Below are 55,522 nucleotides of genomic sequence, written 5' to 3'. Positions count from 1 at the left end.
CCAACAGCTGCCCCTCCGGTGGACGACAGCACCCGAGTACTCCCGCTCCTCCCTGCGGGAGGAACGGGAGTGGAACCGGGGAGCCCCGCCGGTGCGCTGGGTGGCGGCGCAGCCGCGGGGGCCGGGTACGGCGATGCTGCGGCCGGTGCAGCCGCTGGCGCGGGCTATGGCGTGGCTGGGCTGGCGTCTGGCGGCGCGGCCGCTGGCGATGCAGCGGTCGCCGGTGGTTCGGTGGGCGGGCAGTTGCCGGCTGCTGCGGGGTTGTTGCCTGCGGGGGCGTTCGATGAGCATCCGGAGCGGGAGGAGCCTAGTAAGCGGCGGGTGACCTTTACTCGGGTGCTGGTTGGGGCTGCGGTGCTGGTGGTTGGGGTGATGATTGCTGCGTTGCTGCGGGAGGGGGTGTCGTCCGATACGCCGGCCGAGGCCGGGGGAGTGCCGTCGACCGCGCCGTCGTCCACCGTGAAGGCGGTTGCCAAGCCGAAGGCAACTCCGACTCCGACGCCTACTCCGACCAAGAGGCCCAGCAAGAAGCCGACGCCGAAGCCCACCAAGAAGCCCTCCCAGCCGCAGAACAACAACACCTCGGCGGCACTGCGGACGTTGGCTCAGATGGTCCGGGACCACAAGCAAGAGCACGCCAAGCGCACCGTGCAAGAGGCTGCCAGGGACTTGGAGCAGGCTGCCAAGGCGCTCGACCAGGGCGACACCGACGAGGCCGTGGAGCAGTACCAGCAAGCCAGGCAGCGGCTGATCGGAGCTCAGCAGCAGGGCCGCTGGCAGTCGACACCGCAGATCTCCGCGATGTTCGCCGCCGTCGGTGCGGCCTTGCGGGCCGACAACAACGACGGAGACGACGGCAACGGCTGGAACCGCAACTGATCCGAGCCTCGTACGTGAGGCAGACGACGGTTGCAGCGTGGTCGGTGTCACAGCGGGTGTCGGTGGTGGCGAGCATGCTGGGGGACCCGCGATACTCACGAGTAGTGTCGACGTGGGCCGACCGAAGGAGCGCCGCTGATGAGCAGGTTGCAGCAGACCGAGGGACTCACCGACATCCAGGAGGAGATCCTGAAGACGGTGCGTGCCTTCGTCGAGTCCGAGATCCTGCCGGTCGCGACCGAGCTGGAGCACAAGGACGAGTACCCGACCCAGATCGTCGAGGGCCTCAAGGAACTCGGCCTGTTCGGGCTGATGATCCCCGAGGAGTACGGCGGTCTGGGTGAGTCGCTGCTCACCTACGCGCTCTGCGTCGAGGAGATCGCCCGCGGCTGGATGAGCGTGTCCGGCATCATCAACACGCACTTCATCGTCGCGTACATGCTGCTCCAGCACGGTACCGACGAGCAGAAGCAGAAGTACCTGCCGCGGATGGCGACCGGCGAGGTGCGCGGCGCGTTCTCGATGTCGGAGCCCGGCTGCGGCTCCGACGTCGCCGCGATCAAGACCAAGGCCGTCAAAGACGGTGACACCTACACGATCAACGGCCAGAAGATGTGGCTGACCAACGGCGGCAGCGCCAACCTGGTCGCCGTTCTCACCAAGACCGACGAGGGCAGCGACTCGGTCTACAAGAACATGACCACCTTCCTGGTCGAGAAGGAGCCGGGCTTCGGCGAGGTGGACAAGGGCCTGACCGTGCCGGGCAAGATCGAGAAGATGGGCTACAAGGGCGTCGACACGACCGAGCTCATCTTCGACGGGTACGAGATCGCGGCGGACCAGGTGCTCGGCGGTGTACCGGGCAAGGGTTTCTACCAGATGATGGACGGCGTCGAGGTCGGCCGGGTCAACGTCGCCGCCCGCGGCTGCGGGGTGGCCCGGCGGGCGTTCGAGCTCGGCATCTCGTACGCCCAGCAGCGCGAGACGTTCGGCAAGAAGATCGCCGAGCACCAGGCCGTCCTGTTCCGGCTGGCCGACATGGCGGTCAAGGTCGAGGCCGCGCACGAGTTGATGGTCAAGGCGGCCCGCAAGAAGGACTCCGGGTCGCGCAACGACTTCGAGGCCGGCGTCGCGAAGTACCTGGCCAGCGAGTACTGCTCACAGGTGGTGGAGGACTCGTTCCGGATCCACGGCGGCTACGGGTTCTCGAAGGAGTACGAGATCGAGCGCCTGTACCGCGAGGCGCCGATGCTGCTGATCGGAGAGGGGACGGCCGACATCCAGCGGATGATCATCGGCCGCCGCCTCCTCGAGGACTACAAGTTGTGAATCGGCAGGTCTGAGCCGTCGAGCAACGCCTTGCCGAGCGGAGTCAGGTCGTGCAGAACAGCCTGACCCGCCCTGCGGGTGGTGATCAGCCCTGCTTCGCGCAGGATGCCCGCCTGGCGGCTCGCCCCGGCCAGGGAGATGTCACAGCGCCTGGCCAGCTCGGTCGTCGTACAGACATCTGAGATAGCCGCTAGTGCGGATGCGCGAGTACTGCCGAGCAGTGCGGCCAGTGGCTCGGTACGGGATTCCACACTGGTGAGGTGGAGCATCCCGGGGGCTTCCCGGACCGGATAGACGAGCACTGGCGAGAGCTGCGGGTCGCGCAGCTTGGTAGGCGTCCGCCAGCAGAACACGGACGGCTGCAGCCGTAGCCCGCGGCCTTCGAGGTGCAGGTCTCGCTCGGGGAAGCCCATGATCTTGAGGACCGGCCGCTCCCACCGCACTGCGGGGTGCAGGTTGCTCAGCAGGTCGTCTACGCCGGACGTGGTCATCCTGCTCACCTGCTGCTGCAGATCGCTCCGGACCGAGGCGCGGATGGAGTCCCAGTACGGAGCTATCGCGTGCCGGTGATAGATCCGGAGCGACTGCCCAAGGCTGTTGACCGCCTCACGGCGCCCCACTGCCAGGTCCCGCGTCCAGCTCGATCCGGGCCGCCGGACCATCTCCAGCTCCTGGTTGATCCGGCTGGGCGCAGTGGACAGCACCTGCTCGACGGCGTCGTCGAAGGAGCCGCCGGCGAACGGGGGAGTCAGGAAGTCGGGCGAATAGCCGCGGGGTGGGGTGAGGTGCAGCAGCCGCTCCGCATGCCGCGGGAACTGCCGTCGCGTCCGCTCACGCCAGTAGCCGTACTGGGCCGCGCCGTCGCGGCCCTGGAGCTGGTGCAAGCTCAGCAGCACCTCCCACAGCGGGTCGGGCTCCTCGGCCAGCGTCGTACGGGTCAGGTCCTGACTGGTGAAGTGGATCCGCAGCAATCGAAACGCCCCCTCCTAGGTGCTCCAATCTTGCCGGGAACAGCCTGTCAGCAGCCTGTCACGCTAAAGGTTCAGTCGCGGTACTCTGCCAGCCTGCGGCTGGGGAGCGGAGGCAGATGACACAGCGATCGGGCCCTGAACCGGGGGTCTCCATCCGGTTGCTGGGCACTGTCGGCATCCACGTGGACGGGCGCCCGGTGGAGATCGGCGGCGAGCGGGTCCGGGCGCTGCTGGTCGTGCTGGCGCTGGCGGTCGGGGAGCCGCTGCCCACCGGCGTACTGGCCGACAGGATCTGGGGCGACGAGCCACCGGCCAATATCGGGCCGAGCCTGCACACGCTGATGACCAGGCTGCGCCGCAGTGTCGGCGCCGGCTTCGTGGTCACCGGCCCCACCGGATACAGCCTGCGACTCGAGCCGGACCAGGTCGACGCCCTGCGCTTCAGCCGCCTGCTCCGTACTGCGGCCAAGCAGACCGACCCACAACGCGAGTACGCCGGACTGCTCGAAGCCCTGGCGCTGTGGGGTGGCCGACCCTTCGAGGGAGTCCGCTCAGACTGGCTGGAAGCCATCGAGACGCCCCGGCTCATCGAGCAGCGACTGGGCGCCATCGAACGCCTGGTCGACCTCCGACCCACCGACGCCCCGTACGCCGAACTACTGCTCCAGTTGAGAGAGCTGGCCGCCGAACACCCCCTCCGCGAATCCCTCTGGGCCCGCCTCCTGCGTCTACTCGCCGAGACCGGCCGTACTGCGGAAGCCCTGGAGCTGTACGAGTCGATTCGCCAGCGCATCGCCGATGAGCTGGGAGTGGACCCCGGAGCCGAGCTGCGCACGATCTACACCGAGCTGCTCGCCGGGGAGTCGGCCGAGAAGCCAGTGGCTCCCAACCAGTTGCCCGCTGATGTGCCTGGCTTCACCGGCCGCAAGCAGGCACTGGCCGCTCTTGACCGGGCGTACTGCGACCAGGGCAATGAGTCCACCCTGACGATCGTGCTGCATGGACCAGGTGGCGCCGGCAAGACCAGCCTGGCCGTCCACTGGGGCTACCGGGTCGCAGCGGACTTCCCCGACGGCGTGCTGTTCGCAGACCTCGGTGGCTACGGGCCAGGCGAACCGGTAGATCCTTCGGTCGCCCTGGGATACCTGCTGCACGGTCTCGGCGTACCGACCGAGAACATCCAGCCCGATGTGGACAGTCGCAGTGCTCTGCTGCGGTCGACGCTGGCGACCAGACGGGTGTTGCTGGTGCTCGACAACGCGCGTGATGCCGAGCAGGTGCGGCCGCTGCTGCCCGGGTCGGGCGGGACCGTGCTCATCACGTCACGCAGCCGCTTGCGTGGGCTGGTGGTCCGGGAGGGCGCCCAGCAGATCGCGGTCGACCAGCTCTCGGGAGTCGACGCACGGGCCTTGCTGAGCGAGCGGATCGGCGTACTGGACGCCGATGCCGAGCTTCTCGACCAGCTGGCCGACCGCTGCAACCACCTGCCGCTGGCGCTGGTGATCGCGGCCGAGCAGGTCGCAAGTCGCTCCACTGCTGGCCTCGAGGAGTTGGTCCAAGAACTGGAGCATCGCTGGCTCGATGTGCTCGACACCGGTGATGACCCGGCGACCGACCTGCGAGCGGTGTTCTCCTGGTCGTACCGGGCTCTCGATCCCGACGCTGCCAGGTTCTTCCGGCTGCTCGGCCTGCACCCGGCTCGCCGGTTCTCCGCAGCGGGCGCGGCCGCTCTCGCTGGTGTCAGCGACCGGGTCGCGGTCCGGCTGCTGCGTCGGCTGGTCGACCTGCACCTCCTGGACGAGACCGGTGCCGACCGGTACCAGCTCCACGACCTACTGCGCGCGTATGCCGGCGAACAGGTCCGCGAGGTCGACAGTGAAGAGGACGCCGACGCTGCCTGGCGCCGGCTGCTGGACTGGGCCATTCACTCGGCAGAGGCGGCCCGCGGAGCCAAGGGCGAGCCGAACAGGCTGAAATACCTCGACGCCCCACTGCCCGGGACCCAGCCGATGCAGTTCGCCGATCGGCCTGCCGCCCAGGCCTGGCTGGAACTCGAACTGCGCTCGTTGATGGCGATCGTCCGCGCGGCCGCGGCCCGTGGATTCCACGAGCAGGCAGCCAAGCTGGGCCTCCAACTGTGGGCACCGCTCGCGGCACTGGTGAGCGCGACCGAGGCGATCGAGCTGCAGCAGATCACCGCGGCCTCTGCCGAGCTGGCCGGAGACCAGCTGGTCGAGGCGATGGCCCTCAACCAGCTCGCCACCAGCCATGGTGTGGTCGGCGACCTGGATCAGACCGAGGCGCTGCTGCAGCGGTCGCTGGAGATGTTCCTGGCGATCGACAGCCCTGCTGGTGAAGCACTTGTGCGCGGCAACCTCGGTTTTCTGTACCAGCTCCGCGGCGCCACCGATCTGGCCGTCCAGCACCTCGAACGGGGCCTGGAGCTCAATCGCAGCCAGGGCGAGCCCCATGCGATCGCCACCCTGCTGATCAACCTAGCGATGACCTACGTCGTGACCGGCCGGTTCGCCGAAGCAGTGGAGTTCGCCACCGAGGCAGCCGAGGTCGGTAGGCCTCTGGTCAACCAGCGTTACCTCGCCCATGCGATGGACACCCTCGGGCAGGCCCTGACCGGGTTGGGGCGGCATGCCGAGGCCGCCGACCGGTTCGAGACCTCACTGGCACTGCACCGCCGCGACAACTACCTGGTGGGTGTGGCCAACAGGCTGCCCCGGCTGGCGCTCGCCCGGTACGCAGCCGGTGACATCGAGCGAGGCCGGGCAGCAGCCGCCCAGACCCGTGCACTGATCGCCGAGCACGGCACCGAGCGGCTACGCGAGGCAGGCAGCGACCTTGATGCCCTACTCGCCGAACTAGACCGAGTAGAAGAGCCCTAACGCACCAGAGCATCCGGTACTGCGATACGCGGCCGCACACTGCCCGAGCCGTGGCCGGACAAAAGCCAGATCCCCAGTTGGGTGACCTCATGCCGCACGGATGCCCCCACCCGACGCGTGGTGATCAACCCCGCCTCGCGCAGCACAGTCGCCTGGTGGCTGGCCGCGGCCGGGGAGATCTTGCAACGGCGGGCCAGCTCGGTCGTCGTACAGCCGGTCACGGTGGCTTCCAGAGCGGCCGCCCTTGTCGAGCCGAGCAATGAGCCGAGGACGTCCGAGGACGCACCCGAATCGACTGACGACTGGCGCAGGATGCCCGGCGCGTGCTGGATCGGGTAGACCAGGATCGGCTTGAGCTCGGGATCGCGCAGCTTGGTCGGCACCTGCCAGCAGAACGCGGACGGCTGCAGCTCGATGCCACGGCCATCCAGGTAGAGGTCGCGGTCGTTCATGTCCAGCACCTGCAGCACCGGCGCGACCCAGCGGACCCGCGGGTGCAGCGTGGACAGCAGCCGGTCGACACCGTGCCGGGCCAGCGCCTCACCGCGGTGCGAGTGGTCCGCGGACACGTGCGTGCCGATCGACTTCCAGTACGGCGCGATCGCGGCGTCGTGGTACGACCGGATGGCCCGGCCCAGCTTGTGCAGCGAACTGCTGTCGCCCTGGGCGAGCTCGCGGGTCCACGGCGAGACCGGCCGGTACTTGCTCAGCAGCTCCAACTGGCTGCGCAGTTGCACCTTCGGCGTCGACAGCATCAGGTCCAGCCCGGTCTCGAAGTCCGGTGCGGACTCGGCCGGGGTGAGGAAGTCAGGTGAGTAGCCCTTGGCCGGGGTCAGCTCGAGCAGCAGCCGCATCTGGTCCGGGGTCACCCGGGTCCGGATCGAACGGCGCCAGTCCTCGAAGATCAGCCGGCCCTCGGAGTGCTGCAGCATGTGCAGGCTGAGCAGGATCTCCCACGACGGCGCGGGCCTGGTCGACACCGTCGTCCGGGCAAGATCGCGCGGCGTGAAATGTATGCGGAGCATGGGGCCCTCCCTGATCCAGATCACGACATCCCCCAGATGCCGTCGGTCGCAGAATGTGGCGGATCGCTGACCGAAAGCGACCTGTCGATTGAATCAGGCGCCGGGGGGCACCAACAACCGGATCTGACATAGTCCGGCGGGGCACTGGCGGCCATGGCACGAGGTTGCCAACCGGCTGCCGAACCTGTAGAAGCGGTGAAACCTCAGAGCCATCTGTTCCGTTTGAACAGCATGTAGAGCACGGTGCAGGCGACCGCCATCAGGCCGAGCGCGCCGTAGTACCCGTAGTGCCAGGTCAGCTCGGGCATGTTCTCGAAGTTCATCCCGTAGACGCCGGCCACCAGCGTCGGTACCGCGATGATCGCGACCCAGGCCGAGATCCGGCGCATGTCGTCGTTCTCCGACACCTGTACCTGGGCCAGCCCGGCCTGCAGGATCGAGCTGAGCAGTTCGTCGAAGGAGATGACCTGTTCCTTCACCCGCAACAGGTGGTCGTCGACGTCGCGGAAGTAGTTCCGGATGTCGTCGCCGATCATCGGGTGCGGCAGCGTCGACAGCAGCCGCATCGGGCCGGTCAGCGGCGCCACCGCGCGCTTCAGCTCCAGTACCTCGCGCTTGAGCTGGTAGACCCGGTCGATGTTGCGCCAGCCGCGCGGGCTGAACATCTCGATCTCGATCAGGTCGATGTCGGCCTGTACCGCGTCCGCGACGGCCAGGTAGCTGTCCACCACATGGTCGGCGATCGCGTGCAGGACAGCACCCGGTCCGGCAGCCAGTCGCTCGGGCGACTTCTCCAGCTCCTGCCGCAACCCGGTCAGCTCGCCGTGGTCCCCGTGCCGCACGGTGATCACGAAGCCGGGCCCGCAGAACACCATCACCTCACCGGACTCCACCACCTCGCTGGTGGCGGTCAGGTCGTCGTGCGGGACGTACCGGACAGTCTTCAGTACTGCGAACAGTGTGTCGCCGTACCGCTCCAGCTTGGGCCGCTGGTGCGCCTCGGTGGCGTCCTCCAGAGCCAGCTTGTGCAGCCCGAACTCGCTGCCGATCACGGCCAGCTGGTGCTCGTTCGGCTCGAACAGCCCGATCCAGACGAAACCGTCGCCACGCCTGGCCCGGGTGAGCGCGTCGACGTACGATCCGGACCTGGTGTCGCGACGGCCGTCGCGGTAGTAGGCCCAGTCGACCAGGGCGCCGTCCAGCTTGCCGCTGCCGACCAGATCCAGGGGTGCGTCGGTACCCGGGGGACGGCGCGCGAAGACGCGTCCTACCCGGCGTGTCGCGCCCATGTCCCACTTCCGCCCGGCCATCGAGGCGAGGCTATCAATGTGCCGTCACCACTCGTCGGCAATGATGGAGTTGGACGCAAGCGAGAGGAACGACGATGACCACGCAAGGCATGGGTTCGACAGACCCCCGGCCGACCGGCCTGACGATCGGGACCTACGACACGTACCGGGAGGCACAGCGAGCGGTCGACTACCTCTCGGACGAGAAGTTCCCGGTCGAGCACACCACCATCGTCGGCAACAACCTGCGCCAGGTGGAGAAGATCACCGGGCGGCTGACCTGGGGCCGGGCGCTCACCGCCGGCCTGGCCAGCGGTGCCTGGTTCGGCCTGTTCGTCGGTGTGCTGCTCGGGCTGTTCACCAACGGCAACGGCGGCTGGCTGGCCGCGCTCCTCACCGGCGTGGTGCTCGGCGCGGTCTTCGGGACGGTGTTCGGCGCGATCGGGTATGCCCAGACCGCCGGACGCCGTGACTTCACCTCGCGGACCGCGGTGGTGGCGACGACGTACGACGTACTGTGCGACTTCAAGTTCGCTGAAGAGGCCCGCAATCACCTGGCCAAGCTGGCGCTCAAGGGCGAGGTTGCTCCCCGGCTGCCGGAGCAGACCAACTAAGGAGTCGTGCCGTCCAGTAGTGCGACGCCGAGGGTGGTTGCCTGGTGGATGACTGACTTCCCCTGGCGCCGGGACACGATCAGGCCGGCGTCGCGTAGTACGGCGGTCTGGTGGCTGGCCGTCGCGAGGGTGATGTCGCAGGAGCGGGCCAACTGGGTAGTGGTCGCACCCTCGATGGTCAGCGCCAGCACCGTCGCCCGGGTCTTGCCCACCAGGGCGGACAGCCGCTCCTGGCTGTCGGCGTCCGTCTTGGTCTGCTGCATCAGCCCAGTGGCGTGCCGGATGGGGAACACGAGCACCGGCGGCAGGTCGGCGTCCAGCAGCTTCGTGGGATCCCGCCAGCAGAAGTACGACGGCTGCAGGCGCAGGCCCCGGCCGTTGAGTTGCAGCTCCTCGTCGGCGAAGGCTGAGATCTCCAGCGTCTCGCCGCGCCAGCGTGCGGCCGGGTGGATCGCCTCGATCATCGAGGCGACACCATCGGCCGTCAGTTGCTGCATGCGTCGCCGGTTGTCCAGTTGCACGGCTGACCGCAGCGACGACCAGTACGGGGCCAGCGCCTCGCGGTGGTAGACGCGTACTGAGTGGCCCAGCCGATGCAGGGTCTCCGGACGGGCCTCGGCGAGCTGGCGGACCCACGTGGCCGCGGTACGGCGGGTGGACAGCCGGGACAGATCGCTGCGCAGTTGGCGGCGGGGTACGGACAGCATGAGGTCAAGGGCGTGGTCGAGCCCGCTCGACTGGGACGAAGGCGTCAGGAAGTCGGGGGAGTAGCCGACCGGCGGAGCAAGGGCGGCCAGCGGGCCCACTGTCTCCCGCGGGAGCGTCCGGCGCATCCGCTGCCGCCAGGTGCCGTAGGCCACGGGGTCGTCGTCGACCTGCAGCATGTGCAGGCTCAGCAGCACCTCCCAGAGCGGGTCCGGCTCGGCGGCGAGCGTAGTACGGGCGAGGTCGTCGGCCGTGAAGTGAATCCGCAGCATGTGGCCCAGAGAAACAGCTGCCCCTTACCGATGGCTCACCGCGTGACGCATCTCTCGCCCGGCCGCAACCCTACTGAGAGGTAGGCCACGCGGCGCGGTACTGCCGCCGGCGCCCGGGTTTGGGCAGCATGGGCCTCGGGACGGGGACATCGGAAGGAGCAGGGATGCAGTTCGGTCGCAGTTACGAGGAGTTCGAGGTCGGCGCGGTCTACAAGCACTGGCCCGGCAAGACGGTCACCGAGTCCGACGACCACCTGTTCTGCCTGCTCACCATGAACCACCATCCGCTGCACCTGGACGCCAACTACGCCGAGCAGACCACCCAGTTCGGCAAGAACGTTGTAGTTGGCAACTACATCTACTCGATCCTGCTCGGCATGTCGGTCCCCGACGTCAGCGGCAAGGCGATCGCCAACCTGGAGATCGAATCCCTGCGCCACGTCGCCCCCACCTTCCACGGCGACACCATCTACGGCGAAACGGTCGTCCTGGACAAGTGGGAGTCCACCTCCAAGGACGACCGAGGCATAGTCCAGGTCCAAACCAAAGGCTACAAACAAGACGGCACCGTCGTCTGCCTCTTCACCCGCAAGGTAATGGTCCCCAAAAACTCCTACCTGGAAGCCCGCGGCGGCGAACAACCAGGTCGACCGACCCCGCTCAGTTAGACGGCCGCAGCTCGATCAGGACGGCTGATGGCATCTGCAGAGTGATGGTGAGGTCTTCGCCGGTACGTTCGACCGGCGACGTGTGGAGCTGACTGCGCTCGGCCAGCTCGCCCCATTGCTCGTCAGTCGGCCAGTCACCGACCCCGAGCGCAGCTGCCTCCGCCACCAGGTCTCCTGAGCCTTCGCCTGCGGTGAGCCAGGTGGCGGTGGCCAGCCAGGTCGGATCGACTCCCGGGAACGACAGCGTGATCTCGCGGGTCAGCTCCGCAGCGCCGTCCGCTTTCGACTGGTCCAGGGTCAGGTTCCACAGCAGTACGGCGATGCGGTCGCGATCCCGGGACGCCCAGGCCTCCACCAGGCTTCCGCCGCCGTCGCCTTCGAAGGTCACCGGGAGTTCGACGGGGCCGAGCCGGCTCAGCAGCGTCAGCGCGTGGAAGCGCGGTTTCGGCAGCCCGCCGACCGTCTGCAACCCGAAGCCGCCGTGCAGGAACCGCGGCGGTCGCCCCAGCTCCTCGAAGTGGTCTGATGCGACCCAGTAGGACAGCGCCTCCACCCGCCCGGCCGCCGACCGCATCCCGCGCAGCAGGAACACCCCGGAGAAGACCGAGTCGTTGATCGGGTTGAAGTGCCGCGGCGTCACCCCCCACTCGGTCCACAGGATCCGCGCCGCGCTGAACCCATGCCGATCCAGCGATGCCTGTACGTCGAGCGGCGGGCTCCCGTAGGTGTGCGTCGTGACGAAATCCACCGGCGTGCCATGAGCGGCCGCATGTGCGAGCAGGTCGTCCACCCACCCGGCCGCCGCCGAGGATGGACCGCCGACGGCCAGCCGCTCGTCGACGGACTTCACCGCGGCCGCGCTCACGTCGTACAGATGCATCCATTCGGCCTTGGTGCCGGACCAGAAGACCTCGAGGTTCGCCTCGTTCCACACCTCGAAGTCCCAGCCCAGCACCTCGTCGAGCCCGTACCGCTCCACGAGATGCCCGACCAGCCCGCGCACCAGGTCGTACCAGCGCTCGTACGACGCCGGCGGCGAGATGATCGCGCCGTACTCGAAGACGGTCCTCGACGGATCCGACGCGAGCTCCCGCGGCATGAACCCGAGCTCCACCACCGGCCGCAGCCCGATCCCCAGCAGCTTGTCGTAGATCGCGTCCACCACGCTGAAGTCATAGTCCTCAGCACCGATCACGTGGGTGTCGTCATGGAAGATCGCGTGCGCCCGAACCGTCCGCACCCCGATCTCATCATGCATGCGGCGCAACGCGTCCTCGAGCTCGCCGCCGATCTCCCGTCCGCCGGTGAGGTCCTTGCACAGCAGCTGGCTGAGCCGCTCGCTGCCGATCATCGGCACCCACGGCCGCTGCAATTCAGTGCCCTCGGCAACGGCATCGACGATCAACCGGACGCCAGGTACGTTGCCATCAGCAACCAATGGAGTACCCTCCACCGAAGGGCTCGGGCGGCCGTGCACAGTCACCTCCGGCACACTCGCCACCGCGTACCTGTACGCCGTACCGGGTGTGCAGGTCGTGTCGACGTACGGCGGCGAAGGCACCGACAAGATGTCACCGCTGTGGTGGTCGACCGGTTCGAGGTCCTGCGAGCCGGTACCGCGCAGGATCACGTACCCGACCGCGCCCGGCACCGGCGTCCAGTCCACCGTCACCTGCCCGACTCCACCCACCGCCGTCACCGACGCCGGCGGATCCAGCTCCGGCAGCTCCACTTCGCGACTCTCGTCGCTGCGGATCGCGATCCGCTCGTCCCAGTCAGCCTTCGCGTCGCTCGGCATGCCGCTCCCCGTCACTCGATCCCAGATCCGAACTGCTCCATCGCGATCAGTGGCCGGATCCCTCGCTCGGCCCGCCGGTCGGCGAAGTTGCGCCGGATCAGGTCGTTGCCGAAGACGTTGCCGATGGCACCCATCACCATCGCCTGGTCGAGCGCCAGGTACCGCTTGGCGATCAGCCCCGACTTCACCGCGACCGCGTCGTAGAAGCCGCCCGTGCCGTACGCGTGCAGGTCCCGCTCGATCTTGCTCAGGTTCTCGATCGCCTGCCGCGGCGCGTACGACATCGCCAGGAACGCCGCATGCGGGGTGACCACGCCATCGCCGTACGTCGGGTTCGGGTTGACGCCCGCGCGGCAGTCGCCGAATCCGCTGTCGAAGTTGGTGCCCTCCAGGTCCGACGGGTATCCGCCTGGATCCATCCCGATCGGCTCGACACCGTAGACCGAGTAGCCGCCCTTCGGGTTCGACGCGGGGGAGAAGCCCCAGTACCCGTACTTCGCTTCGTCGAGCCCGTGCTCGATCTGCGCCCGGACGGTCAGCGGGTGGTTGATCCCCCAACTGCGCGGCGCCCAGGTCGCCTCCGGAACGAACAGGTCAGGCATCAACGACTCGAACATGTCGCCGCCCCAGGACGGCACGAGCCGAAATCCGCGATAGGAGTAGGTGCCCTCGTAGACATCGAGCCCGAGATACGTACGGTGGACGCCGACGGGCTGCTGCTCCACCCACGACCAGTCGCAGGTCTCCGGGAAGGTCCGGTACGTCGCGAAGTACTGCGTGTGCGGCACCTGGCCGAGGACGAATCCGACGTACCCGGCGATCCGGGCCTCGGTGTTGAGGGTGTCGTAGTGGAACTTGCGGTAGTACACGTCCGGACCGGTACCGGCGTGGTTGCCCTTGTCGGTCTCCTCGTCCGGTGGCGGCGTCTCGAAGAAGCCGCCGCGCATCAGGCCGCCCGGCCGGGCCGCCGGGTTGTAGTAGTAGGCGAAGTTCATCTTGTTGAGCAACGAGTCCGCGAGTGCCCGGGCGCGCGGCTCGGCGTTGCGGACCACCATCAGCGCGCAGGCGAACCAGCCGTTGTCGACGCTCGACACGAACGGCGTGATCGGCTTGGTGCCGTCCGGGTCGACGTAGCGGACCTCGCCGGTCGATTCGTCGTACCAGTTGAAGAACATCCCGCTGGGCTCGTGGTGGTCGACGTTCTTCATCGTGGTCAGCGTCTGGGTGATCCGGCGCAGCGACTCCTGCGGCGAGATGATGCCGAGGTGGCGGGCGACGACGACGCTCCACAGATAGCCGCCGATGTTGGTCGGTGACGTGTACTTGCTGCGGACCGGGCTCGTCACCGAGTCGCCGATGTTGTCCGCGGGCAGGCCGGTGTGTTCGTCGGTCATCGCGACCAGGCTGCGCCAGGTGTCCCTGGCCCAACGGCCTACCAGGGCACGGTCCTGGCGACTTGGGTGCCAGTTGCCGCGGAGTAGTTTTCCGGGATCCAGGGCTGCCGCCCGACCTTGATACTGGCCGGCGTACGAGCTGGTCGTGAGGCCGGTGGAGCCGGCGATGGCGGCGGTGGTCGTGGCTGCTAGCAACGTGCGTCGGGTGATGTTGGCGGTCATCCGAGCCTCCAGAGAGATTATTTGAAACCGGTGATGGCGATGCCCTTGGTGACGTGGCGCTGGAAGGCCAGGAAGATCACCAGTACCGGGACCACGACGACGACCGCGCCGGCCATCAGCAGGCCGAAGTTCTGCGCGTTCTGTCCGGTCGAGTACAACGCCAGTGCGACGGGCAGGGTGTACTTCTCCTCGGTCTGGGCCACCACGAGCGGCCAGAGGAAGTTGTTCCAGGAACCGAGAAAGGTGAGGATCCCGAGGGTGGCCAGCGCGGGCCTGGTCAACGGGAGCATGATCCGGGCGAAGATGCCGAGCTCGCTGGTGCCGTCCACCCGGGCGGCGTCCATCAGGTCGTCGGGCAGGCCCTGGAAGAACTGCCGCATCAGGAACACGCCGAACGGCGAGACCAGGAACGGCAGGATCAGGCCGGGGTAGCTGTTGGCCAGCCCGGCGTTGGTGACGAGCACGAACAGCGGTACGAAGGTGACCACGCCCGGGATCATCAAGGTGCCCAGGACGAGGACGAACAGGGCGTTGCGGCCGTGGAAGTTCAGCTTCGCCAGGGCGTAGCCGACCATCGAGCAGAACAGCAGGTTGCCGGCCGTCACGGCGAGCGCGACGATCGTGGAGTTGAGGAAGTACCGGGGGAAGTTGGCCTTGCTGAACAGGTCGTCGTAGTTCTGCGTGGTCGGTGCCTCGGGCAACCAGGTCGGCGGGACCCGGAGCAGCTCGCCCTGGGTCTTGAAGCTGCCGAGCAGCATCCACAGGAACGGCGCGGCCACCGCGACCAGGCCGAGGACCGCGATCAGGTAGATCCACCAGGTGCGTCTCATCACTTCTCCCTCAGCAGCCGGAACTGGATGAAGGTGACCACGGCGATGACGACGAACAGGATGTAGCTCATCGCGGTGGCGAAGCCGTAGTTGCCGAAGCTGAACTGCTCGTAGGTGTACATCCCCACCGAGATCGTGCTGTTCAGTGGCCCGCCGTCGGTCATCACGAACGGCTCCTCGAAGAACTGCAGATAGCCGATCCCCGTCGTCACGCTGGTGAAGAGGATCGTCGGCCGGAGCAACGGCACGATCAGGTACCTGAACCGTTGCCAGGCGCCCGCGCCGTCGAGCTGGCCGGCCTCCTCGACGGCGGCCGGGATGCCCTGCAGGCCGGCCAGGAAGATGATCATCGCCGAGCCGAAGTTGCGCCAGACGGCCATCATGATCAGCGACGGCATCGCCCAGGTCTTGGACGCGAGCCAGTTCGGCCCGTCGATCCCGACCCAGGACAGGACGGTGTTGAGCAGTCCGGAGTCCGGTGCCAGCACGAACCGCCAGATCACGGCGATCGCGACGATCGAGGTGATCACCGGCAGGTAGTAGGCGACCTTGAACAGGCTCTGGAACCGCTTGACACCGCGATCCAGCAACACCGCCGCCGCGAGGGCGAGCACAAGCGTCAACGGCACACCCACCAGCACGAAGTACGCCGTATTCAGCGCGGCCTTCCGAAACGTCTCGTCCTGGAAAGCCTTGAGGTAGTTGCTGAACCCAACCCCGTTCACCGCGAACGGCGTCCGAAGATCCCGCTGCTTCAGGTCGGTGAAACTCATCCCGAGCGACCCCAGGACAGGCCCGGCGGTGAACGCCAGGAAGAGCACGACGAAGGGGAGCGTCAAGATCCACGCAGCCGCGGTCTGGCGGCCGGCGGCCGCCGAGCGGCCGCCGCGCCCGCCCGCACCGCGGGCTGCTCCGCGCCCGACCCCCACCCCGCCGCCGCGCGCGGAGCGCGCGGCGGCGTTCTTGTCCGAGCTTTGTACTGATGTCGAGTTCACCGCGATCAGCTACCGGTGCCGATCGACGCGGCCTTGGTCTGGATTGCTTTGGCGGTGTCGGCGGGGGACTGGCCGGACTTGGCCATCTTCTCCACCTCGGCGTCGAACGCGGTGGCGACCTGCTCCCAGTTGACGATCGCCGGCGGTGCCTTGGCGTCCTCGAGCTGCTTGCCGAACACCGGCAGCAACGGGTCACTCGCGATGCTCGGGTCCTCCCACGCGCTCTTCACCGCCGGCAGATCGGTCGACAACTTGAACCACTGCGCCTGCGTCTTCGCCTCCGACAACCACTTGACCAGCTTCCAGGCGCTGTCCTTGTTCTTGCTGTTCTTGAAGACGACGAAGTTGCTGCCACCGACGAACGACGTCGCGGTCTTGTTCTTCGGCAGCTGGAAGACGCCGATGTTCGGCTTGATCTTCTCGCCACCGAGCTTGGCCACCGACCCCGCCATCCACGGCCCGGAGATGAACATCGGCACCTGGCCGCTGACGAACTGCGCCTCGGTCTGGTTCGGTGGCAGGTCGGTCCCGGCCAGCTTGTCGGTGAAGAAGCTCTGGTAGTACTTCAGCCCCTCCTGCATCTGCGGGGTGTCGAAGGTGAACTCCTTCTGATCATCACCAGTGATCGACGCACCCGCGGACCACGCAAACGGCATCACGGTCTGCCATGACCCGGTACCACCAGGCTGCAGGTTGATCCCGTACTTCGCGCCCGCCTTCTCCTTCATCGCCTTGGCCATCGCCTTGAGCCCGTCCCAGTCGGTCGGGGGAGTGGTGATGCCGGCCTTGGCGGCGAGATCCTTGCGGTAGTAGACCAGCCGCGTCTCGACGTACCAGGGCACGCCGTAGCTGGTGTCCTTGACCTTGGTGGTCTCGTTGGCGCCCTCGAAGAAGCCACTCGTGTCGATGTTGGCCGGCGTCGGGTCGAGCGCGTCGAGGTCGGCGAACTCACCCATCCAGGTGGTGCCGACCATCGCGGCGTCCGGCACCGTCTGCGCGGTGATCGCGGTGGTGAACTTGGCGTGGGCAGCATCCCACGGGATCGGCGTCACCTTCACCTTGACGCCCGGGTTGGCCTGTTCGAAGGCGGCGGTCAGCTTGGGCAGGTTCTCGCCCTCGGTGCCCATCGCCCACACGGTCAGGTCTCCGGTGGCCGGCCCGTCGCCGACACTGGTAGTTGCCTTGGGCGCCGATTCGCCGCTGTCCGCGGAGCGGCCACAGCCGGTCAGTGCCAGCGCGGTCGCGGTCAGTGCCGCACCGCCGATCACCAGTCGGCGGCGGGTGGTGTGGATGAACATCAGTTGTTTCTCCTCAACCGGTTGATCGTGTTGCCTGCGTTTCCCCCGGTCCTGTGCCGCAGCTGCCCCGCAGCACAAGTTCAGTCCCCAGTACGTCGTTCCGCGCGCGCGTCCGCTCGCCGGTGATCCGCTCGTGCAACCGCTGAGCAGCCAACCGGCCCAGTTCAGCCATCGGCTGCCGAACAGTCGTCAACCCCGGCATCACATACCGAGCCGCCATCACGTCGTCCCACCCCGTCACCACGACGTCGTCAGGTACGCCAACGCCGCCATCCCCCAACGTCTTCAGAATCGCCAACGCCAACTCGTCATTGGCACAGACCAGCCCGTCCGGCTGGGCCGCCCCCCAGCGTCCGCTGCCTCCCCGGCTCGTCCCACTCGTTGCGGTCAGCAACATTGTCGCGAAAGCCGCTCCGGCCTCTTCCGTCAGCGGGACCTGTTCCGGTTTCGGCACCTCCAGCCCGTGAGCGCGCAGCGCCGCCGAGAATCCGGCGTACCGCTCGGACACGTCGTACGAGCTGGCCGGATCACCGACGAACAGCAACTTCTGCCGCCCGTGGTCGAGCAGGCGGCTGGTCAATTGCTCTGCGCTGGAGGCGCTCTCGCTGCGGACCGAGTCGCAGCCGGTCACCGGCGGGTGCGCGACCAGCACGATCGGAACATTGGCCCGCCGCAGATCCTGTACTACTCCGAGCTCGAGAGCATTGCCATGGACAACGATTCCGTCGACCCGGCTCGCCAGCTCGCGAACGCCGCGGGACGGATCGGGGTTGCCGTGGGTGACGGTCAGGATGACGCTCTGGCCATGTCCGCCGGCCCAGCGCTCGTACCCCATCAGCAGGTCCCCGTAGAACGGACCGGCCAGGTCGGGCAGTACCAGCCCGTGTGCCTCGTGACGTTGCACCGCGAGACTGCGGGCGGCTCGCAGGGGCACGTAGTTCAGCTCCTGCGCTGCCTGATCGACCCTGGCTCGGGCTTTCGCCGATACCGGCCCGGTCCCTTGCAGGACACGCGAAACCGTCGCGATCGACAGCTTCGCCAGCGCCGCGACGTCATAGATCGTCGTCGGCTTGCCGGTCGGTCCGGACGCCATCCGCGGTCCTCCTCGGGTCGGTACGGAGTGAAAGTGGAAGCGCTTACAGTTTTCGACCTTGCCCTGAGTGGATGCTGCTGGTCAAGGGCTCGTCGCGGATGGATCGCCTTTTCTGCGACGATGTTGCGGTGAGCACACACGCAGAGTCAGCAGAGCGGAAGGACCGGCTCTGGCTGGTCCGCCACGGCGAGACCGAGTGGAGCAAGTCGGGCCGGCACACGTCGACGACCGACCTGCCGCTGACCGCGGAGGGCGAGCGGATCGCAGCCTCGCTGACCGAGCGGCTGACCGGCCACGATTTCGACCTCGTCCTCACCAGCCCGCGCCAGCGGGCCCGGCGTACGGCGGAACTGGCCGGCTTCTCCAAAGCTGAGGTCGACGACGACCTGGTCGAGTGGGACTACGGCGACTACGAAGGCATCACCACCGCGGACATCCGCAAGACCGTCCCTGGCTGGACAGTCTGGGCAGATCCGGTACCCAACGGCGAAACCCCGGCCGAGGTCTCGACCCGCCTGGACCGGGTCAACGCCCGCATCGCCGCGGTGGACGGTGACGTCCTGGTCTTCGGCCACTCCCACGCCCTCCGAGCCCTGACCGCCCGCTGGCTCGAACTGGACGTCACCGAAGGCCGCCACTTCGTCCTCAACACAGCCACCATCTCAATCCTCGGCTGGGAACGAGGCTCCCCAGCCATCCACCAATGGAACGCCTGACCGTCTAGCCCTCGGGCCCGATGTCAGTAGCTGCAACAAGGCCACCCAAGCCTTGTTGCAGCCGTCCCAACGCGCCTACTGTCCCCGCACGCCGAGCGTCGTGGGGGAACGATGAACCTGTCCCGCTGCACCACCATCCTGGCCGCCTTGCTGGCTGCCACAGTCATCAACCTGCCAACCCCCGACCCCGCCACCGCGGCGGCCACAACCAGCCCAGTCGCAGCCACTCCCGCTCCCACTGCCACCGCGCCTGCGGCAGGTCCGCAGGCCGGGCCGACGGTCACGGCGGCGGCGACGCCTTCGGCGGTTGAGGCCGGGATGTCCGATGGCGAGGCTGACGTTGCGGTCGGCATTGCGCTTGACGCCGATCAGCGGACGTACCGGCTGCGGATCACTCCTCGTCGATCGATCCCCGCCGCGGACGTCACGCTGCGGATCTTCCGTGGCGACGACATCGTCTTCACCCGCAAGGCCGGCCTCGGAGCCCTCACCGCCGGTCGCCCGATCACCAAGCTGATCCGCTCCAGCACGCCACCCGCGTCGACCTTCACCGTCACCGCCGAGGTCACCAACGCGCGTCGCGCAGTGGCCGGAGGCGCATCCATCGTGGCGGGCAAGGTCCGCACCACGCTACTGACCGCAGCGACCTCCGAGCTGCTGGAACAGACGAAGATCGAGTACGCCGTACGCCGCGGCTGGCTGACCAAGTCGGCAGGCGACGAGCAACTGGCCGCCATCCGCAGAACGCGCACCACATCGACCCCCGGCAAGGTCTCGAGTGCCGTGGCAGCCGGCATCACCGTCTCCGGAACTGCGAAGTACGTCGACGGTCGCGGGGTCGAGCTACCCCTGCGTAACGTCTTGGTTCAGCTGTGGCGGGACAACGCCGCCCGCGGAACCGCCAGGTCGTCCTCGACCGGCGCGTATTCGATCTCGCTCGCCACCGGGACCTCCGGCCTCTACTCGGTCCGGATGGTCGCCGACATGGGCAATGGCGGCGTCTTCTACCCCAACGACCAGCCCTACCTGGTGGTCGGCCCGTCGAAGACCTTGTCCGATGGCATGTCGTGGACGGGGGCGAACCTGGTCACCGACCGCCATTCCGACTCCGGGCACGCCTTCGCCGCACTGGACGCGCTGAAGTCCATGTCCGACTACTACTTGAGCAAGAAGCCGGCGAGCTGGTCGTCGACGCTCAAGGTTCGCTACCCGAGCGGAACCGATGGGAGCTTTGCGCGGAGCTCCGACCAGGTCATCTACATCGGCGGCGGGAACGTTCGCTGCGGTGACAAGTGGTGCGGAGAAGACGCACTCGACTGGGACGTGATCGCGCACGAAGTCGGCCACATCGTCGCCTTCCGGGCGGACATGGACGACTCGCCGACCGGCGACCACTACATCTGCGACGACGCCTGGGCTTCCGGCCGTTCCAAGTCGGACGCGGCGCGACTGGCCTGGAGCGAGGGGTGGGCGAGCTTCTGGGGTCAGGTCGCCTTGCATGATGTCGCGAAGCCGGCCGGCATTGCGCCCGACATCGGCGACGGCCGGTACGACGACAAGTCCTGGCCGCCGAACAGCGGGGGCGGTTCGTTCAGCTATTCGATGGAAGACGGCGGAGCTGCGTACTGCGCAAGCATCGGCGTGCCGAAGCCGCTGGGTGAGACCAGTGAGCTGGCCGTTCAGGCGGTCTTGTGGGATCTGTGGGACAGCCCGGTCGACGGCGAGTCCGCGACCTGGGCCGCGACCCGGATCTACTCAACCCTCTGGTCGGCGAAACCCAAGACGCTCACGCCTGCACTGCAAGCGTTGCTGGCCGGTGCTTCACTGACCGAGCGTGAACTGGCCGGCTCGGCCCTGCGGCTCAGTGGGCTGACCCCGCTGATCACCTCCCACACCTCAGGCCCGGCCAGCGCGTCGACAGCGCCCGAGTTCCGATGGGCGCCCGGTGGCGCCGCCGGCCATCTGTACGACGAGTTCTCCCTGGTGATCCGCCACGTCGGCCAAACGGCCGCGCTGGCGAACATCTATCTGGGCAACAAGACCAAGTTCCATCCGGCCGACGAGGACTGGCAGCTGTGGGCGGCCGGTGGTCCGCTCGCCATCGAGGTCGAGGGTGGCGACTCGGACGCTCCCGCCACCGGTCCCTTCACCTCGCCACCGGTCAAACTGACCTTCTCGACCACTGTCACCAAGGTGATGGTGGTCGGTGACTCGATCAGCCAGGGACATGAGGGCGACTACACCTGGCGCTACCGGCTGGCGAACCATCTCCGGCAGGAGGTGGACTTCGTCGGGCCATGGAGCGGTACGACCAACCTGCCGGCGACCCTCCCGGACGGCTGGCCGGACGAGCCGGTCCCGCCGGCCTACGAGGGTGTTTACCGGCCGGGCATCAGTTTCGACAGCGAGCACTATGCCCGCTGGGGTCGTCAGCTGGCCGAGGCGAAGGACAACATCCGCGCGACGGTCGCCGCGCAGAATCCGAAGTACATCCTGCTTGAGCTCGGCTTCAACGACCTGGGCTGGGGGATCTCCGATCCGAACGGGCTGTGGACCGACCTGCAGACCTTCATCCGGGAGGCACGGGCCGCGCGGCCGGATCTCAACTTCCTGGTGGCGAACGTCACCCAGCGCACGCCGCTCGGCAGCAATCCAGGACTGCCGGCTGCCATCTCGTCGTACAACTCGATCCTGGCCAACTCGCTGAGCACCTTGAGCACGGCCGGATCGACGGTCGCGCTGGTGGACATCGACGGGCCGATGGGAGTCGCCGACACCTATGACGGACTGCATCCCAACGGGGTCGGCGAGTACAAGATCGCCAAGGCCTTCGCCACGGTGCTGTCGTCCCGATTCGGTCTGGGCGGGGCGTTCCCGGCGATCCCGGCGACGGTGACGGATCTGAGGCCTGCTGCTCCGACCGGCGTCCAGGCAGTGGCTACCGATGCCGGCATCACGATCTCGTGGAACCACAGTTTCGGCGTCAGCGGCTACTGGCTCTACCAGCGCAATGTGACGGTGAACGGCGCCTGGGAGCGCTCGGCGATCCAGATCCCCGCGGACACCTGGAAGATCACCTGGGTCTTCCGCAGCCATACCTATGAGTTCAAGGTGGCGGCGGCGCATGGCGACTACGAGTCGGAGCCGTCGCAGACCGCTTCCGCTGTCGCGAATCCGAAGACGGCGAACGGTCCGATCGTCACCAAGGTGCTGCCCGGCTCGAACTTCATCGACCTGGCCTGGTCGAGGCCGACCGGCGACTACAGCGACACCGTCTCGTCCTTCATCGTCTACGCGGTGGACGAGAACATACCGGGCGCCTGGCTGACCGCCTACAAGACGCCCGCCACGAACTACCGGATCACAAACCTGATCCCGGGGCATCGGTACAACCTCGCGGTCGCCTCGGTCAACTACTACGGCGACGGCCTGCCGAACGGGGCCATGCCCGCCATCCCAGGCGCCGGCACCCCGGGCGTTCCGAGCAACTTCAAGGCGACGATCGCAGCGGGCAACACCTATGCAGCGGAACTGTCCTGGTCGCCGGTGAGCGGCGCGGCGGGATACCTCGTGCAGTACCGCAACTGGCTTCGGGGGGAGCTGTACCACAATCTGTTCTTCCCGACCGTGGGTCGAACGTCGGAGCTGGTGAACATGCTCTATCCGGACGGGGCGGCGTCGCATCAGTTCTGTGTGAACGCCTTCAACGGAACCTTGGTGTCGGAGTGGACGAGTTGCCTGAAGCCGACGGCAGCAGTGCCCCTCTCCCGCCTGCAGTCGTCGGCGCAGGCCCGGCCGATGCCTTCTCCGCGCTGGGACAGCCTGCGACTCGCAACCGCCCGGACGAACTCATCCGGTGACGCGGATGGGGTCAGCCGGTGACCACCCGGATGGGCTCAGCCGGTGATCAGGGCTATCAAGCGGTTGACTCGGTGGTGTTGGTGGTCGGGGCGGAGGCGGGAGCCGGCCTGCAGGGTGGCCAGGCCGTGGAGTGAGCTCCAGAAGAGTTCAGTGAGAGTTTCGGTGTCGTCGTGCGCGAACGGTGCCACGCCGGCGCGCAGTGCCTCGAAGGCCGCGCGGAGGGCGGGCGGGACGTTGCCGGTGGCGAAGGTCAGGTCCGTGGGGCGTACGAACATGGCTTCGTACATGGCGGGGTGCTCGGCGGCGAAGGACAGGTAGGCGTTCGCCAGACCGCGCAGGCCGGTCGCCTTCGACAGCAGGGTGCCGAGTTCTTCGATGCCTTCGAGGGCGACCGCCGCGGCGATCGCGTCCATGTTCTTGAAGTGGCTGTAGAGGACCGGCTGGCTGTACTCGACCTTGTCGGCGAGTTTGCGGGTGGTCACCGCCTCCCAGCCCTCGGCCTCGGCTAGCTCGCGGGCGGCCGCGACGATCAGGCGGCCGCGCTCCTGGCGCGCCTTCGCTTTCCTCTGGTCAGCTGGCATCTGCTGATCCTAGCACTGCTAGACATTCTAGCGACGGCAGTGCTAGCGTTGCTATGAAAGTTAGCAGCGCTAGAAATGGAGCTTCCCATGAACCGCCGCCGGATCACCACCATCCTCACCGTCGTGCTCGCCCTCGCGCCGATCAGCTTCGGGCTGAACTTCCTGCTCAACGGGCAGGGCGCCGCGAGCGGCTTCGGCATCGACCCCTGGCCGACCGGCAACGCGGCCGGCTACTACATCGTCAAGGCCGTCCGCGACCTCGTGCTCGGCCTCAATCTGCTGATCCTGCTCGCGGCGGGACAGCGCCGAGCGGTCGGCATCGTGATGGCCGTCGTCACGATCGTCCCGGTCGGCGACATGATCGCGGTCCTCACGCACGGCGGCTCGGTTGCCACGGCTCTCGGCATCCACGGTCTGACCGCCGTCATCGTCGCGGCGGTCGCCGTCCTACTCCTCCGGGAGGGCCCAGTCGTACAGGTGGACGGCGCAGAGCTCCCGGAATCCGAGGCCCGCATAAACTGACCGACCGGCGGGCGATGAGCCCAGCACGGCGTACTCCAGGCCTGAGTCCCGCGCTTCCCGCAGTACGGCGGCGGTGATCGCAGCGCCGATCCCGCGCCGCCGGGCCTCGGGCACGGTCATCACGAAGTACAGCCCGGCCACTCCGGCAGCCAATAACACGGTCGCTGTGGCAACCGGCTCGTCCTCGAGATAGCCGACGTAATGCCGCCACGGATCCGCCAGCCCGAGTCGTTGATAGACCGAAGCCACCCACTCTGCTTCTTTCACGCCTTCACCGAAGCCGCGACCCAAGGTCTGAGCCCAGACCGTCAGCTGATCGACCTCCAGCAGCCGCTCGACCCGCAGCCCGGCCACCTCCGCTTCGCGCAACTCAGCGAGCCGGAGGGCCATACCGGGCTCTGGCCCGCCATACGAGAAGCCGGCGGCGACCAGCCGCTCCCCAAGATCCAACGGCCGCATCGACGGCCCCACGTGCCAACCCCCTGGTACGCCGAACTTCCTCAACTCCTGCAGGGATTCCGCGATCACAAGATCGGCGTCTGTGGCGGTACAGGAGACCACGGCGTTGTGATAGTCGAGCGGCGACCCGCCAATGGTCCACCGGACCTCGTCGTCGACCCGCTGCCGGCCGCCACCCGCGGCGCCCATCGCCAGCAGCAGCTCGGCCGCGTTGTCCTCGATCGCACGGATCAGCTCCGCGTCATCCATCACATGAGTCTCTGCCCACCAAGCGGCGGTGTGCGAGCCATTTATCCCGGCAGGGCGTTCCACTGGGCCAGCGTCGAGGCGAGCAGTGTCGCGGTCGGGAGGTTCTCGAACTCCTCGCGGTTCACGAATCGCGCGTCCAGGGCGTCGTCGCCGGCTGTCAGCGTGCCACCGACCGACTCCGCCTGGTAGTCGCGGATCACGTACAGCTTGCCGTTCGGGGCGTCCCGCTCGACCTCGCCGACGAACTCGCCGACCTCGACCCGCAGCCCGGTCTCCTCGGCGACCTCCCGCGCCACCGCGGTCGGATCGTCCTCGCCCGGCTCGACCCGCCCACCGGGCAACGACCAAAGCCCGCGCCCGGGCTCATTGGCCCGCTGGATGACGAGCAGCCGATGCTGTTCGTCGTACACAAGCGCCCCGACGCACTCGACGCGTTCGGGGCCGGGGCGGTTTTCCATGTGGAAAACGATAGGACCAAGAGCAAGCACCGATAGCATCACCGTTGACAGTTGTCCAGAGAAGGGATCCCGATCACTCGTGCGCATCGACCTGCACACCCATTCGAACCGCTCGGACGGCACCGACCCGGTCGACGTCCTGATCGCACACGCGAAGCGGGACGGCCTGGACGTGATCGCGCTGACCGATCACGACACGGCCGACGGCTGGGGCGAGGGCCGCCGTGCCGCCGAGGATCTCGGGATCGGTTTCGTGCCGGGCATCGAGATCTCCTGCAAGCTGAACGGCATCAGCGTGCACCTGCTCGGGTACCTGCCGGACCCGTCGTACGGACCGCTGGCCCGCGAGCTGGCCACGGTCCGCGAGGGGCGTACCGACCGGCTGCCCTCGATCGTGGCCCGGCTCAACAGCCTGGGCGTCGCACTGACAGTCGACGAGGTGCTCGCTCAGGCGACCGGGACACCGTCGGTCGGCCGGCCGCATGTCGCCGACGCGCTGGTCGCCAACGGCACGGTCGCCAACCGGAGTGAGGCGTTCGACCGGTTCCTGGCTGACGGGCGTCCGGGCCACGTCTCGCACTACGCGATCGAGCCCGGCCGCGCGATCGACCTGGTCCGCGGCGCCGGCGGTGTACCGGTGATCGCCCACCCGTGGGGCCGTTCGAGCTACAAAGTGATGAACGCCGAGACGATCGCGAGCCTGGTCGAGCAGCACGGCCTGGCCGGTATCGAGGTCGACCACCAGGACCATTCGCCGGAGTCTCGTACCGCGTTGCGCGCGATCGCCAACGACCTCGGCATCATCTACACCGGGTCGAGCGACCACCACGGCGTCGGCAAGATCGACCACGAGCTGGGTGTGAACACGACCGAGCCGGAGCAGTTCCAGCGACTCCTCGACGTCGCCAAGTCGAACGCGGCAGCCGCCCCCGGCGCGACCGTGCCCGAGGCCTACCTGCCGTGAACAGCATCATCAACCTGTCGTTGCTCAGCTCGGTCTTCGTCACGCTGTTCGTGATCATGGACCCGCCGGGCACCGTGCCGGTGTTCATCTCGCTGACGGCCGGGCAGTCGCGCGCGGTCCGGAAGAAGGCCGCGTGGCAGGCGGTGCTGGTCGCCTTCGGCGTGATCGTCGCGTTCGCCGCCTTCGGCCAGCAGATCCTCAGCCACCTGGGCATCTCGCTGCCGGCCCTGCAATGCGCGGGCGGTCTGCTGCTCCTGCTGATCGCCCTGCAACTGCTGACCGACACCGCCGAGGACCCGGTCCAGACGAAGAACGTGAACATCGCCTTCGTCCCACTCGGTACGCCGCTGCTCGCCGGCCCCGGCGCGATCGTCGCCACCATGGTGTTCGTCCAGCAGGCCGACGGCAGACTGCGCGACGTGGTCGCGATCTCGGTCGGGATCGTGCTGATCCATCTGGTCATGTGGCTGACGCTGCGGTTCTCCGGGCTGATCATGCGGGTGCTGGGGGAGAACGGCGTCCTGCTCGTCACCCGGATCGCCGGTCTGCTGCTGAGCGCGATCGCCGTCCAGCTCGTTGCGGATGCGGTGACGGACTTCATCAAGGCGGGTTGAGTCGAGTGAGCGACACGCTGCCGGGGATGCCGACGAAGCTGTTCGTGGCGACTCCGACGAAGCTGCTCAACTTCGCCGACTGCAAGCGGAAGTACCGGTTCACCTACCTCGAGACGCCGCGCCCGCCGAAGGGGCCGCCGTGGGCGCACAACACGGTCGGCGGGATCGTGCACGAGGTGCTGGCCGAGTTCTTCGGACGGTGGCCGGCGTCCCGGCGTACGCCGGACGAGGTCGTCGCCAAGATCCGCTCGAGCTGGCGGCAGGAGGGGTTCCGCGACGAGCAGCAGGCACTCACCTGGCGCGAACGCTCCACCGAGATGATCCTCGGCTACCTCCGCGACAGCGACCCGTACTACGAACCGCTCGGGGTCGAGCGCACTGTCGCCTTCACCACGGACCGCGCCAGCCTGCGCGGCCGCGTGGACCGTATCGACGAGCGCCCGGCCCGCGACGGCAGCGGCGGGACCGAACTGGTCATCGTCGATTACAAGACCGGTCGCCATCCGCTGACCAGCACGGACGCGCGCTCGTCGCTCGCCCTGGCGCTGTACGTCCTGGGGGCTCGACGCGTCCTGCGCCGGCCGTCGACGAGGGTCGAGCTGCACCACCTGCCGACCAATACCGTCGCCGCGGCCGACCACGATGACGCCTCGCTGGCTCGTCACCAGCGTCGCGCCGAGTCGATCGCGGACGACGCCGCGGCCGCCGAGGCGCGCTGGCACAGCGGGCTCACGCCGGCGGAGGCGGACGAGTACTTCCCGCCGCAGCCGTCCGCGTTGTGCGGCTGGTGCGACTTCGCCCGGATCTGCCCGCAGGGGCGCCGGGTCGCCGCCCCGCGAGACCCCTGGGCAGCACTCGAAACCGCCGGCTACGGCGATACCGAAGTACCGGTCGCGGAGGCCTGCTGACCCCGCTGGCACGGTTGGTGTGGTCATGCCAGCCGGATGTGCGCGGCGTACCAGCGGCGTTCACCAGTCTGTAGTCACCGAACTTCTCGAGGGGTGACCAGATGACCGTGAAGACCGTCGGCCGGGTGACTGTGCCCGGCGCCGCGCTGTACTACGAAACGACCGGCACCGGCCCGGTCCTGCTGCTGATCGCCGGGGGCGGTACCGACGCGGCGGTGTTCGACGGCATCGTGCCGCAGCTCGCCGCGCGGTACACGGTCGTCGCCTACGACCCGCGCGGCAACTCGCGCAGCCCCTACCTCGGTGAGCCGGTCGACGAGCGCGTCGACGTCGCCGCCGAGGACGCGCTAGCCGTCCTGGACGCGGTCGCGGGGTCGGAGTCGGCGTACGTGTTCGGCAGCAGCTCCGGAGCGATCACCGCGATGGAACTGCTGGTCCGCCACCCGGACCGGATCCGGCTGCTGGTCGCGCACGAGCCGCCCGCCATCGAACTGTTGCCGGACGCAACTTCGGCGCGGGCGTTCTTCCGGTCGGTCTACGACACGTACCGGCTGGAGGGGCGACTGGCCGCGGACAAGCTGTTCCTCGGCGGCATCGGCGTGGACGAGGACGACCAGCTGCCGCCGACCGAGGAGCTGCCTTGGGAGTTCCGTGAGGTGGCCGAGCGGATGGACGCCAACAGCGAAGTCTTCTACGCCCACAAGCTCTTGCCCTTCACGAGCTACGTCCCCGATGTCGCGGCGCTGGTAGAGCTGGAAGACAAGTTCGTACCGGCCGTAGGCAGCGAATCGTCGAAAGTGCTCCCCGCCGAACCCATCCTCGCCCTGGCCGACCGCGTCGGCTGGGACGTCGTCGCGTTCCCTGGCGGGCATGGCGGCTATGCCAGCGACCCCTTCGAATTCGCGACGCTGCTGCACCGCGTACTGACGGGATCCCTGCGATGACCGCCCGCACCCTGAACCGGCTCCCCGTCCCCGGCGCCACCCTCCACTACGAGGTGACCGGCTCCGGCCCAGTACTCCTCCTGATAGCCGACGGCGACAGCGACGCCGGCGCCTTCGACAGCATCATCGACCTACTCGCCGCCACCCACACAGTCGTCGCCTACGACCCCCGAGGCAACTCCCGCAGCCAGTACACCGCCGAGCCAACCGGGTGACGTAGTAGGAGTCTCAACAGCAGACGCACTAGCCCTCATCAACCTAATATCCCCAGATGCCCCGGCATTCGTCTTCGGCACCGGCACCGGCGCGATCACCGGCCTCGACCTGATCACCCACCACCCCGACCGCGTCCGCATGCTCGTAGCCCACGAACCCCCCTGCATCGAACTGTTGCCCGACGCAACCGACGCCCGCGCCTTCTTCGAAGACGTCCACGAAACGTACCTCCGAGAAGGCACCCCCATGGCCCAACTCCTCTACGCCGGCGGCACCGGCCTGGACGAGGACGACCTCCCCGCCCCAGAAGACCTACGCCCCGAATACCGCGCTCTCCTGGACCGCACCCAAACAAACACCGAAACCTACTTCGCCCAAAAACTCCTCCCCTTCACCACCTACCGCCCCAACCTCCCCGCCCTCCTCCACCACACCAACAAAATCGTCCGCGCCGCCGGCCACCAAGCAGCCGCCCACCTCCCCGCCCGCCCCATAGCCGTCCTCTCCACCCACCTAGGCTGGCCGGTCGTATCCTTCCCCGGCCCCCACACCGGCTACGCCAGCCACCCCACCCCCTTCGCCACCCTCCTAACCCAAGTCCTGGAAGCCGAACTCACGTAAAGCAAAGAGCAAAGAGCAAAGAGCAAAGAGCAAAGAGCAAGAGCAAAGAGCAAGAGCAAGAGCAAAGAGCAAGAGCAAAGAGCAAGAGCAAAGAGCAAAGAGCAAAGAGCAAGAGCAAAGAGCAAAGAGCAAAGAGCAAGAGCAAAGAGCAAGAGCAAAGAGCAAGAGCAAAGAGCAAGAGCAAAGAACAGTGCGCCTCTTCGGCCGGTGGTTGACGAGGTGCCGCGCGCTCAGGTTGCGCGGTGGAAATCGGTGGGCAGGAGGCCTGCGAAGTACAAGAGCGCTTGAGAGCAGTCATGTGGGTTGAGAGCGGCGGGTAGCTCACCGCGCCTTGGAACCCGGCACGAGTTATCCACAGATCCGAGAACGCACCCCACAGCCCCCTCCCCACTGACTACGGTCGAAGCATCGACCGAAGCAGGGGGAAGAGATGCCGCCCACCTCACCGAACCTCGAAGACCTTCCAGAACCGAGGGAGCTGCATGCGCGGTTCTCGGCTGAGTATCCGTTGGATTGGGGTGAGCCGCTCTGGAGTACCGCGCAGATCGGGGCGGAGTACGGCGTACGGGCAACCAGGCGGGCGTTGGTTCAGCTGGAGGGGATTGGGTGGCGGAACGCCGAGGCGACGAAGGAGCTGCTCGGCTCGGTTGCGGACGGCGCGAAGCTGTATCAGGTGGAACGGCGGATCAAGTCGCCGCAGTCGTTGGCGCGGAAGATCAAGAAGCAGATCGGTGGTAGCCGTCGGCAACCATCTCTCGAGGACCTGCAGCGCTACACGGTGATGACCGGTGATCATGCGCGCCTGGTCGACCTGCTGAAGGAGACGGCCTCGAGACTCCAAGATCGCGGGTGGGAGTTGAGGCGCATCCGCAACTCGTATGTCCCTGGCAGCCGGTACAAGGGAATTCACCTCGACACCCACGATCCGCGGGGGCAGCGCATCGAGGTTCAGGTGCACTCGGCGGCGTCGCTCGCCGTCAAGGAGGCGACCACCCGGCCGTACGAGGTCGAGCGCGACGAGCGGCGTTCAAAACCGGAGCGAGAGTCGGCACGAGGTGAGTGCATCCGGCTCTCGGAGAGCCTGCCCACGCCGCGCGGGCTCGATCGGCTGACCGAACTCGGCGGCTGCCTGGTCACCGTTCGCGGCTATGGTCTTGACCGTAACCCGGATCGACCGAACGCAACCACGAGTCCACCCCAGTCCAGCGATCGCCGCCAGGGCATCGTGCGGCGGGCTGAGAGGAAAGGTCAGGAGCTATGAGTCTCTATTTGGTCAAGGACGGCGACCGATTCGTCTGGGTGGCGGCGCTGATCGGCGAGGACATCTACACGTACGTTCCGGACACCGGCAAGTTCCATCGCAACGAGGGCCTGCGCGACGACTACTTCATGGCCCAGGACCTGCAGTACGAACGGGTGACCGTCAGCAAGGCCAGAGCGGTGATCGACGCCGGCCTCGACCCACTGGACGAAGACCTGATGGGCGACCACCTCGACGACTGGCGCCGAGACGCCGAAGCGCTGGTTCCGGAGCAGGTTTTCGCGAGCGTCGTAGCAGATCTGCGATTAAGCTCTACCTGGTCAGGCACGAGGACGAGCCCGTCTGGGTGGCGGCCCTAGCCAGCGAGAAGATGTACGGCTACGTCCCGAACACCGGGAAGTTCCACGACAACAATGCCTTGCGCAACGACTTCTACATGGAGCGCTACTTCAGCTACGAGCCGATCGGCAGCGCCGAAGCACGCCGCCTGATCGACAACGTGATCACGCCAATGGACGAAGCTGACTACGCGGACGCCCTGACCAGATGGCGCGCCGACCCCAACCCCCTCACCCCCACCGAAGTCCTCTCGATGGCCGCAGGCTTCAACCCCTGACCTGCTGACGAGAGTCCGGAACTCCTACGTCGAGCGACGCCGGTACAAAGGGCTATACCAATGTGCCGGACACGTGGAAGTTCCACCTGAACGAACGCCTGCGCGATGACTTCTTCATGGCGCGGGATCTCCAGTACGAACAGGTCACCGTCGCCAAGGCCAAGGCCAAGGCGATGATCGATGCCGGGCTCGAGCCTGTCGACGAAGAACTGATGGCCGATTCTCTGACCCGCTGGCGATCCGAGCCGGAGCAGTTTGACCCTGAGCAGGTCTTCGCGAGTGTGGTGGCGGGCCTCAGGTAGTCACGGGGTTGTGGCGTAGAGGCGGGCGATTATTGATTCGATGGTGGGGTCGGAGATGGAGAGGTCGACCAAGGGGTAGGAGGCGGCTATTTGGGCTACCAGGGGGGCGGCGCTGGTGGTGGGAGGGAAGGTCAGGTGTTGGCGGGGGCCTTCGGTTTTGGTGACTGTGGTGCCTGGGATGTTGATGGGTGGGAGGGAGGTGGCCAGGTCGACGATGAGGGTTCGGGGGGCTGATTGGCTGGCGCGGAGGCGGTCCAGGGTGCCGTCGAAGACCTGGTGGCCGTGGTCGATGACCATGACCCGGGAGCAGAGGGCTTCGATGTCGTCGAGGTCGTGGGTGGTGAGGATGATTGTGGTGCCGCGTTCTTTGTTGACCTGGGCCAGGAATTCGCGGAGGCGGGCCTTGCTGATGATGTCGAGGCCGATGGTGGGTTCGTCGAGGTAGACGATCTCGGGGTCGTGGAGGAGGGCGGCGGCTATGTCGCCTCGCATGCGCTGGCCTAGGGAGAGTTGGCGGACGGGGACGTCCAGCAGGTCGCCGAGGTCCAGGAGATCTACGAAAGTGGCCAGGTTTTCGCGGTGACGGTCGCGGGGGACGCCGTACATTTTCTGGAGGACGGCGAAGGAGTCCTTCAGCGGTAGGTCCCACCACAGGGTGGTGCGCTGGCCGAAGACCACACCGATCCGTCGAGCCAGCCGCAGGCGGTTGCGGGACGGATCGACGCCGGCCACCCGGATCGAGCCGCCGGTCGGGACCAGGATGCCGGTGAGCATCTTGATCGTGGTCGACTTGCCGGCGCCGTTCGGGCCGATGTAGCCCATCACTTCACCGGGCTCGACAGTGAAGCTCAGCCCGTCGACCGCGCGCACTTCCCGCTTCGTACGCCGAAACCCAACCCGGCTCGACACGGTGAAAGCCCGGGACACGTTCTCGAGTTCGATCACTGACACGGTTCAGCTCCCTGTACTGCGGTAGCGGCGGAGCCCGCCGCGCCAGGCCAGCGACGCCACCGTGATCATCACGACGGCGACCAGCGGCGCGAGCAGGCCGATCCAGGACGGCAGCCCCAGCGGGGCGGGTTTGCCCAGCACGTAGAGCACCGGGTAGTAGTTCACGAAGGCCAGCGGTACGACGAAGGTGACGGCCCGGACGATGTCCTTGCCGAAGATCGACAGCGGGTACTGCGTCAGCTGCTGCCCGCCGTAGGTGAACGAGCTGGCCAGTTCGGCCGAATCGATCGCCACGAACTGGAAGGCGGCGCCGAGCACGAAGATCGCGGCGAAGATCACCGCGCCGGTGACCATCGAGACGGCGAGGACCACGCCCTTGGCAACCGTCCAGTCGAGCTCGGTCCGGGCGACCGCGATCCCCAGCACCAGCGCGGCCTGCAACGGCCGGCCGATCCGGCGAAGCGCGAAGTTGTCCGCCACCGCCTGGACGAACGCCGGGGCCGGCCGGACCAGCCAGACGTCGAGGTCTCCGGCCCGGATCCGCTGCCCGACTCGTTCGATCGAGCCTGTCACCAGGTCCGCGAGGCCGAGCGCCATCGACGCCGTCCCGTACAGGATCGCCATCTCGCCCAGGCTGAAGCCACCGAAGGACCGGATGTGGCTGAACATCAGCAGCACGGCCGCGAAGTCGGTACCGGTGATCAGAATGCCGGTCAGCACGGTCAGCGCGAACGACAGCGGATAGGCCAGCTGCGACCGGATCCACATCGAGACCAGCAGCCAGTACTGGCCCGGCCAACCCATTGCCTGACGCAACGAAGACTCAGCCACCGGCGATCACCACCTTCCGGGTCGCGAAGTGCGTCGCGAACTGCCCCGCCAGCAACAGGATCAGGACCCAGAGCAGCTGGAACGCGAGGGCGGACCAGACGCCGCCGGGGTTCCGGCCCAGCCACACATCGATCGGAACCTGCAGGGTCGCCGCCCACGGCGTTGCCCGCGCGACCTCGCCGATCCAGCCGGGGAACAGCACCAGCGGCAGTGTCGACCCGGAGAAGAACAGCGACAGTGCCATTGCAAGGTTCTCCATCCCGCGCGAGTCGGTGATCCAGAACCCGGACAGCGCCACCAGGTACCGGACCCCGAAGCTGACCAGGATCCCGAGCGGCAACGCGGCCGCGACCCCCAGCCATCGCCCGGCCGACGAGGGGAAGTTCAGGTCGAACACCAGCGCGCCGACCAGCAGCGGAGCGCCACCGCGGACCAGCAACTGGAACGCGGCCCGGCCGGCGTCCATCGCCAGCCACCACAACATCAGCTGGGCCGGCCGGTACAGGTCGACTGCGATCTCCCCGGTACGGACCCGCTCGCCGAGCTCCGACGTGGTGCTCGCGCCGAAGATGCCGACCGGTAGCAGCAACCCCTGCTGAAGCCAGACAAAGGTGAGCGCGTCCGCCGTCTCGTAGCCGCCGAGGCCGGGGCGCGCGTGCCACAGCGTCAGGTAGACGCCGCAGAAGATGAAGCCGAACACGGTGTTGGTGAAGGCGCCGGACAAGGTGGCGATCCGGTACGTCGAGAACCGGCGGAACGACCGCACCGCGATCGCCCAGTAAACGCCCACGAAACCCCCTTCGAATCAGCGCAGGGACGTCCGAAGCAGCTGCGCACACGCGGAACCGCCCCCGATCCGGAATGGGTGGGGGGTTCGGACACCACTGTGCGGGCACGCCGAAGCGCGCCGGTTGTCAAGGCAAGGAATCGGACGGTACGCCGCCGTGCCGGGTACGGTCAAGCCAATTGAGCCACGGCTGTGACCCGCCCGAACCATGACTTGGCAAGGCTGCTGTCGTTGACCTTGCCGGAGGGCCCCAACCGGACGGCTGTTCCCGGGGTAGACAAGGTATGCCGACGATGACGAACGAGCCGGTACCGGCGCAGGCCCCGCCCGCGGACGGGGCCGGGTTCGTCGAGTGGGTGCGGCCGCACCTGCCCGCGATGGCCAGGCTGGCCGCGCGACTCGCGGTCGGCGCCGACCGCGACGACATCGTCCAGGAGGCACTCACCCGGGCCTGGATCAAGCGCGACCAGTACGACGGGACGCGCGGCACCGCCTCCTCGTGGCTGCTCGCGATCACCGCCGACCAGGCTCGTAAAGCGGTCCGCCGGCTGCGCCCGGTCGCGGAGCTGGTGGAGCACGACGAGGCAGTGGCGCGGCCGGACGTCGAGGGCCGGGTCGATGTCGGCCAAGCGCTGGGCGAACTGTCCGCCCGGCAGCGGCTGGCGGTCGACTGCTTCTACTTCGCCGACCTGTCGATCGCCGACACCGCCGCGGTGATGGATTGCTCCGAAGGCACCGTCAAATCAACTCTTTCCGACGCGCGGGCCCGCCTGCGCTCCCTGCTGGAGGTCAGCGAATGAACCCGACCGACAAGGTCGACGACCTGCTGGCGGAGGCCGGCGCGCAGTGGCGCGCGACCCAGCCGTCGGCTCCCGAGCCGGATCTCGACCGGATCATGAGCACCAAGAGCACCCCGAAGCGTCGCTGGCTGATCCCTACCCTGGCTGCAGCCAGCGTCGCCGCGATCGCCACCGCCGCCCTGACCATCCTGCCGGACCACAACGAGCCGACCGTCGCCCCGCCGGCGACCCAGGCGACCCCACAGACGGCCGAGGGCACCACCCAAACCGGCCAGCCGAGTGTCGACGACCTCCTGGTCCACAACGGGGACAAGGTGGAGGTCAACGGTCAGATCGTCGCGGCGCCCGGCAAGGACCCGTTGTTCTGCCCGCGGTTGCCGTCCACCTTGCCGGTCTTCGCGCCGGGCAAGGAGCCCGCGCCGAGCTGCCCGGCAGACCTTTCGATCAAGCTGCTCGGTCTCGACGTGAACAAGTTCGGCGAGATCAAGGGGGTGCGAACCGGCGAGGCCCACGTGACCGGTATCTGGAACGACGGAGCGATCACCGTCGAACAGCAGTCGGCCTATGTCCCGCCGGTTCAGCCGCCGGACGACATCGACCAGCCCCGGTGTCCTGCACCGGCCGGCGGCTGGCCCTATCGGGTCAGCAACCTGATGTCCCGGCCGGTGCAGGCCTTCCTGGACGCGCGGGAGAGCCAGATCAGCGGGCCGATCCTGCGATATCCGGAAGGACGGGCCCGGAAGAAGCCGGTCGTGATCGAGATCGGCGTCGCGCACGGTGACCTGGCCGCGTTCCGGTCGGCGTTCGAGAAGGTCTACCAGGGCAACCTGTGCGTGGTCGCGACGAAGTACAGCCGGGCCGAGCAGGAAAGCCTCAGCACGCAGGTCGGCGACCTGCTGGGCGAGGTCCCCGGCGCCTACGCCGGCGGCGGCGTCGGGATGGGCTCGGACATGACCGGGATCCCGATCTCGTTGCTGGTGGTCACCGAGCAGGTCAAGACCGCGCTGAGTCCGCTCGGACTGCAGAACCTGCACGTCGTCCCGGACGTCCGTCCGGTCCGCTGACTGCGTTGCCGGTAGCAACGACTCGCACCGGATCCGGCGGTGACCTGGCGGCTGGGTTATCTTTTCAGCGGGTTGAGACAGCCCTGGCGCCCAGACCATCGCCAGGCCTGTTGCACCAGGCCGGCGATTTGAGGACGCGCCGGGCAGCAGCTCCCATTCTGCCCGGCGCGTCGTTAAAAACTCACCTCAGTGCTTGTGGAAGAAGTCCACCAGCAGCCGGGCGGTCGCGGCCGGCTGGTCGATCGCGGGGGAGTGGCCGGCGTCCGGTACGACCTGAGCCCGTACGCCGAGCCGCTCGGCCATCTCGTCCTGCACGGCCGGCGGCCAGCCGTCATCCGTCTCGCCGTACACGACCTGCACCCGAACACCCGCCTTGGCCAGCTTCTCGGTCCGGTCGTCGGAGTCCATCAACCGCCGGGTGATCGCGGCCAGCGCGGCCGGGGTGTTGCCGGTGAAGCGCTTGCGCAGGAAGGCCGCGACATCGTCGGCGGGGCGCACGTACCGGGCCTCCTTGACGTCGTGCTCGAGCTTGAGGTCGTACACCTGCTCGATCGGCAGGTTGTCCAGCCCCATCGCGAGCATCTGCAAGCCCTGCAGTTTCGCCTCGTCGCCGAACGCGCCCGGCCCCGAGCAGAGCAGCGTGATGGTCGAGAAGACACTCGGATCGGTCAGCACCGCCTCGCGGGCGACCAGCCCGCCGAACGAGTGCCCGACCAGCTGGCTGTAGCCGCCGAGCGCCTTGCTCATCGCCACCACGTCGGCCCCGAGCTCGGCCAGCGTGTACGCCGAGGGGTCGTCCGGGCCCGGCGTCTCGAACTGGCCGCGCTGGTCCACCGCGACCGCGATCCACCCATAGCGCGCCAAATGGTCTACGAGCGGCGTGAAGTCTTCTTTGCTGCCGGTCCAGCCGGGGACGAGCAGTACCGTGCCCAGCGGCGTACCGATGTCGGGCCTGGCCTGCAAGGTGGCGAAGTTGCCACGATCGGTCTCCAGAGTCGCGGGGTGCACCCCGTCGGGCAGTGTCAGCGTCCGTGGCGTACTCACGCGTCCACGGTAGCCGATCACCCTGAGACCTCAACAATGATTGAAGTTCGGGCTCGCCCCGGAAAGCCGGCCGGTCCGCGGTGCGGCACAATGGCCGGGTGCCTCGCACCGTAGCGGTAGCGAACCAGAAGGGCGGCGTGGCCAAGACGACCACGGTGGCCTCGCTCGGCGCTGCCCTGGCCGAGCTCGGCCAGCGGGTCCTGCTGGTCGATCTGGACCCCCAAGCCTGCTTGACGTTCTCGGTCGGGCTCGATCCCGAGGACCTGGACAAGTCGATCCAGCACGTCCTGCTCGGCGGGGTGAAGGCACGCGACGTGATCGTGCCCTCCGACGAAGGCCCGGACTTGTTGCCCGCGACGATCGAGCTGGCCGCGGCGGAGCTGAGCCTGGCGGCCGAGAGCAATCCACAGCACCTGGTCCGTACCGCGCTGCGCCCGGTCGAAGCGGCGTACGACTGGATTCTGATCGACTGCCCGCCCACTCTCGGGCTGCTGACCGTCAACGGGTTGTCCGCGGCGACCGACGTACTGATCCCGCTTCAGTGCGAGACGCTGGCGCATCGGGGAGTCGGCCAGTTGCTGGACACCGTCCACGATGTCCAGCGGCTGACCAACCCGGGTCTCGAGGTACTCGGCGTCCTGCCGACCCTGTACGACGGTCGCACCACGCACGCGCGCGCCGTTCTGGAGACCATCGCCGAGACCTACGCGCTGACCGTGCTCGCCCCGGCGATCCCGAAGTCGATCCGGTTCGCCGAGGCCCCCGCGATCGGCCAGACGATCCTCACCACCTCACCCCGTTCGGCAGGCGCGAAGGCCTACCGAGCCGTGGCGATGTCCTTGCTCTAGGGCGTGTCCGGGTGCTGCGGCGGCGTGCCGCCCGGCGTGCCGGCGGTGGCGACGGCCGGTACCGGAGTACGGCGGAACCGATTGCGGAAGCGCCAGATCGGGTAGCCGATCAGGGCCAGGGCGATCAGGAACGGGAGCATCGCGCCGACCGCCGTCGCCAGCGCCGAGAAGGTCGCGGTGAACGCGTCCCAGCCGTCGCGCAGGCCGGACAGGAAGCCGTGGCCCTCTGCCTTGGCCGGTTCGGGCGTCTTGCCCTTCTCCGACAGCGTCAGGTTGAGGGTGGCCAGCTCGGTCTGCAGGGAGAGGTTCTTCTGCTTGGCGAGCAGCGCCTCGAGGTCGGCCTCGCGCCGGGTCAGCTCGCTCTCCACCGAGACGATCTCGCCGATCGTTGTCGCCTTGGCGAGCAGCGCGCGCATCCGGTCGAGGCTGGCGCGCTGGGACGAGATCCGGCTGTCGACGTCGACCACCTGCTCGGTTACGTCGCTGGACTCCTGATGGATCGCGGTCCGGTCGCCGAGGCCGGACAGCCGGTCGATCGCGGTCTCGTACGACGCGGTCGGCACCTTCACGACGAGGTTGGACAGGGTGATCCGGCCGTCCTCGTTGCTGGTGGAGTCCTCGGAGGCGACCTGGCCGCGGAGGCTGGTGACGATGCCGATCGCCTTCTGGCGCTGGGCGTTCACGTCCTCGTTCTTGACCTCGATGGTGAGCGAGCCGGTCTTGATGATCGCCCGGGTGACGGTCGGCTGGGCCGCGCCGCCCTCCGGCGCCTTGGGGGCTGCCGGCTTGCCGCTCGTACCCGCCGTGCCCTGGTCTGCCTTGGCGTCGCTGCCGGCGGCCTGCTCGGGAGCCGCCGCCGAGCCGGCACTCGACTTCTCGTCGCCGCTCGCCCCGCAGCCGGACAACAGCACGGCCGCGGTCAGGATCACTCCTGCGACCGCGGCCGACGTACGCGTCCTCGTCATCGCCACACCCTTCCCTCCACGATGGTTGCCTTCGTGGAAGGACGGGAGCGGGAAGCCGGGCGTTGCGCTCCGGCGGTCACCTTTCAGGAACGAGAAGGTGACGCGCCGGTCACAACCTATTCAGGCGAGGTGAAGGTCGGCACGACCACACCGGCCGCGCTCTTCTTCACCGCAGCCTTCTTCACTGCAGCTTTCTTCACGGTCTTCTTGGCCGTCGACTTCTTCGGCGCGGCCTCGTCCTCGGCCACCGCCTTCTTGACCGCTGTCTTCTTGGCAGCGGCCTTCTTGACTGCTGTCTTCTTGACCGCCGTCGTCTCGGCAGTGGCCTTCTTCGCCGCGGCCTTCTTGACCGGCTTCTCCGCCGGTACTTCGGCCGCCGGCTCAGCAGCTTGCTCGGCAACCGGCTGCTCGGCGACCTTCTTGGCGGCCCGCTTCCGGGTCGCCTTCTTCACCGGCGCCTCTTCAACAGGAGCCTCGGCCACCGGCCGCGCGGCAGCTGCCTCGACAGCCGGCTGCGAAGCCGGTGCCTCGACCGAAGCCTGGGTGTCGGTCGACTCGGCCGAGGTAGACCGCTCGGTCGCACGCCGGCGACTCCGCGTCCGCTTGGCCGGTGCCTCAGCAACCTCAGCCGCAGCCTCGACCGGCGCAGCCTGAACCGGAGCAGCCTTGACCGGCGCGGCCTCGACCGGGGCGGCCTCAGCCACGACCGGCGTCTCGGTCGTCACGGACTCAGCCTCGGCGCCGCGACGGCGCCGGGTGCGCGAGCGCGGCTTGCGCTCGCCCGCCGGTGCCTCGGCAGCCTCGGTCGACGACTCGACAGTCGGCGGCACCGCGGTCTTCGCGGTGACGTCGGACTCGGTCTTGCGCTCGGTCGGCCTCTGCTCGGTCGACTCGCCGCCCTCGAGCGGCTGACCGGCACGCAACCGGCGACGGTTGCGGTTCGGCCGCTTGCGCGCCGGACGGTCCGATCCACCGTGCGCGGCAGCGCCGTCGCCCGCGGGCATCGAGTCGCCGTCGTGGCTGCGGACCCGGTTGCGGTCCTGCTCGCCACGTCGCCCCGACGGCTTGTCGCCGCGGGACGGACGGTCGTTGCGCTCCTGCCGCTCGACGGCCTCGCGCGGCGGCTTGATCCGGCCCTTGGCCTCGGTCGGGATGCCGAGGTCGTGGTAGAGCTCGGGCGACGTCGAGTAGATCTCCTGCGGCTCGTCGTACGGCAGGTCGAGCGCCTTGTTGATCGTCTTCCAGCGGACCAGGTCCGGCCAGTCGACGAAGGTGACGGCGATGCCACTCGCACCGGCGCGACCAGTACGGCCGATCCGGTGGATGTAGGCCTTCTCGTCCTCGGGGCAGGTGTTGTTGATGACGTGCGTGACGCCCTCGACATCGATACCCCGGGCCGCGACGTCGGTACAGATCAATACGTCGATCTTGTCGCCGCGGAACCGATCCAGCGCCCGCTCGCGGGCCTGCTGGTTCAGGTCACCGTGGATCGCGGCGGCCTTGAAACCACGGTCGATCAGGTCGTCGGTGAGCCGGGACGCCTCGCGCTTGGTCCGGCAGAAAATCATCACCCGGCCGCGGTCGTCGGCCTGCAGAATGCGGGCGACCACCTCGGGCTTGTCCAGATCGTGTGCCCGGTAGACGAACTGCGCCGTCGTCGGGACCATCTGGGTGTCCTCGTGCGACTCGGCCCGGATGTTCAGCGGGTGCCGCATGTGGGTGCGCGCCAGGCCGATCACGGCCGACGGCATCGTGGCCGAGAACAACATGGTCTGCCGCAGCTCGGGGGTCTTGCGCAGGATCCGCTCGACGTCGGGCAGGAAGCCCAGGTCGAGCATCTCGTCGGCCTCGTCCAGGACGAGCACCTTGATGTGGCTCAGGTCGAGCACGCCACGGTTGGCCAGGTCGAGCAGCCGGCCCGGCGTACCGACGACGACGTCGACGCCTGCCTTGAGCTGGTCGAGCTGCGGGTCGTACGCGACGCCGCCGTAGATGGTGAGGATCCGGACCGAGCGCACGGTCGACGCGGTGACCAAGTCCTTGGCGACCTGGATGGTCAGTTCACGGGTCGGGGTGACGACCAGCGCTTGCGGCTTGCCGGGCGCGGCCAGCTCCTCGTAGTCGGCTTCGCCGGGGGAGATGGTGCGCTGCAGCAGCGGGATACCGAACCCGAGGGTCTTACCGGTACCGGTACGAGCCTGACCGATCAGGTCGGTGCCCAGCAGGGCCACCGGAAGTGTCATCTCCTGGATCGGGAAAGGCTCTTTGATGTTGACGCGGTCGAGCGCGTCGCAGATCTCGGGCAGGACGCCGAGCTCTCGGAAGGTGGTCAGGCTGATCGCCTCTCACATGCTTGTACGGACAGTTGCATCAGTGGCCGGGTGGGCGTGGAATGCCCTACTTTTCACGGCGCGGGACACTGTGCAAGCGGCTCGCACCAGCTGCCCATCTGGGCGCGTCACCGGCGAAACACGGTCCAGTGTAGCCGGAATACCCGCCACCACCGCTTCGCCGCAATTCCGCCGCCGGATGCCACGGCCCGATAGTGTGCGCTGCATGACCGAGATGACGGCCTTCGATGATCCCGCCTACCGGGCCGCGGCGGTGGATCTGCTGGGAGTTCTGGCGTACGGCGAACTGACCGCGTTCGAGCGGATCGCCGAGGATGCCAAGCTCGCCCCGACGCTCGACGACAAGGCCCAGCTGGCCCAGCTGGCGACCACCGAGTTCGGCCATTTCGTCCAGTTGCGGGACCGGCTCGTCACGCTCGGGGTGGACCCGATGGACGCGATGCAGCCGTTCGTCACCCCGCTGGACGCCTTCCACGACCACACCGCGCCGTCGGACTGGCTCGAGGGTCTGGTCAAGGCGTACGTCGGCGACGGACTCGCGAACGACTTCTACCGGGAGGTCGCGGCGTACGTCGATGCCGAGACCCGGGCGCTGGTGCTGGAGGTGTTCGCCGACTCAGGCCAGGCCGAGTTCGTGGTGGACCGGGTCCGGGCCGCGATCGAGGAGGACCCGAAGCTGGGTGGCCGGCTCGCGCTGTGGGGACGCCGCCTGGTGGGCGAGGCGCTCAGCCAGGCCCAGCGGATCGCCGCCGACCGCGACCCGCTCGCCGCCCTGCTGGCCGGCAGCGTCGACCGCCCCGGCCTCGACCTGGCCGCGATCGGCCGGATGTTCACCCGCCTGACCGAGGCCCACACCGCCCGGATGACCGCCCTGGGCCTGCAGGCCTGACGAGCCCGGACCGCCGGCAAGCCTGAAACGCGGAGCGGCCGCCTGCCCCGGACGGGGTGGCGGCCGCTGTGCTGGTGGCGCTGATCAGACTTTCGCTCTGCTCTGTCGCGACGAGATGATCGCGACCACGATCGCGGCACAGATGATCTGGATCAGGTACTGGATCCAGTCCGGTCCGCTGGTGTCCTTGACGCCGAGCAGCTTCGCGATCAGACCGCCGATGAAGGCGCCGATGCCGCCGCCCAGGATGGTCCAGCCGAGGCTGATGTTCTGTTTGCCCGGAAGTACGAGTCGCGCGAGCGGCCCGAAGATGACTCCGGCGATGAGGCTGACGATGATCATCCAGACCCAGTAACCCACGGTGCTCCTCCTTTGAGGGATGACTGACCTGCGGGTGAGACCACCCATGACGCAGGTCTGCAACTCATCGTCCTCCGCCCGGACGACCTGCGGCGCCCCGACTCGCCGTCCGTGACCGGATGTTCACCCTTCGCAGGGCCGCTGTCCGCCCCGGACAAGCGAACCGGCCGCCGCCCGAAGGCGACGGCCGGTGTCAGATCGAGGGGTGCGGTCAGATCGACCTGGCCCTCGACCGTCCGGTCACGCTGGCCGCGATCACGACCAGGACCGCGGCGACCACGATGCTGATGATCCAGCGGACCCAGTCGATGCCGTCGGTGGCCTCGACGCCGAGAGCGGCCGCCAGGTAGTACCCGATCAGCACGCCACCGATACCGCACAACACCGTGAGCCACAGCGGGATGTTGTCCCGATTGCCCGGTGCCACGAACTTGCCGAGCAGGCCGATGATGATGCCGGCAATGATCACTCCGATGATTTCCATGACGCTGGTTCCTCCTGTTGACGACCACGCCGCGCGATGTGACGTTGTGTCTCGTCGCAGGAGAACCGGTTACCGGCGAGCGGCACCTGTAAACGTGCTCGAGCCAGCCGGGGCCGGGCGGACCGCCCGGCCGCCGCGAGATCAGCTCAGACCGCGCCGAAACCGACCTTGCGGATCGCGACCTCGCCGATCTCCACGTACGCCAGCTTCTCGGCCGGGATGAGCACCCGGCGGCCCTTCTCGTCCGTCAGCTGCAACAGACCGGTCTTGCCACCCAGTGCGTCCGCGACGGCCTTCTCGACCTCTTCGGGGCTCTGCTCGCTCTCGAGCACCAATTCGCGATTGGCGTGCTGTACGCCGATCTTGACCTCCACGAAACCCTCCCGGGCACGTTCCGACCGGCGGCTCTCGCCGGTACCCGATTCGAGCCTATCCGCTGCGGCCATCGGGTTCTCACCCGTCCGCCCAGAGCAGAACCCTGCTGCTCAGCCCTCGGTACGGGGGAAGCCCCGGATGCCGCGCCAGGCGAGGCTGGCGACCAGGTCGGCGGCCTGCTCCTGCATCAGCGTGGGGTTGTCCGAGGCGAGCCAGTACCGCGCGCTCACCTGCGCCATCCCGACCAGGCTGACGGCCAGTACCATCGACTGCTCCTTGTTCAGCCCGGCATCCGCGCTGATCACCTCGGAACAGGCCTCGGCGCACGCGTGGGTGACCCGGTCGACCCGCTCGCGGACGGCGGGCTCGTTGGTCAGGTCGGACTCGAAGACCAGCCGGAAGGCGCCCTGGGCGTTGGCGACGTAGTCGTAGAAGGCGTGGATGGTCGCGCCGACCCGCTCCTTGTTGTCCTCGGTCGAGCGCAGCGCGCCCCGGACCGAGGCGACGATCGCCTCGCAGGACGAGTCGAGCAGAGCCAGGTACAGCTCGAGCTTGCCGGGGAAGTGCTGGTAGAGCACGGGCTTGGAGACGCCGGCGCGGTCGGCGATGTCGTCCATCGCGGCGGCGTGGTAGCCGTTCGCGACGAACACTTCCTGGGCCGCCTCGAGCAGTTGCGCGCGGCGGGCCAGCCGCGGCAGGCGGCTGCCGCGCTTGGGCGCGGTCTCCGGTGTCGTCGACACGTCGGGCTCCTTCGGTGGTGCGGCACCCGAGCAGAACCCCCGGGTAGTTGAACCGAATCCTACCCAGCGGTGTGTCCCGCCAGTAGCTTCGGCACCCGCCCGGCGTCGGCCCGGCAACAGGTCAGCGGTACTCGGACTCGTCCAGTTCGCCGCCGGAGCGATGCTGATCGGCCACGTCGGCGGGATCGGCGTCGGCCGGCAGGTCGTAGTCCTCGGCCGGGTCGGACTCGTGGCCGGTCGGTGGCAGCCGCTGGTCGAGTACGTCGTTCTCGGGGGCTTCGTCGGGATGGTCCGCGTCGAGCCCGGGCAGGTCGAGAGCGCCCGCCGGTACCTCGCCGGAGTCGCTGGTCATCGAGGCCTCCTCGGATGATCGGGATCGGATGCCAGGACATGCCAGTACCCAGAGCCGCCGCGGTTAAGACGGCAGCGGCTTCGGCTCGTCGTACAGACCCTGGAGGATGTCGCCGTACTCGTCGATCCGGGCGAGCACGTCGTGCGGCAGGAAGGTCAGGTCGGCGGGTTCGGTCGCGCCGGCGACCTCGTCCCAGTCGATCGGGGTGGAGACCCGCGGCTCCTCGGCGCCGCGCAGCGAGTACGGCGCCAGGGTGGTCTTCGCGCTGGCGTTCTGGCTCCAGTCGATGAACACCTTGCCCGGGCGGAGCGCCTTGGTCATGTTCGCGGTGACGTTCTCGGGCAGCGCCTCGGCGAGTTGCTCGGCCAGCAGCTTGGCGAAGGCGCTGGTGGCGCGGGACGAGGCGGGTTCGATCGGGACGTACAGGTGCATGCCCTTGTTGCCCGACGTCTTGGGCCAGCCTTCGAGGCCGAAGTGGTTCAGCAGCTCGCGCAGGGCCAGCGCGACGTCGCAGCACCCGACGATCGTCGTACCGGGGCCCGGGTCGAGGTCGAAGACGATCAGGTCGGCCATCGGGGTCTTGCCCTGGTCCGACAGTCCGACCCGCCACTGGGGGACGTGGAGTTCGAGGGCGGCCAGGTTGGCGAGCCAGACGATCGTCTGGATGTCGTCGGCGATCACGAACTCCGCCTCGTCCCGCCCGGTGGAACTACCGGGGGTCGGCAGTACCACTGTGCGGACCCAATCCGGCGTACCGCGCGGTGCGTTCTTCTCGAAGAAGTACGCCGCCCCGGTACCGTCCGGCCAGCGCTTGCGGGTCAGCGGCCGGTCGGACAGGTGGGGGAGCAGCACCGGCGCGACCTGGTGGTAGAAGTCGATCACCTCGGCCTTGGTGAACCCTGTCTGCGGATACAGCACCTTGTCGAGGTTGGTGAGCTTCATCGTTTGACCATCGACCTCGGTGGTCAACTGCTTCGGTCCAGGGCTCATGCGTCCTACCATGCATTACGTGGAGAGTTACGGGGCAGTAACCGGCGCCGCGTCGCCGCGGGGAGCGCAGGAATGGCCTGCACGGACTGTGCCGGTCTCTGGGGTGGAGCTGCTGGTCAGAGACGTGCCCGGCGCGGACGCGAAGCTCCCGCCCGCGCTCTTCGTGCACGGCCTCGGTGGGTCGTCGCTGAACTGGACGACGCTCGGCCTGCTGCTGAACGACACCGTTCGCGGCATCGCCCCGGATCTGCCGGGCTTCGGTCAGACGCCGCCGCTGCCGGGGATGGGTGGGATCAGCGAGCAGGCAGAGGTGCTCAGTGAGCTGATGACCAAGGAGTTCGACCAGCCGGTACACCTGTTCGGCAACTCGATGGGTGGCGCCGCCGCGGTGGCACTCGCGGCGCGGCGGCCGGACGACGTGGCCTCGCTGACCCTGGTCTCGCCGGCGCTCCCACACCCGCGCGTTTCGGCCAGTGCTCTGTGGTTCACCGCGATCTCCACGCCGCGCCTTGGCAAGGCTGTCCTGGAGCGGACCCGGCGGATGCCGTTCGAGCGGCGGTTCAAGGCCTCGCTGTCGGTGATCTTCGGCGAGCCACGGCTGCTGCCACCCGAGGTGCTCGAAGCGTACGAGGCCGAGTTGCGCGCCCGCGACAGCCAGACGTGGGGAACCGAGGCGACCCTGGAGGCCGCCCGCAGCATTCTCTTCTCGCAGTTCGCGCGGCCGCGACGGTCGTTGTGGGCCGACGCCGCCAAGGTCCGCTGTCCCGTCCTGCTCGTCTACGGCGGCCGGGATCGGCTGGTCGATTCGAAGATCCGGACCAAGGCGCAGCAGGCTTTCCCGGACGCGCGGTTGCTCTACCTGCCGAGATCGGGGCACGTCGCGCAGATGGAACATCCGGAGCTGGTCGCGCGGGCGTTCCGGCAGCTGATCGGGTAACTGCAATCAAGCTGCCATCAGATCCTCACATTCGCAGGGCGTTCAGCCCGCACTATTGGCAGTCGACGACTGACGTACGAACAGTTCGGCACGGCCGGTGGTACCGACTCAGGTAGCAGGCCGGGGCCGGAAGATCATCCCCAGGGATGATCTTTCGCCGATTTCGCCGGATTCGACAACCTGCCGCCAAAGCCGGGAGTCAGTCGAGATGATCTGTCTGCTGACGAGAGGACCGCTGTGCGGGTATTCGGAAGAGCGGGGATGGCTGTCGCGCTGCTCGGTGGAGCGCTGCTTGCCCCGGTGGGGCCGGCGCACGCCGCGCCGCCGGAGCCGGGGCAATCAGTTGCCCAAGGCAAGAATTGGACGGTACGGCCGGTAGGTGACGGCTATGAAGTGACGTTGCGGCTGGACGCGCCGGCGCCGATGCGCAACGCGCTGCCGCTGATCGCGGTGAACGGTGAGCCGGTGGGGGTGGCGAAGCAGTCCCCGGACCAGCGCACCGTCTCGCTGGTCAGTCCGGACCCGTCGTTGCTGCAAGCAAAGAACGTCGAGCTGGTCTGGTCGGGGGATCTGGGCCGGAACGACGGCAAGAAGAGCAAGGGCCTGGCCGGTGGCGTGACCACCGACAAGGACTGGCTGAAGGCACCACTCGGCCCGAAGCTGGCCGTCGATCCGGGTGCCACCGGCAAATATGTTGTCCAGACGGCCGAGTACAACCTGGGTGACCAGGCGGTCTACCTGCCCGGTCTCGGGCAGAAGTCAGAGGTCGTCGGCAAGGTCTACTCGCCGAAGGGCGCGCCGGGTGCCCGGCCGTTGGTGATCTTCCTGCACGGCCGGCACTCGGTCTGTTACGGCGATGCGACCGAAGAGCCGACGAACCCATGGCCTTGCGCCAAGGGCGAGAAGCCGATCCCGAGCTACCGCGGGTACGACGGCCCGGCGAAGGCGCTCGCGAGCAACGGTTACCAGGTCGTCTCGATCAGCGCGAACGCGATCAACGCCTACGACGGCGGCGTCTTCGACACCGGCGCGCAGGCCCGGGCCGAGCTGATCCTCGACCACCTCGACCTGTGGAAGAAGTGGTCGACAATCGGCGGCGGGCCGTTCGGCAAGAAGTTCGTCGGCAAGGTCGACCTGAACAACATCGGCCTGATGGGTCACTCGCGCGGTGGCGAAGGTGTCGCCCGCGCGGCGGTGCTCAATGCTGACCGCGGTGGCAAGTACGGGATCCGCGCGGTCCTGCCGCTCGCCCCGACCGACTTCGCCCGGGCGACCGTGCCCGGCGTCGCGATGAGCGTCATCCTGCCGTACTGCGACGGCGACGTATCGGATCTGCAGGGACAGAAGTTCTACGACGACACCCGGTACTCCGTGACCGGTGACGCCGCGACCCGCTCGACCGTCACGGTCCTCGGCGCGAACCACAACTTCTTCAACACCGAGTGGACGCCGGGCCAGTCGGTGGCGCCGTCGAACGACGACTGGTACAGCGACAACGACAAGGCCGCGCCGTGCGGAGCGAAGTACGCGGGCCGGTTGACGCCGAAGCAGCAGCAGGCCGTCGGTACCGCGTACGTGGCCGGCTTCTTCCGGCTGCAACTCGGCCACGAGACGAAGCTGCTCCCGCTGCTCGACGGTTCGAACGCGCACCCCGCGTCGGTCGGCAAGGCCGTCGTACGGGTTGTTTCGCAGGCTCCGGTGGCGACCCGGCGGGACATCAACAAGCTCGACGCGGCGCTGCCGAAGGGCGCCGTGACGGGGAGCGCCAAGGCGGTCGTGTGTGGCGGGGTCGACGAGGCCACGCAACGTGCTGCCGCGGTTGCCACCTGCCTCAAGACCGACAACAGCTCGGACTCGCCGCACTGGGTGACCGCGTACCTCGCTTCGAAGACGCCGACCACGGCAGTCACCAAGCTCACCTGGACCGGCAAGACCGGCGTCGTCCGGATCAAGCTCAGCGCGTACCAGCGGGACGTCCGCCGGTACTCCGCGCTGACGTTCCGCGCGACTCCCGATCCGTCGGGTGCACCCAAGGCGGATCTGAGCGTCCGCGTGGTCGACGGGCATGGCCGCAAGGCCGTAGTACCGGTGTCGGCGGTCAGCGACGCGCTGCTGCGGATGCCGGGTGCGCATGACAGCGGTCTGCCGAAGAACCTGCTGCGGACCGTGCGGATCCCGACCAGCTCGCTGAAGGGGATCGACCTGCGCGACGTCCGGGCGATCGAGCTGGCGACCGACAAGGTCGCGACCGGGTCGGTGTTCGTCAGCGACCTGGCATTCGCGACCCCTGGCCTTGGGCTGTCGGCGCCGTCCAAGCTGCCGCAGGTGTCGGCCTCCGACGCAGGCAAGGTCGCCGAGGGCAACTCGGGCGTCAAGAACGTCGACTTCTGGGTGACGCTGTCCCGGCCGAGCATCCGCCCGATCAGCGTGTACGCCGAGGCGAACAGCGACTCTCCATCGGTCACGTCGATCGCCAAGCACCTGGTCTTCAAGCCGGGCCAGACCAAGCAGAAGGTGACCGTGGCGGTCGCGGGCAACACCCGGGACAGCTACGACAGCCCCTTCGGCCTGGTGCTGTCGGTACCGCACGACGCGCTGCTCGGGCACTCGATCGGCAACGCGGAGGTGATCGACGACGACCCGACGCCGACCCTGACGATCGGGTCGCCGACGGCGGCCGAGAACGCGGGCACGATCAAGTTCCCGCTCAAGCTGTCGGCGCCGAGCGACAAGTACGTGTGGCTCGGTGGTGACCTGAAGGACGGTACGGCCGTGATCCGCAAGGACTTCACGACGCTGGAGGACGACGGCACCCAGAACCCGCCGGACACCTCCGTCTACGGCCAGATCGAACCGGGCAAGACGACCGCCGACATCGAGGTCAAGCTCATCGACGACAAGGTCAAGGAGCCCGCCGAGACCTTCTCGGTCAACCTGACCAGTGTCGAAGGTGTCGACTACAAGGTGCCGGCGCTGATCAAGGCGACGATCACCGACAACGACTGAGATCTGAGACGCGGGGTCCGCCATGCGGACCCCGCGGGCCGGCCCTGGAGTCGTGCGGGAACATGGAGGAGGAACGAGGGGTTGTAACCGTCGTTCCCTGAAGTTTCCCGCTGACGAGGAGTGTCACGTGCCACAGCTGCCACCGCTGGTCGAGCCGGCCGACGAGCTGACCATCGACGAGGTCCGCCGGTATTCACGGCACCTGATCATCCCCGAGGTCGGGATGGCCGGGCAGAAGCGGCTGAAGAACGCCAAGGTGCTGGTGATCGGCGCCGGCGGCCTCGGTAGCCCGGCGCTGCTGTACCTGGCCGCCGCCGGGGTCGGCACGCTCGGCATCGTCGAGTTCGACACCGTCGACGAGTCGAACCTGCAGCGCCAGATCATCCACGGCCAGTCCGACGTCGGCAAGTCCAAGGCGCAGTCGGCTCGCGAGTCGATCCTGGAGACCAACCCGAACACCAACGTGGTGCTGCACGAAGTCCGCCTCGACAACGACAACGTCTTCGAGATCTTCGAGCAGTACGACCTGATCGTCGACGGCACCGACAACTTCGCCACCCGGTACCTGGTGAACGACGCCGCGGTACTGCTCGGCAAGCCGTACGTCTGGGGCTCGATCTTCCGCTTCGACGGCCAGATCAGCGTCTTCTGGGCCGAGCACGGTCCCTGCTACCGCTGCCTGTACCCCGAGCCGCCGCCACCCGGCATGGTCCCGTCCTGCGCCGAAGGCGGCGTACTGGGCGTGCTGTGCGCGTCCGTCGGCGCCGCTCAGGTGACCGAGGCGATCAAGCTGCTCACCGGTATCGGCGACGTGTCGCTCGGCCGGCTGAACATCTACGAGGCGCTCGACCTGAACTGGCGCGCCCTGAAGGTCCGCAAGGACCCGAACTGCGCGATCTGCGGTGAGAACCCGACCGTCACCGAGCTGATCGACTACGAGAGCTTCTGCGGCGCGCTGACCGAGGAGGCGGCCGACGCGGCCGTCGGCTCGACCATCTCGGTGAAGACGCTGAGCGAGTGGATCAAGCTCAAGGACAACGGCGAGAAGGACTTCCAGCTGATCGACGTCCGGGAGCCGAACGAGTACGAGATCAACCGGATCCCGGGCTCGGTGCTGATCCCGAAGGCCGACTTCCAGACCGGCGTCGCGCTCGAGAAGCTCCCGCAGGACAAGCAGCTGGTCTTCCACTGCAAGTCAGGCGTCCGCTCCGCCGAGGTGCTCGCGATCGCCAAGGCCGCGGGCTTCGCCAACGCGGTGCACGTCGGCGGTGGTGTGGTCGCATGGGTCGACCAGATCGACCCGTCGCAGCCTTCCTACTGAGGTTCATGCGAAAGGCCCCGCCCCTGGTGCTTCCAGGGGCGGGGCCTTTTCGTTGTCTCAGGTACGACGGACAGCGAGGCCGTCGAGCTGGTAGACCTTGCCGGTCACCCGGGTGGTCAGCAGTACCGATCCGGTGAGGAACGTCGTCGGCACCGGCATCGCCACGATGGCCTGGTACTCGGTGGTGGCCTTGTAGAGGTTCACCGAGCCGACGGACTTGCCGTTGTAGAAGACGTTCAGGCTGCCGCAGGTCGCGCACTTGGTCGCGATCAGGAACAGCCGCTTCGCCTGCACGCTCCGCGAGACCGAGATGCCCGCTGCCTTGGTGGTGGTCGCGGTGCCGAGGTAGTACGCGCTGTTGCTCGCCCGGACCCAGCCCTTGGCCGCGCCCATCAGACGGTCATCGGACGGCCTGGAGAAGCAGCGGTCAGCGGTCCACGCGGACAGGTTGCCGGCGATGTCGCGGGTCCGGACCGATACGCAGTACTCGTAGCCCGCGGCCAGGTCGATCGCCACGGAGGTGGCCGTCGTACCGGACTTGATCGTCGCGTAGGCACCGAAGGTTCCCGCGGTGGGAGCGATTCGGTAGCGGACGTCGTACGAGCCGATGCCGGTGTTGTCCGTCCCCGCGTAGCTGATCGAGGCGGTGGCTGCCTTGGTCACGTCGAACGCGGTACCGGTCAGCTTGACGGTCGGCGCCGCGGTGTCGACGTCGAGCCAGCGGACGGCCTCGGTACCGCGCCCGCCCTGCTCGACGGCCCCGATCCGCAGCACGTGCCGGCCGGCCGTGACGCCGGACTTCTTGAACGGCGACGCCGGGCAGGGCGCCGTCTTCACTCCGTCGAACTCACACGTGACGAAGGGACTGACGAGCCCGGTGGTGTCGTAGGACACGGACAGGTTCGCGCCGACGGCAGCCATGGTCGGCTTGATCGACAGTCGCGGGCCTTGCAGGACGGCCGACTCGACCAGTTCTCCGGCCGGCGGCTTGAACAGCTCCGCGTTCGTCTGCGGACGGCCGTCGTTGACCGGGATCTGCTGGAGGTTGCTGCCGTCCTCCGTCCGGCGGGCGACGTACAGGAGGTTTGACTTCGCCCAGCTGATCGACTCACCGCTGGTACCGACGGCGGGAGCCGGTACGGGGGTGCCGCCGGCCACCGGGAGCACGTTCACCGAGGTGCTCTTGAAGTAGGCGATCCACAGGCCGTCCGGTGACGCGACCGGGTGCTGCGCCAGCTCGGTACCGGCGTATGTCGTCAGGACCGCGCCGGCCGCCCTCGCCTGGACGCGTTGCAGCTTGCCGGTCAGCTGATCCTTGACGATCAGCGTCTGGTTGTCGGGCAGCCAGGACGGCGCCGCCAGGTTGCAACCGACCCGGACCGCCGCGCCGCCAGTGGCGCCGACGATGTCGACACAGGAGGTGCCGTTCTGGCCGTTCTCGAAGGCGATCTTGGCGCCGTCGGGCGACCATGACTTGGCCGCGATCCCGCTCTTCCCGTCGAGGATCTTCACCGGCTGCGCCGACGGGACGACCGAGACCGTCCACAGGCTCGTCCCTCCTTGCGAGAAGGCGACCTGCCGTCCGTCGGCCGAAGCCGCGATGGCCTTGTCGACCTGCTGCGTCGGACCCGAGGCCGCGAGCGGTTCGACCTGGGTCGCACTCTGGACGGGGATCCGCCCCAGGAACGTCCGGCTGACCCCTTCGGTCGTCACGGTGTGCGCGACGGTGATGGAATCGGCCGATTCGGCGGCTGTGGAACCGCCGGCCGCCATTGCCGGGACGGTCGCGGTGAGGACGACGGCCGACAGAGCCATCGGCACGCTGAAGCGCGGAAACGCACGCAAAAGAACCCCTAGATAGTCAGAGCGACACGACAGCCGGTCGCGCTGACCTCATCGGCGCCGGCCTGCGCACGTTACAGGGTTTGCAGGTTGTTGCAGGTTGTTCAGAAAGGCATGCGGCAGGTGGCGACGGCTTCGGCGCCGGCTGGATCGCCGTCGAGGAGCTTTACGGTCGGCTGGTCGTCGCGGCCCGACAGGGTGCGCATGTAGGCGATCGCGTCGGTGCTCACGGTGGCGATCGGGTCGCCGTGGCCGAGGCGGTAGGTGCCGCCGCCTTGGCCGGTGAGGGTGAGCACTACCGGCGTACCGGACCAGAACGGGCCGTCCACGATGTCGCGCATCACTTGGGCGACCACCTCGTCGGCGTACGGGCCGGCGTCGAACTCCCGGCCGAGCGCCTGGCAGACGTCGTCGCGGTGCATCCACAGGTCACGGGCGAGCAGGATGTCCTGGATGTAGCCGAGGTCGAGCTTGTCGAAGCCGGGGATGCCCTCGATCTTCACCTGCATCCTGCGGATCAGCACCGGGTTGCGGCTGATGGTCTTGGTGGCCTTGCCCCAGAGCTTGCCGAAGCGGTTCTGCAGGACGTCGTACGGCGTACCGCGGTGGTCGTCGGCCTGGATCATCATGTGCGCGTCGAGCAACGGGGTCGTCGGGTAGATCTTTCGCGCCCGGCGATCACGCAGCGGGAAGGACCACGGCTTGTTGACGTCCTCGGCCTGTCCGCACAGGTGGCCGACGATGTCGGCGACGTCCCACTCCGTGCAGACCGTACGGCGCTCCCAGTCGGCGGCGTCGAGGGTCGTCATCAGGTCCTGCCAGGCCGCGAGCTCGGCGTCGCGGTGACGGCGGGCGGCGGACCGGTCGGCGCGGGCGATCTCCCGCGCGGCTGTCGCTGTGGTGGTCATTTCTCTTTCCCCCTGGTCGGTCGGTAGTGCAGGTAGAACATGTCGAGCACCGTCGGCATCAGTTTCATGTAGCGGCCGGTCTCGTAGGTCGCCTGTGGTTCGTTCGCCATCTGCTGCGAGAGCACGCCGGCGGTGAGCGAGGTGAACAGCGCAATGCCTTCGTCGCTGGTCGCGTCCTGATGCAGCCTGCCCTTGTCGACCGCCTGCTGAAGGTAGGACCTCAGGTCGTTCACCATGTCCTCCGCCGGAGCGAAAGCCTCGGGGGAGGGAGTGAATCCCGGCACCGTCCGCCAGAAGAGCAACTGGGTCAGTACCTGGTTGTCCATGCACCAACGGCTGAACGCGACCATCCCGCGCTCGAGCTCCTGATCCTGAGGAGCGCGGGCCCGGGCCTCGCGCTGGGCGTCCCGGATCTGCGCGGAGCCGCGCTGGAACAGGGCGTCGTAGATCGCGAGCTTCGACGGGAAGTACTGGTAGAGCGACGGCGGCCGCATCCCGAGCTGCCGGGCCACCGCGGACAGGCTCAGCGCGGCGACACCCTCGGTCTCCATCAGCGCGACCGAGACGTCGAGGATCTCGTCGATGGTCTGCTGCCGTCGCCGGGACCTGCGATCGAGGCCTGTTGTGCTCATAGACTGAGGAAAACCTAATGGTCGTAGGTAAGTCAACAGCTCGTAGCGTTTCTCTGTACTTGTCCCTGGTGGCACGTACTGTTTTCGCATGTGCAGAAACATCACCGTTCTTCGTGGACTTGAGCCGGCGGCGACCTCGGAAGAGATCTACGCGGCGGCGCTGCAGTACGTGCGCAAGGTGACCGGCGTCGGCTCGCTCAGCGCGACCACCCGCGGCCCGATCGAGCGCGCCGCCGCCGAGGTCGCCAAGATCACCGAGGCGCTTCTGGAAGAGATGCCGGAACGCCGCGTCCCACCACAAACCGTGCCGCCGCTGCGCCGCCCCGAAGTACGGGCTCGCCTCGGCCTGGACTGACAGCTCGGTGGGGGGCGGGCGAGCGGTGCCCGGTGGCATGGCTGACTGGCGGCGGCAGGGCGTGGTCTTCGGCCTGACTGTAGTCGGGGTGGTGCTGACCCTGACGTGCCTGAACGCCGGTGCCGAACTCGAGCGCCGTCGCCGCGCGGCCTGCGACGGCTCGCTCGCGATGCCGCCTAGCGCTTTCGTGCTGGGCTCCGTCGGCTTGCTGCTAGGGGTGGTCGCATTGCTGCTGCTGATCCGCTGGTCCGGTCGCAGCCGGCAGGTGATGACGATCGTGCTGTTCGCGACGGCGGTGGCCGGGGTGGTCTTCGAGGCGTTCGCCCTGATCGCCGCGATCCAGCAGTCGGCGCCGGTGTCCTCGATCTGCCGCCTGCCGCTGGGGTAGATTTCGGGCTGGAAAACCTTTACCGAGGAGGCAGCGGATGCGGTTCGCGATCAAGACCAGGCCGGAGCACACGAGCTGGGAGCAGATGCGGGACGTGTGGATCGCGGCCGACGAGTACGAGGTCTTCGAGTCGGCCTGGCACTGGGACCACTTCTACCCGCTGACCGGCGACATGGCCGGCCCGAACCTCGAGGCCTGGACGACGCTGGCCGCGCTCGCCCAGGCGACCAAGCGGATCCGGGTGGGTTGTCAGGTCACCGGGATGATCTACCGGCACCCCGCCGTACTGGCGAACATGGCGGCCACCACCGACATCATCTCCGGCGGCCGCCTCGAGCTCGGTATCGGCGCCGGCTGGAACCAGATGGAGTGCGACGCCTACGGCATCGAACTGCCCCCGCTGAAGGAACGCTTCGACCGCTTCGACGAGGGCACCCAGGCGCTGATCGCGCTGCTCACCGAGAAGGTCGCCAACTTCGACGGCCAGTACGTCAAACTCACCGACGCATACTGCGAACCGAAACCCGTCCAGACCCCGCACCCACCCATCACCATCGGCGGCAAAGGCCCCAAGCGCACCCTGCGCGCCGTAGCCCGCTGGGCCCAGCACTGGAACGTCATCGTCGCCAGCCCCGACGAATGGAAACCCCTCAAAGACGTCCTCGTCGCCCACTGCGAAGACCTGGGCCGAGACGTCACCGAAATCACCTGCTCGGTCAACGTCCGCATCG

At 68.0% G+C, this 55,522-nt stretch carries 57 protein-coding genes (2 of these 57 only partly in view); 28 read left to right on the top strand and 29 right to left on the bottom strand.

Annotated features, from left to right (window positions below):
* Positions 1-879: the 3' portion of a serine/threonine-protein kinase gene (locus tag ACIA12_RS31805; RefSeq protein WP_396370893.1), read on the top strand. The gene continues 792 nt to the left of window position 1, outside the view; the window shows 879 of its 1,671 coding nt (coding positions 793-1,671); the start codon falls outside the window, past its left edge; the stop codon is at positions 877-879.
* 138 nt (positions 880-1,017) lie between these two features.
* Positions 1,018-2,208, top strand: a complete 1,191-nt coding sequence (locus ACIA12_RS31800; RefSeq protein ID WP_396370892.1) for an acyl-CoA dehydrogenase family protein — start codon at positions 1,018-1,020, stop codon at positions 2,206-2,208.
* On the opposite strand, the gene ACIA12_RS31795 is transcribed toward ACIA12_RS31800, so the two are convergent.
* Positions 2,196-3,179, bottom strand: coding sequence for an ArsR/SmtB family transcription factor (locus tag ACIA12_RS31795; protein WP_396370891.1), 984 nt, complete (start codon positions 3,177-3,179; stop codon positions 2,196-2,198). The genes ACIA12_RS31800 and ACIA12_RS31795 overlap by 13 nt on opposite strands.
* 116 nt (positions 3,180-3,295) lie before the next feature.
* Here ACIA12_RS31795 and ACIA12_RS31790 point away from each other — a divergent pair, with 116 nt between their 5' ends.
* The gene (locus tag ACIA12_RS31790; protein ID WP_396370890.1) at positions 3,296-6,076 is read left to right on the top strand and encodes a BTAD domain-containing putative transcriptional regulator; all 2,781 of its coding nucleotides are present in this window, start codon (positions 3,296-3,298) and stop codon (positions 6,074-6,076) included.
* Here the strand turns inward: ACIA12_RS31790 and ACIA12_RS31785 are convergent.
* Both ACIA12_RS31785 and ACIA12_RS31780 read right to left on the bottom strand, forming a co-directional pair.
* On the bottom strand, positions 6,073-7,101 hold the full coding sequence (locus ACIA12_RS31785) for an ArsR/SmtB family transcription factor (RefSeq protein ID WP_396370889.1): 1,029 nt from the start codon (positions 7,099-7,101) through the stop codon (positions 6,073-6,075). The two genes, ACIA12_RS31790 and ACIA12_RS31785, sit on opposite strands and share 4 nt — an antisense overlap.
* 203 nt (positions 7,102-7,304) lie before the next feature.
* Entirely contained in the window at positions 7,305-8,411 is a 1,107-nt protein-coding gene (locus ACIA12_RS31780) for a magnesium and cobalt transport protein CorA (protein ID WP_396370888.1), read from the bottom strand.
* Between the two features lie 74 nt (positions 8,412-8,485).
* Here ACIA12_RS31780 and ACIA12_RS31775 point away from each other — a divergent pair, with 74 nt between their 5' ends.
* The gene (locus ACIA12_RS31775; RefSeq protein WP_396370887.1) at positions 8,486-9,004 is read left to right on the top strand and encodes a general stress protein; all 519 of its coding nucleotides are present in this window, start codon (positions 8,486-8,488) and stop codon (positions 9,002-9,004) included.
* Here ACIA12_RS31775 and ACIA12_RS31770 read toward each other — a convergent pair.
* Positions 9,001-9,981, bottom strand: a complete 981-nt coding sequence (locus ACIA12_RS31770; RefSeq protein WP_396370886.1) for an ArsR/SmtB family transcription factor — start codon at positions 9,979-9,981, stop codon at positions 9,001-9,003. The genes ACIA12_RS31775 and ACIA12_RS31770 overlap by 4 nt on opposite strands.
* 164 nt (positions 9,982-10,145) lie before the next feature.
* Between ACIA12_RS31770 and ACIA12_RS31765 the strand changes: the two genes are divergently transcribed.
* The gene (locus ACIA12_RS31765) at positions 10,146-10,649 is read left to right on the top strand and encodes a MaoC family dehydratase (protein ID WP_343982806.1); all 504 of its coding nucleotides are present in this window, start codon (positions 10,146-10,148) and stop codon (positions 10,647-10,649) included.
* Here ACIA12_RS31765 and ACIA12_RS31760 read toward each other — a convergent pair.
* The 6 genes from ACIA12_RS31760 to ACIA12_RS31735 are packed head-to-tail and all read right to left on the bottom strand — an operon-like array spanning position 10,642 to position 18,279.
* Positions 10,642-12,447 (bottom strand): xylan 1,4-beta-xylosidase, encoded by a 1,806-nt coding sequence (locus tag ACIA12_RS31760; RefSeq protein ID WP_396370885.1) that lies wholly within the window; start codon positions 12,445-12,447, stop codon positions 10,642-10,644. The two genes, ACIA12_RS31765 and ACIA12_RS31760, sit on opposite strands and share 8 nt — an antisense overlap.
* 11 nt (positions 12,448-12,458) lie before the next feature.
* Entirely contained in the window at positions 12,459-14,063 is a 1,605-nt protein-coding gene (locus ACIA12_RS31755) for a glucoamylase family protein (protein WP_396370884.1), read from the bottom strand.
* 17 nt (positions 14,064-14,080) lie between these two features.
* Positions 14,081-14,893: a carbohydrate ABC transporter permease gene (locus ACIA12_RS31750; protein ID WP_396370882.1), complete on the bottom strand. Its 813-nt coding sequence runs from the start codon at positions 14,891-14,893 to the stop codon at positions 14,081-14,083.
* On the bottom strand, positions 14,893-15,888 hold the full coding sequence (locus tag ACIA12_RS31745; RefSeq protein WP_396370881.1) for a carbohydrate ABC transporter permease: 996 nt from the start codon (positions 15,886-15,888) through the stop codon (positions 14,893-14,895). Before ACIA12_RS31745 ends, ACIA12_RS31750 begins: the two co-directional genes overlap by 1 nt.
* A gap of 5 nt (positions 15,889-15,893) precedes the next feature.
* On the bottom strand, positions 15,894-17,186 hold the full coding sequence (locus ACIA12_RS31740; RefSeq protein ID WP_396370880.1) for a sugar ABC transporter substrate-binding protein: 1,293 nt from the start codon (positions 17,184-17,186) through the stop codon (positions 15,894-15,896).
* Positions 17,187-17,199: 13 nt separating this feature from the next.
* Entirely contained in the window at positions 17,200-18,279 is a 1,080-nt protein-coding gene (locus tag ACIA12_RS31735; protein ID WP_396370879.1) for a LacI family DNA-binding transcriptional regulator, read from the bottom strand.
* 128 nt (positions 18,280-18,407) lie between these two features.
* On the opposite strand from ACIA12_RS31735, the gene ACIA12_RS31730 reads away from it, so the two are divergent.
* Positions 18,408-18,995: a histidine phosphatase family protein gene (locus tag ACIA12_RS31730; RefSeq protein WP_396370878.1), complete on the top strand. Its 588-nt coding sequence runs from the start codon at positions 18,408-18,410 to the stop codon at positions 18,993-18,995.
* A 111-nt stretch (positions 18,996-19,106) separates the two neighbouring features.
* On the top strand, positions 19,107-22,877 hold the full coding sequence (locus tag ACIA12_RS31725; protein WP_396370877.1) for an SGNH/GDSL hydrolase family protein: 3,771 nt from the start codon (positions 19,107-19,109) through the stop codon (positions 22,875-22,877).
* Positions 22,878-22,891: 14 nt separating this feature from the next.
* Here the strand turns inward: ACIA12_RS31725 and ACIA12_RS31720 are convergent, their stop codons facing one another.
* On the bottom strand, positions 22,892-23,437 hold the full coding sequence (locus ACIA12_RS31720) for a TetR/AcrR family transcriptional regulator (RefSeq protein ID WP_396370876.1): 546 nt from the start codon (positions 23,435-23,437) through the stop codon (positions 22,892-22,894).
* Between the two features lie 87 nt (positions 23,438-23,524).
* Here ACIA12_RS31720 and ACIA12_RS31715 point away from each other — a divergent pair, with 87 nt between their 5' ends.
* Entirely contained in the window at positions 23,525-23,959 is a 435-nt protein-coding gene (locus ACIA12_RS31715) for a DUF4267 domain-containing protein (RefSeq protein WP_396370875.1), read from the top strand.
* Here ACIA12_RS31715 and ACIA12_RS31710 read toward each other — a convergent pair.
* Both ACIA12_RS31710 and ACIA12_RS31705 read right to left on the bottom strand, forming a co-directional pair.
* On the bottom strand, positions 23,885-24,667 hold the full coding sequence (locus ACIA12_RS31710; protein WP_396370874.1) for a GNAT family N-acetyltransferase: 783 nt from the start codon (positions 24,665-24,667) through the stop codon (positions 23,885-23,887). The two genes, ACIA12_RS31715 and ACIA12_RS31710, sit on opposite strands and share 75 nt — an antisense overlap.
* A 41-nt stretch (positions 24,668-24,708) precedes the next feature.
* A complete protein-coding gene (locus ACIA12_RS31705; RefSeq protein WP_396370873.1) occupies positions 24,709-25,125 on the bottom strand; it encodes an NUDIX hydrolase in 417 nt (138 codons plus the stop codon).
* 79 nt (positions 25,126-25,204) lie between these two features.
* Between ACIA12_RS31705 and ACIA12_RS31700 the strand changes: the two genes are divergently transcribed.
* The 5 genes from ACIA12_RS31700 (at position 25,205) to ACIA12_RS31680 (ending at position 28,770) form a co-directional block, all read left to right on the top strand.
* Positions 25,205-26,089 carry a PHP domain-containing protein gene (locus ACIA12_RS31700; protein WP_396370872.1) on the top strand — a complete coding sequence of 295 codons (885 nt, stop codon included), beginning with the start codon at positions 25,205-25,207 and terminating at the stop codon, positions 26,087-26,089.
* Positions 26,086-26,703 carry a MarC family protein gene (locus ACIA12_RS31695; protein ID WP_343982834.1) on the top strand — a complete coding sequence of 206 codons (618 nt, stop codon included), beginning with the start codon at positions 26,086-26,088 and terminating at the stop codon, positions 26,701-26,703. Before ACIA12_RS31700 ends, ACIA12_RS31695 begins: the two co-directional genes overlap by 4 nt.
* Before the next feature lie 5 nt (positions 26,704-26,708).
* Positions 26,709-27,611 carry a RecB family exonuclease gene (locus ACIA12_RS31690; RefSeq protein ID WP_396370871.1) on the top strand — a complete coding sequence of 301 codons (903 nt, stop codon included), beginning with the start codon at positions 26,709-26,711 and terminating at the stop codon, positions 27,609-27,611.
* Between the two features lie 101 nt (positions 27,612-27,712).
* Positions 27,713-28,555: an alpha/beta hydrolase gene (locus ACIA12_RS31685; protein ID WP_396370870.1), complete on the top strand. Its 843-nt coding sequence runs from the start codon at positions 27,713-27,715 to the stop codon at positions 28,553-28,555.
* Positions 28,552-28,770 (top strand): alpha/beta fold hydrolase, encoded by a 219-nt coding sequence (locus ACIA12_RS31680; RefSeq protein WP_396370868.1) that lies wholly within the window; start codon positions 28,552-28,554, stop codon positions 28,768-28,770. Before ACIA12_RS31685 ends, ACIA12_RS31680 begins: the two co-directional genes overlap by 4 nt.
* Before the next feature lie 43 nt (positions 28,771-28,813).
* Here ACIA12_RS31680 and ACIA12_RS31675 read toward each other — a convergent pair whose 3' ends face one another.
* Positions 28,814-28,990 (bottom strand): hypothetical protein, encoded by a 177-nt coding sequence (locus tag ACIA12_RS31675; RefSeq protein ID WP_396370867.1) that lies wholly within the window; start codon positions 28,988-28,990, stop codon positions 28,814-28,816.
* A gap of 27 nt (positions 28,991-29,017) precedes the next feature.
* Between ACIA12_RS31675 and ACIA12_RS31670 the strand changes: the two genes are divergently transcribed.
* The 5 genes from ACIA12_RS31670 (at position 29,018) to ACIA12_RS31650 (ending at position 31,571) form a co-directional block, all read left to right on the top strand.
* The gene (locus ACIA12_RS31670; protein ID WP_396370865.1) at positions 29,018-29,392 is read left to right on the top strand and encodes a hypothetical protein; all 375 of its coding nucleotides are present in this window, start codon (positions 29,018-29,020) and stop codon (positions 29,390-29,392) included.
* Between the two features lie 430 nt (positions 29,393-29,822).
* Positions 29,823-30,653: a hypothetical protein gene (locus ACIA12_RS31665; RefSeq protein WP_396370864.1), complete on the top strand. Its 831-nt coding sequence runs from the start codon at positions 29,823-29,825 to the stop codon at positions 30,651-30,653.
* Positions 30,650-31,012 (top strand): hypothetical protein, encoded by a 363-nt coding sequence (locus ACIA12_RS31660; RefSeq protein WP_396370863.1) that lies wholly within the window; start codon positions 30,650-30,652, stop codon positions 31,010-31,012. The genes ACIA12_RS31665 and ACIA12_RS31660 overlap by 4 nt, the downstream gene beginning before the upstream one ends.
* Positions 31,000-31,269 (top strand): hypothetical protein, encoded by a 270-nt coding sequence (locus ACIA12_RS31655; protein ID WP_396370862.1) that lies wholly within the window; start codon positions 31,000-31,002, stop codon positions 31,267-31,269. Before ACIA12_RS31660 ends, ACIA12_RS31655 begins: the two co-directional genes overlap by 13 nt.
* 62 nt (positions 31,270-31,331) lie before the next feature.
* Complete coding sequence (locus ACIA12_RS31650) at positions 31,332-31,571, top strand: hypothetical protein (RefSeq protein WP_396370861.1); 240 nt, start codon at positions 31,332-31,334, stop codon at positions 31,569-31,571.
* Here ACIA12_RS31650 and ACIA12_RS31645 read toward each other — a convergent pair whose 3' ends face one another.
* From ACIA12_RS31645 to ACIA12_RS31635, 3 genes are read right to left on the bottom strand one after another with little or no spacing between them, the layout of a single operon-like run.
* On the bottom strand, positions 31,572-32,522 hold the full coding sequence (locus ACIA12_RS31645) for an ATP-binding cassette domain-containing protein (protein WP_396370860.1): 951 nt from the start codon (positions 32,520-32,522) through the stop codon (positions 31,572-31,574).
* Positions 32,523-32,525: 3 nt separating this feature from the next.
* A complete protein-coding gene (locus tag ACIA12_RS31640) occupies positions 32,526-33,353 on the bottom strand; it encodes an ABC transporter permease (protein ID WP_396370859.1) in 828 nt (275 codons plus the stop codon).
* Entirely contained in the window at positions 33,346-34,143 is a 798-nt protein-coding gene (locus ACIA12_RS31635) for an ABC transporter permease (RefSeq protein ID WP_396370858.1), read from the bottom strand. Before ACIA12_RS31635 ends, ACIA12_RS31640 begins: the two co-directional genes overlap by 8 nt.
* A 290-nt stretch (positions 34,144-34,433) precedes the next feature.
* Here ACIA12_RS31635 and ACIA12_RS31630 point away from each other — a divergent pair, with 290 nt between their 5' ends.
* Together ACIA12_RS31630 and ACIA12_RS31625 are read left to right on the top strand one after the other, a co-directional pair.
* Positions 34,434-34,940, top strand: a complete 507-nt coding sequence (locus ACIA12_RS31630; protein WP_396370857.1) for an RNA polymerase sigma factor — start codon at positions 34,434-34,436, stop codon at positions 34,938-34,940.
* Positions 34,937-36,004: a hypothetical protein gene (locus tag ACIA12_RS31625; protein ID WP_396370856.1), complete on the top strand. Its 1,068-nt coding sequence runs from the start codon at positions 34,937-34,939 to the stop codon at positions 36,002-36,004. Before ACIA12_RS31630 ends, ACIA12_RS31625 begins: the two co-directional genes overlap by 4 nt.
* 186 nt (positions 36,005-36,190) lie before the next feature.
* Here the strand turns inward: ACIA12_RS31625 and ACIA12_RS31620 are convergent, their stop codons facing one another.
* Positions 36,191-37,048 carry an alpha/beta fold hydrolase gene (locus ACIA12_RS31620; protein WP_396370854.1) on the bottom strand — a complete coding sequence of 286 codons (858 nt, stop codon included), beginning with the start codon at positions 37,046-37,048 and terminating at the stop codon, positions 36,191-36,193.
* 98 nt (positions 37,049-37,146) lie between these two features.
* On the opposite strand from ACIA12_RS31620, the gene ACIA12_RS31615 reads away from it, so the two are divergent.
* A complete protein-coding gene (locus ACIA12_RS31615; RefSeq protein ID WP_396370852.1) occupies positions 37,147-37,896 on the top strand; it encodes a ParA family protein in 750 nt (249 codons plus the stop codon).
* On the opposite strand, the gene ACIA12_RS31610 is transcribed toward ACIA12_RS31615, so the two are convergent.
* Both ACIA12_RS31610 and ACIA12_RS31605 read right to left on the bottom strand, forming a co-directional pair.
* A complete protein-coding gene (locus tag ACIA12_RS31610; protein ID WP_396370851.1) occupies positions 37,893-38,861 on the bottom strand; it encodes a DUF4349 domain-containing protein in 969 nt (322 codons plus the stop codon). The two genes, ACIA12_RS31615 and ACIA12_RS31610, sit on opposite strands and share 4 nt — an antisense overlap.
* A 116-nt stretch (positions 38,862-38,977) precedes the next feature.
* The gene (locus tag ACIA12_RS31605) at positions 38,978-41,104 is read right to left on the bottom strand and encodes a DEAD/DEAH box helicase (RefSeq protein ID WP_396370850.1); all 2,127 of its coding nucleotides are present in this window, start codon (positions 41,102-41,104) and stop codon (positions 38,978-38,980) included.
* A gap of 322 nt (positions 41,105-41,426) precedes the next feature.
* On the opposite strand from ACIA12_RS31605, the gene ACIA12_RS31600 reads away from it, so the two are divergent.
* Positions 41,427-42,101, top strand: a complete 675-nt coding sequence (locus ACIA12_RS31600; protein ID WP_328335020.1) for a ferritin-like fold-containing protein — start codon at positions 41,427-41,429, stop codon at positions 42,099-42,101.
* Positions 42,102-42,185: 84 nt separating this feature from the next.
* On the opposite strand, the gene ACIA12_RS31595 is transcribed toward ACIA12_RS31600, so the two are convergent.
* The 6 genes from ACIA12_RS31595 to ligD form a co-directional block, all read right to left on the bottom strand.
* Positions 42,186-42,461 (bottom strand): GlsB/YeaQ/YmgE family stress response membrane protein, encoded by a 276-nt coding sequence (locus tag ACIA12_RS31595; RefSeq protein ID WP_396370849.1) that lies wholly within the window; start codon positions 42,459-42,461, stop codon positions 42,186-42,188.
* A 211-nt stretch (positions 42,462-42,672) separates the two neighbouring features.
* Positions 42,673-42,945: a GlsB/YeaQ/YmgE family stress response membrane protein gene (locus tag ACIA12_RS31590; protein ID WP_396370848.1), complete on the bottom strand. Its 273-nt coding sequence runs from the start codon at positions 42,943-42,945 to the stop codon at positions 42,673-42,675.
* Between the two features lie 146 nt (positions 42,946-43,091).
* Positions 43,092-43,319, bottom strand: a complete 228-nt coding sequence (locus ACIA12_RS31585) for a DUF3107 domain-containing protein (RefSeq protein ID WP_396370847.1) — start codon at positions 43,317-43,319, stop codon at positions 43,092-43,094.
* A 111-nt stretch (positions 43,320-43,430) separates the two neighbouring features.
* Positions 43,431-44,060, bottom strand: coding sequence for a TetR/AcrR family transcriptional regulator (locus ACIA12_RS31580; protein WP_343982892.1), 630 nt, complete (start codon positions 44,058-44,060; stop codon positions 43,431-43,433).
* Positions 44,061-44,181: 121 nt separating this feature from the next.
* Positions 44,182-44,412, bottom strand: a complete 231-nt coding sequence (locus ACIA12_RS31575; RefSeq protein ID WP_396370846.1) for a hypothetical protein — start codon at positions 44,410-44,412, stop codon at positions 44,182-44,184.
* 63 nt (positions 44,413-44,475) lie between these two features.
* Positions 44,476-45,402: a non-homologous end-joining DNA ligase gene (gene ligD, locus ACIA12_RS31570; RefSeq protein WP_396370844.1), complete on the bottom strand. Its 927-nt coding sequence runs from the start codon at positions 45,400-45,402 to the stop codon at positions 44,476-44,478.
* Between the two features lie 19 nt (positions 45,403-45,421).
* On the opposite strand from ligD, the gene ACIA12_RS31565 reads away from it, so the two are divergent.
* From ACIA12_RS31565 to moeZ, 3 genes are all read left to right on the top strand, one after another.
* The gene (locus ACIA12_RS31565; protein WP_396370842.1) at positions 45,422-46,339 is read left to right on the top strand and encodes an alpha/beta fold hydrolase; all 918 of its coding nucleotides are present in this window, start codon (positions 45,422-45,424) and stop codon (positions 46,337-46,339) included.
* Positions 46,340-46,600: 261 nt separating this feature from the next.
* Positions 46,601-49,345 carry a Calx-beta domain-containing protein gene (locus ACIA12_RS31560; RefSeq protein WP_396370841.1) on the top strand — a complete coding sequence of 915 codons (2,745 nt, stop codon included), beginning with the start codon at positions 46,601-46,603 and terminating at the stop codon, positions 49,343-49,345.
* A 127-nt stretch (positions 49,346-49,472) separates the two neighbouring features.
* Positions 49,473-50,666 (top strand): adenylyltransferase/sulfurtransferase MoeZ, encoded by a 1,194-nt coding sequence (gene moeZ, locus ACIA12_RS31555; RefSeq protein WP_396370840.1) that lies wholly within the window; start codon positions 49,473-49,475, stop codon positions 50,664-50,666.
* A 57-nt stretch (positions 50,667-50,723) separates the two neighbouring features.
* On the opposite strand, the gene ACIA12_RS31550 is transcribed toward moeZ, so the two are convergent.
* From ACIA12_RS31550 to ACIA12_RS31540, 3 genes are all read right to left on the bottom strand, one after another.
* Positions 50,724-52,481 (bottom strand): hypothetical protein, encoded by a 1,758-nt coding sequence (locus tag ACIA12_RS31550; protein ID WP_396370839.1) that lies wholly within the window; start codon positions 52,479-52,481, stop codon positions 50,724-50,726.
* A gap of 131 nt (positions 52,482-52,612) precedes the next feature.
* The gene (locus tag ACIA12_RS31545) at positions 52,613-53,416 is read right to left on the bottom strand and encodes a maleylpyruvate isomerase family mycothiol-dependent enzyme (RefSeq protein WP_396370837.1); all 804 of its coding nucleotides are present in this window, start codon (positions 53,414-53,416) and stop codon (positions 52,613-52,615) included.
* Positions 53,413-54,048, bottom strand: coding sequence for a TetR/AcrR family transcriptional regulator (locus ACIA12_RS31540; RefSeq protein ID WP_396370836.1), 636 nt, complete (start codon positions 54,046-54,048; stop codon positions 53,413-53,415). The genes ACIA12_RS31545 and ACIA12_RS31540 overlap by 4 nt, the downstream gene beginning before the upstream one ends.
* 88 nt (positions 54,049-54,136) lie before the next feature.
* Between ACIA12_RS31540 and ACIA12_RS31535 the strand changes: the two genes are divergently transcribed.
* The 3 genes in view from ACIA12_RS31535 to ACIA12_RS31525 are tightly spaced (at most 37 nt apart) and all read left to right on the top strand, a layout consistent with a single transcriptional unit that may run on beyond the window.
* Positions 54,137-54,403 (top strand): DUF2277 domain-containing protein, encoded by a 267-nt coding sequence (locus ACIA12_RS31535; protein ID WP_020385754.1) that lies wholly within the window; start codon positions 54,137-54,139, stop codon positions 54,401-54,403.
* A 37-nt stretch (positions 54,404-54,440) separates the two neighbouring features.
* Positions 54,441-54,791, top strand: coding sequence for a hypothetical protein (locus tag ACIA12_RS31530; protein ID WP_396370834.1), 351 nt, complete (start codon positions 54,441-54,443; stop codon positions 54,789-54,791).
* 37 nt (positions 54,792-54,828) lie between these two features.
* Positions 54,829-55,522, top strand: partial view of a TIGR03560 family F420-dependent LLM class oxidoreductase gene (locus tag ACIA12_RS31525; protein WP_396370833.1) — the 5' portion only. 149 nt of this gene lie beyond the right edge of the window; 694 of the gene's 843 nt are visible here — the first part of the coding sequence; the start codon lies at positions 54,829-54,831; its stop codon lies off the right edge, out of view.

The sequence above is a fragment of the Kribbella sp. NPDC051620 genome, assembly GCF_044453825.1.
In the GTDB taxonomy this organism is placed as follows: Bacteria; Actinomycetota; Actinomycetes; order Propionibacteriales; family Kribbellaceae; genus Kribbella.
This window is presented reverse-complemented; position numbering and strand designations above follow the sequence as displayed.

Excerpts from the sequence above, each read along its gene's own strand:
- ACIA12_RS31530 (WP_396370834.1), top strand. The coding sequence starts at position 54,441 with ATGGCTGACTGGCGGCGGCAGGGCGTGGTCTTCGGCCTGACTGTAGTC.
- ACIA12_RS31735 (WP_396370879.1), bottom strand. The coding sequence starts at position 18,279 with ATGGCGTCCGGACCGACCGGCAAGCCGACGACGATCTATGACGTCGCG.
- ACIA12_RS31705 (WP_396370873.1), bottom strand. The coding sequence starts at position 25,125 with ATGGAAAACCGCCCCGGCCCCGAACGCGTCGAGTGCGTCGGGGCGCTT.
- ACIA12_RS31630 (WP_396370857.1), top strand. The coding sequence starts at position 34,434 with ATGACGAACGAGCCGGTACCGGCGCAGGCCCCGCCCGCGGACGGGGCC.
- ACIA12_RS31600 (WP_328335020.1), top strand. The coding sequence starts at position 41,427 with ATGACGGCCTTCGATGATCCCGCCTACCGGGCCGCGGCGGTGGATCTG.
- ACIA12_RS31800 (WP_396370892.1), top strand. The coding sequence starts at position 1,018 with ATGAGCAGGTTGCAGCAGACCGAGGGACTCACCGACATCCAGGAGGAG.
- ACIA12_RS31535 (WP_020385754.1), top strand. The coding sequence starts at position 54,137 with ATGTGCAGAAACATCACCGTTCTTCGTGGACTTGAGCCGGCGGCGACC.
- ligD (WP_396370844.1), bottom strand. The coding sequence starts at position 45,402 with ATGAGCCCTGGACCGAAGCAGTTGACCACCGAGGTCGATGGTCAAACG.
- ACIA12_RS31710 (WP_396370874.1), bottom strand. The coding sequence starts at position 24,667 with ATGGATGACGCGGAGCTGATCCGTGCGATCGAGGACAACGCGGCCGAG.
- ACIA12_RS31775 (WP_396370887.1), top strand. The coding sequence starts at position 8,486 with ATGACCACGCAAGGCATGGGTTCGACAGACCCCCGGCCGACCGGCCTG.
- ACIA12_RS31610 (WP_396370851.1), bottom strand. The coding sequence starts at position 38,861 with ATGACGAGGACGCGTACGTCGGCCGCGGTCGCAGGAGTGATCCTGACC.
- ACIA12_RS31625 (WP_396370856.1), top strand. The coding sequence starts at position 34,937 with ATGAACCCGACCGACAAGGTCGACGACCTGCTGGCGGAGGCCGGCGCG.
- ACIA12_RS31575 (WP_396370846.1), bottom strand. The coding sequence starts at position 44,412 with ATGACCAGCGACTCCGGCGAGGTACCGGCGGGCGCTCTCGACCTGCCC.
- ACIA12_RS31770 (WP_396370886.1), bottom strand. The coding sequence starts at position 9,981 with ATGCTGCGGATTCACTTCACGGCCGACGACCTCGCCCGTACTACGCTC.
- ACIA12_RS31720 (WP_396370876.1), bottom strand. The coding sequence starts at position 23,437 with ATGCCAGCTGACCAGAGGAAAGCGAAGGCGCGCCAGGAGCGCGGCCGC.
- ACIA12_RS31685 (WP_396370870.1), top strand. The coding sequence starts at position 27,713 with ATGACCGTGAAGACCGTCGGCCGGGTGACTGTGCCCGGCGCCGCGCTG.
- ACIA12_RS31780 (WP_396370888.1), bottom strand. The coding sequence starts at position 8,411 with ATGGCCGGGCGGAAGTGGGACATGGGCGCGACACGCCGGGTAGGACGC.
- ACIA12_RS31590 (WP_396370848.1), bottom strand. The coding sequence starts at position 42,945 with ATGGAAATCATCGGAGTGATCATTGCCGGCATCATCATCGGCCTGCTC.
- ACIA12_RS31755 (WP_396370884.1), bottom strand. The coding sequence starts at position 14,063 with ATGACCGCCAACATCACCCGACGCACGTTGCTAGCAGCCACGACCACC.
- ACIA12_RS31715 (WP_396370875.1), top strand. The coding sequence starts at position 23,525 with ATGAACCGCCGCCGGATCACCACCATCCTCACCGTCGTGCTCGCCCTC.
- ACIA12_RS31670 (WP_396370865.1), top strand. The coding sequence starts at position 29,018 with ATGGCCCAACTCCTCTACGCCGGCGGCACCGGCCTGGACGAGGACGAC.
- ACIA12_RS31605 (WP_396370850.1), bottom strand. The coding sequence starts at position 41,104 with ATGACACTTCCGGTGGCCCTGCTGGGCACCGACCTGATCGGTCAGGCT.
- ACIA12_RS31740 (WP_396370880.1), bottom strand. The coding sequence starts at position 17,186 with ATGTTCATCCACACCACCCGCCGCCGACTGGTGATCGGCGGTGCGGCA.
- ACIA12_RS31785 (WP_396370889.1), bottom strand. The coding sequence starts at position 7,101 with ATGCTCCGCATACATTTCACGCCGCGCGATCTTGCCCGGACGACGGTG.
- ACIA12_RS31765 (WP_343982806.1), top strand. The coding sequence starts at position 10,146 with ATGCAGTTCGGTCGCAGTTACGAGGAGTTCGAGGTCGGCGCGGTCTAC.
- ACIA12_RS31660 (WP_396370863.1), top strand. The coding sequence starts at position 30,650 with ATGAGTCTCTATTTGGTCAAGGACGGCGACCGATTCGTCTGGGTGGCG.
- ACIA12_RS31540 (WP_396370836.1), bottom strand. The coding sequence starts at position 54,048 with ATGAGCACAACAGGCCTCGATCGCAGGTCCCGGCGACGGCAGCAGACC.
- ACIA12_RS31550 (WP_396370839.1), bottom strand. The coding sequence starts at position 52,481 with ATGGCTCTGTCGGCCGTCGTCCTCACCGCGACCGTCCCGGCAATGGCG.
- ACIA12_RS31665 (WP_396370864.1), top strand. The coding sequence starts at position 29,823 with ATGCCGCCCACCTCACCGAACCTCGAAGACCTTCCAGAACCGAGGGAG.
- ACIA12_RS31760 (WP_396370885.1), bottom strand. The coding sequence starts at position 12,447 with ATGCCGAGCGACGCGAAGGCTGACTGGGACGAGCGGATCGCGATCCGC.
- ACIA12_RS31680 (WP_396370868.1), top strand. The coding sequence starts at position 28,552 with ATGACCGCCCGCACCCTGAACCGGCTCCCCGTCCCCGGCGCCACCCTC.
- ACIA12_RS31725 (WP_396370877.1), top strand. The coding sequence starts at position 19,107 with ATGAACCTGTCCCGCTGCACCACCATCCTGGCCGCCTTGCTGGCTGCC.
- ACIA12_RS31560 (WP_396370841.1), top strand. The coding sequence starts at position 46,601 with ATGGCTGTCGCGCTGCTCGGTGGAGCGCTGCTTGCCCCGGTGGGGCCG.
- ACIA12_RS31790 (WP_396370890.1), top strand. The coding sequence starts at position 3,296 with ATGACACAGCGATCGGGCCCTGAACCGGGGGTCTCCATCCGGTTGCTG.
- ACIA12_RS31750 (WP_396370882.1), bottom strand. The coding sequence starts at position 14,893 with ATGAGACGCACCTGGTGGATCTACCTGATCGCGGTCCTCGGCCTGGTC.
- ACIA12_RS31545 (WP_396370837.1), bottom strand. The coding sequence starts at position 53,416 with ATGACCACCACAGCGACAGCCGCGCGGGAGATCGCCCGCGCCGACCGG.